Annotated in this window: 51 protein-coding genes (1 of these 51 running past the window's edge); 22 read left to right on the top strand and 29 right to left on the bottom strand. The window is 67.1% G+C overall.

Annotation, left to right across the window (positions count from 1 at the left end):
- The first annotated feature begins 366 nt into the window (after positions 1-366).
- From AC5LXX_RS16835 to AC5LXX_RS16825, 3 genes are all read left to right on the top strand, one after another.
- Complete coding sequence (locus tag AC5LXX_RS16835; RefSeq protein ID WP_493412334.1) at positions 367-720, top strand: DOPA 4,5-dioxygenase family protein; 354 nt, start codon at positions 367-369, stop codon at positions 718-720.
- A gap of 119 nt (positions 721-839) precedes the next feature.
- Positions 840-1,277 carry a nuclear transport factor 2 family protein gene (locus tag AC5LXX_RS16830; protein WP_493412333.1) on the top strand — a complete coding sequence of 146 codons (438 nt, stop codon included), beginning with the start codon at positions 840-842 and terminating at the stop codon, positions 1,275-1,277.
- Complete coding sequence (locus AC5LXX_RS16825; RefSeq protein ID WP_493412332.1) at positions 1,274-2,689, top strand: MFS transporter; 1,416 nt, start codon at positions 1,274-1,276, stop codon at positions 2,687-2,689. The genes AC5LXX_RS16830 and AC5LXX_RS16825 overlap by 4 nt, the downstream gene beginning before the upstream one ends.
- Positions 2,690-2,713: 24 nt before the next feature.
- On the opposite strand, the gene trhA is transcribed toward AC5LXX_RS16825, so the two are convergent.
- The 3 genes from trhA to AC5LXX_RS16810 all read right to left on the bottom strand — a co-directional run bounded on the left by trhA (position 2,714) and on the right by AC5LXX_RS16810 (position 5,816).
- Complete coding sequence (trhA, locus tag AC5LXX_RS16820; RefSeq protein WP_493412331.1) at positions 2,714-3,334, bottom strand: PAQR family membrane homeostasis protein TrhA; 621 nt, start codon at positions 3,332-3,334, stop codon at positions 2,714-2,716.
- A 184-nt stretch (positions 3,335-3,518) separates the two neighbouring features.
- Positions 3,519-3,725, bottom strand: a complete 207-nt coding sequence (locus AC5LXX_RS16815) for a YbdD/YjiX family protein (protein ID WP_006480280.1) — start codon at positions 3,723-3,725, stop codon at positions 3,519-3,521.
- A 12-nt stretch (positions 3,726-3,737) separates the two neighbouring features.
- The gene (locus AC5LXX_RS16810) at positions 3,738-5,816 is read right to left on the bottom strand and encodes a carbon starvation CstA family protein (protein WP_493412330.1); all 2,079 of its coding nucleotides are present in this window, start codon (positions 5,814-5,816) and stop codon (positions 3,738-3,740) included.
- Positions 5,817-6,086: 270 nt separating this feature from the next.
- Between AC5LXX_RS16810 and dapF the strand changes: the two genes are divergently transcribed.
- Positions 6,087-6,929, top strand: a complete 843-nt coding sequence (gene dapF, locus AC5LXX_RS16805; protein ID WP_493412329.1) for a diaminopimelate epimerase — start codon at positions 6,087-6,089, stop codon at positions 6,927-6,929.
- Positions 6,930-7,021: 92 nt separating this feature from the next.
- Here the strand turns inward: dapF and AC5LXX_RS16800 are convergent, their stop codons facing one another.
- On the bottom strand, positions 7,022-7,450 hold the full coding sequence (locus AC5LXX_RS16800) for a PRC-barrel domain-containing protein (protein WP_493412328.1): 429 nt from the start codon (positions 7,448-7,450) through the stop codon (positions 7,022-7,024).
- A 298-nt stretch (positions 7,451-7,748) separates the two neighbouring features.
- Positions 7,749-8,465, bottom strand: a complete 717-nt coding sequence (gene cblR / locus AC5LXX_RS16795) for a cable pilus system response regulator transcription factor CblR (RefSeq protein ID WP_493412327.1) — start codon at positions 8,463-8,465, stop codon at positions 7,749-7,751.
- Positions 8,466-8,838: 373 nt separating this feature from the next.
- Between cblR and cblT the strand changes: the two genes are divergently transcribed.
- Positions 8,839-11,373: a cable pilus system hybrid histidine kinase CblT gene (gene cblT / locus AC5LXX_RS16790; RefSeq protein WP_493412326.1), complete on the top strand. Its 2,535-nt coding sequence runs from the start codon at positions 8,839-8,841 to the stop codon at positions 11,371-11,373.
- Positions 11,374-11,413: 40 nt separating this feature from the next.
- On the opposite strand, the gene cblS is transcribed toward cblT, so the two are convergent.
- The 5 genes from cblS to cblB form a co-directional block, all read right to left on the bottom strand.
- Positions 11,414-13,567 (bottom strand): cable pilus system hybrid histidine kinase CblS, encoded by a 2,154-nt coding sequence (gene cblS, locus AC5LXX_RS16785; RefSeq protein ID WP_493412325.1) that lies wholly within the window; start codon positions 13,565-13,567, stop codon positions 11,414-11,416.
- A 56-nt stretch (positions 13,568-13,623) separates the two neighbouring features.
- The gene (locus tag AC5LXX_RS16780) at positions 13,624-14,787 is read right to left on the bottom strand and encodes a CblD like pilus biogenesis initiator family protein (protein ID WP_493412324.1); all 1,164 of its coding nucleotides are present in this window, start codon (positions 14,785-14,787) and stop codon (positions 13,624-13,626) included.
- A gap of 75 nt (positions 14,788-14,862) precedes the next feature.
- Positions 14,863-17,565 (bottom strand): cable pilus usher protein CblC, encoded by a 2,703-nt coding sequence (gene cblC, locus AC5LXX_RS16775; RefSeq protein WP_493412323.1) that lies wholly within the window; start codon positions 17,563-17,565, stop codon positions 14,863-14,865.
- 84 nt (positions 17,566-17,649) lie between these two features.
- Positions 17,650-18,150: a cable pilus major pilin CblA gene (gene cblA / locus AC5LXX_RS16770; RefSeq protein WP_493412322.1), complete on the bottom strand. Its 501-nt coding sequence runs from the start codon at positions 18,148-18,150 to the stop codon at positions 17,650-17,652.
- Between the two features lie 3 nt (positions 18,151-18,153).
- The gene (gene cblB, locus AC5LXX_RS16765; RefSeq protein ID WP_493412321.1) at positions 18,154-18,975 is read right to left on the bottom strand and encodes a cable pilus chaperone CblB; all 822 of its coding nucleotides are present in this window, start codon (positions 18,973-18,975) and stop codon (positions 18,154-18,156) included.
- A 142-nt stretch (positions 18,976-19,117) separates the two neighbouring features.
- Here cblB and AC5LXX_RS16760 point away from each other — a divergent pair, with 142 nt between their 5' ends.
- On the top strand, positions 19,118-19,249 hold the full coding sequence (locus AC5LXX_RS16760) for a hypothetical protein (protein ID WP_493412320.1): 132 nt from the start codon (positions 19,118-19,120) through the stop codon (positions 19,247-19,249).
- A 368-nt stretch (positions 19,250-19,617) separates the two neighbouring features.
- Here the strand turns inward: AC5LXX_RS16760 and AC5LXX_RS16755 are convergent, their stop codons facing one another.
- The gene (locus AC5LXX_RS16755) at positions 19,618-20,748 is read right to left on the bottom strand and encodes a 3-deoxy-7-phosphoheptulonate synthase (protein ID WP_493412319.1); all 1,131 of its coding nucleotides are present in this window, start codon (positions 20,746-20,748) and stop codon (positions 19,618-19,620) included.
- Positions 20,749-20,942: 194 nt separating this feature from the next.
- On the bottom strand, positions 20,943-22,259 hold the full coding sequence (locus tag AC5LXX_RS16750; RefSeq protein WP_493412318.1) for a lipase family protein: 1,317 nt from the start codon (positions 22,257-22,259) through the stop codon (positions 20,943-20,945).
- Between the two features lie 403 nt (positions 22,260-22,662).
- On the opposite strand from AC5LXX_RS16750, the gene AC5LXX_RS16745 reads away from it, so the two are divergent.
- Genes AC5LXX_RS16745 through AC5LXX_RS16735 form a run of 3 tightly spaced genes read left to right on the top strand, consistent with a single transcriptional unit; the run spans position 22,663 to position 24,933 of the window.
- Complete coding sequence (locus AC5LXX_RS16745) at positions 22,663-23,217, top strand: hypothetical protein (protein WP_493412317.1); 555 nt, start codon at positions 22,663-22,665, stop codon at positions 23,215-23,217.
- A gap of 28 nt (positions 23,218-23,245) precedes the next feature.
- Positions 23,246-23,668 carry a hypothetical protein gene (locus AC5LXX_RS16740; RefSeq protein WP_493412316.1) on the top strand — a complete coding sequence of 141 codons (423 nt, stop codon included), beginning with the start codon at positions 23,246-23,248 and terminating at the stop codon, positions 23,666-23,668.
- The gene (locus tag AC5LXX_RS16735; protein ID WP_493413450.1) at positions 23,668-24,933 is read left to right on the top strand and encodes a hypothetical protein; all 1,266 of its coding nucleotides are present in this window, start codon (positions 23,668-23,670) and stop codon (positions 24,931-24,933) included. Before AC5LXX_RS16740 ends, AC5LXX_RS16735 begins: the two co-directional genes overlap by 1 nt.
- 32 nt (positions 24,934-24,965) lie before the next feature.
- Here the strand turns inward: AC5LXX_RS16735 and AC5LXX_RS16730 are convergent, their stop codons facing one another.
- Positions 24,966-25,676: a YceH family protein gene (locus AC5LXX_RS16730; RefSeq protein WP_493412315.1), complete on the bottom strand. Its 711-nt coding sequence runs from the start codon at positions 25,674-25,676 to the stop codon at positions 24,966-24,968.
- A gap of 383 nt (positions 25,677-26,059) precedes the next feature.
- Here AC5LXX_RS16730 and AC5LXX_RS16725 point away from each other — a divergent pair, with 383 nt between their 5' ends.
- The gene (locus AC5LXX_RS16725) at positions 26,060-26,824 is read left to right on the top strand and encodes an SDR family oxidoreductase (protein ID WP_493412314.1); all 765 of its coding nucleotides are present in this window, start codon (positions 26,060-26,062) and stop codon (positions 26,822-26,824) included.
- Positions 26,825-26,840: 16 nt separating this feature from the next.
- On the opposite strand, the gene AC5LXX_RS16720 is transcribed toward AC5LXX_RS16725, so the two are convergent.
- From AC5LXX_RS16720 to AC5LXX_RS16710, 3 genes are read right to left on the bottom strand one after another with little or no spacing between them, the layout of a single operon-like run.
- Positions 26,841-27,545, bottom strand: a complete 705-nt coding sequence (locus AC5LXX_RS16720; protein ID WP_493412313.1) for an MOSC domain-containing protein — start codon at positions 27,543-27,545, stop codon at positions 26,841-26,843.
- Entirely contained in the window at positions 27,542-28,438 is an 897-nt protein-coding gene (locus AC5LXX_RS16715) for a dihydrodipicolinate synthase family protein (RefSeq protein WP_493412312.1), read from the bottom strand. The genes AC5LXX_RS16720 and AC5LXX_RS16715 overlap by 4 nt, the downstream gene beginning before the upstream one ends.
- A 50-nt stretch (positions 28,439-28,488) precedes the next feature.
- Complete coding sequence (locus tag AC5LXX_RS16710; protein WP_493412311.1) at positions 28,489-29,271, bottom strand: aldolase; 783 nt, start codon at positions 29,269-29,271, stop codon at positions 28,489-28,491.
- Between the two features lie 133 nt (positions 29,272-29,404).
- On the opposite strand from AC5LXX_RS16710, the gene AC5LXX_RS16705 reads away from it, so the two are divergent.
- Together AC5LXX_RS16705 and hutC are read left to right on the top strand one after the other, a co-directional pair.
- Entirely contained in the window at positions 29,405-29,947 is a 543-nt protein-coding gene (locus AC5LXX_RS16705) for a helix-turn-helix domain-containing protein (RefSeq protein ID WP_493412310.1), read from the top strand.
- Between the two features lie 30 nt (positions 29,948-29,977).
- A complete protein-coding gene (gene hutC, locus AC5LXX_RS16700; protein ID WP_124450826.1) occupies positions 29,978-30,715 on the top strand; it encodes a histidine utilization transcriptional repressor HutC in 738 nt (245 codons plus the stop codon).
- Between the two features lie 74 nt (positions 30,716-30,789).
- On the opposite strand, the gene AC5LXX_RS16695 is transcribed toward hutC, so the two are convergent.
- Together AC5LXX_RS16695 and AC5LXX_RS16690 are read right to left on the bottom strand one after the other, a co-directional pair.
- Complete coding sequence (locus AC5LXX_RS16695; RefSeq protein ID WP_493412309.1) at positions 30,790-31,638, bottom strand: phytanoyl-CoA dioxygenase family protein; 849 nt, start codon at positions 31,636-31,638, stop codon at positions 30,790-30,792.
- Positions 31,639-31,669: 31 nt separating this feature from the next.
- Entirely contained in the window at positions 31,670-32,473 is an 804-nt protein-coding gene (locus AC5LXX_RS16690) for an ABC transporter substrate-binding protein (RefSeq protein ID WP_493412308.1), read from the bottom strand.
- Positions 32,474-32,939: 466 nt separating this feature from the next.
- Between AC5LXX_RS16690 and AC5LXX_RS16685 the strand changes: the two genes are divergently transcribed.
- The 3 genes from AC5LXX_RS16685 (at position 32,940) to AC5LXX_RS16675 (ending at position 35,372) form a co-directional block, all read left to right on the top strand.
- On the top strand, positions 32,940-33,419 hold the full coding sequence (locus tag AC5LXX_RS16685) for a helix-turn-helix domain-containing protein (protein WP_493412307.1): 480 nt from the start codon (positions 32,940-32,942) through the stop codon (positions 33,417-33,419).
- Positions 33,416-34,105 (top strand): nucleotidyl transferase AbiEii/AbiGii toxin family protein, encoded by a 690-nt coding sequence (locus AC5LXX_RS16680; protein ID WP_493412306.1) that lies wholly within the window; start codon positions 33,416-33,418, stop codon positions 34,103-34,105. The genes AC5LXX_RS16685 and AC5LXX_RS16680 overlap by 4 nt, the downstream gene beginning before the upstream one ends.
- Positions 34,106-34,508: 403 nt before the next feature.
- Positions 34,509-35,372: a LysR family transcriptional regulator gene (locus AC5LXX_RS16675; RefSeq protein ID WP_124450814.1), complete on the top strand. Its 864-nt coding sequence runs from the start codon at positions 34,509-34,511 to the stop codon at positions 35,370-35,372.
- A gap of 73 nt (positions 35,373-35,445) precedes the next feature.
- Here AC5LXX_RS16675 and AC5LXX_RS16670 read toward each other — a convergent pair whose 3' ends face one another.
- From AC5LXX_RS16670 to AC5LXX_RS16660, 3 genes are all read right to left on the bottom strand, one after another.
- A complete protein-coding gene (locus tag AC5LXX_RS16670) occupies positions 35,446-35,919 on the bottom strand; it encodes a nuclear transport factor 2 family protein (protein WP_493412305.1) in 474 nt (157 codons plus the stop codon).
- Positions 35,920-35,974: 55 nt separating this feature from the next.
- Positions 35,975-37,159 carry an amidohydrolase family protein gene (locus tag AC5LXX_RS16665; RefSeq protein WP_493412304.1) on the bottom strand — a complete coding sequence of 395 codons (1,185 nt, stop codon included), beginning with the start codon at positions 37,157-37,159 and terminating at the stop codon, positions 35,975-35,977.
- A gap of 66 nt (positions 37,160-37,225) precedes the next feature.
- Positions 37,226-38,425 (bottom strand): amidohydrolase family protein, encoded by a 1,200-nt coding sequence (locus tag AC5LXX_RS16660; protein ID WP_493412303.1) that lies wholly within the window; start codon positions 38,423-38,425, stop codon positions 37,226-37,228.
- Positions 38,426-38,889: 464 nt separating this feature from the next.
- Between AC5LXX_RS16660 and AC5LXX_RS16655 the strand changes: the two genes are divergently transcribed.
- The 3 genes from AC5LXX_RS16655 (at position 38,890) to AC5LXX_RS16645 (ending at position 42,251) form a co-directional block, all read left to right on the top strand.
- Positions 38,890-39,537, top strand: a complete 648-nt coding sequence (locus AC5LXX_RS16655) for an outer membrane lipoprotein (RefSeq protein ID WP_493412302.1) — start codon at positions 38,890-38,892, stop codon at positions 39,535-39,537.
- 229 nt (positions 39,538-39,766) lie between these two features.
- Positions 39,767-40,276, top strand: a complete 510-nt coding sequence (locus AC5LXX_RS16650) for a GNAT family N-acetyltransferase (RefSeq protein ID WP_493412301.1) — start codon at positions 39,767-39,769, stop codon at positions 40,274-40,276.
- A gap of 616 nt (positions 40,277-40,892) precedes the next feature.
- Positions 40,893-42,251 (top strand): aspartate aminotransferase family protein, encoded by a 1,359-nt coding sequence (locus tag AC5LXX_RS16645; RefSeq protein WP_493412300.1) that lies wholly within the window; start codon positions 40,893-40,895, stop codon positions 42,249-42,251.
- Positions 42,252-42,323: 72 nt separating this feature from the next.
- Here the strand turns inward: AC5LXX_RS16645 and AC5LXX_RS16640 are convergent, their stop codons facing one another.
- Both AC5LXX_RS16640 and AC5LXX_RS16635 read right to left on the bottom strand, forming a co-directional pair.
- Entirely contained in the window at positions 42,324-43,508 is a 1,185-nt protein-coding gene (locus AC5LXX_RS16640; protein WP_493412299.1) for a M20 aminoacylase family protein, read from the bottom strand.
- 29 nt (positions 43,509-43,537) lie between these two features.
- A complete protein-coding gene (locus AC5LXX_RS16635; RefSeq protein ID WP_493412298.1) occupies positions 43,538-44,770 on the bottom strand; it encodes a diaminopropionate ammonia-lyase in 1,233 nt (410 codons plus the stop codon).
- Positions 44,771-44,951: 181 nt separating this feature from the next.
- Between AC5LXX_RS16635 and AC5LXX_RS16630 the strand changes: the two genes are divergently transcribed.
- Positions 44,952-45,428 (top strand): Lrp/AsnC family transcriptional regulator, encoded by a 477-nt coding sequence (locus tag AC5LXX_RS16630; RefSeq protein ID WP_309288222.1) that lies wholly within the window; start codon positions 44,952-44,954, stop codon positions 45,426-45,428.
- 75 nt (positions 45,429-45,503) lie between these two features.
- Here the strand turns inward: AC5LXX_RS16630 and AC5LXX_RS16625 are convergent, their stop codons facing one another.
- The 4 genes from AC5LXX_RS16625 to AC5LXX_RS16610 all read right to left on the bottom strand — a co-directional run bounded on the left by AC5LXX_RS16625 (position 45,504) and on the right by AC5LXX_RS16610 (position 50,459).
- Positions 45,504-47,228, bottom strand: coding sequence for a tannase/feruloyl esterase family alpha/beta hydrolase (locus AC5LXX_RS16625; RefSeq protein ID WP_493412297.1), 1,725 nt, complete (start codon positions 47,226-47,228; stop codon positions 45,504-45,506).
- Between the two features lie 33 nt (positions 47,229-47,261).
- The gene (locus AC5LXX_RS16620) at positions 47,262-48,401 is read right to left on the bottom strand and encodes a porin (protein ID WP_493412296.1); all 1,140 of its coding nucleotides are present in this window, start codon (positions 48,399-48,401) and stop codon (positions 47,262-47,264) included.
- A gap of 67 nt (positions 48,402-48,468) precedes the next feature.
- Entirely contained in the window at positions 48,469-49,674 is a 1,206-nt protein-coding gene (mhpT, locus tag AC5LXX_RS16615; RefSeq protein ID WP_493412295.1) for a 3-(3-hydroxy-phenyl)propionate transporter MhpT, read from the bottom strand.
- Between the two features lie 290 nt (positions 49,675-49,964).
- On the bottom strand, positions 49,965-50,459 hold the full coding sequence (locus AC5LXX_RS16610) for a MarR family winged helix-turn-helix transcriptional regulator (protein ID WP_493404398.1): 495 nt from the start codon (positions 50,457-50,459) through the stop codon (positions 49,965-49,967).
- A gap of 255 nt (positions 50,460-50,714) precedes the next feature.
- On the opposite strand from AC5LXX_RS16610, the gene AC5LXX_RS16605 reads away from it, so the two are divergent.
- The 3 genes from AC5LXX_RS16605 to AC5LXX_RS16595 all read left to right on the top strand — a co-directional run bounded on the left by AC5LXX_RS16605 (position 50,715) and on the right by AC5LXX_RS16595 (position 53,637).
- Positions 50,715-51,482, top strand: a complete 768-nt coding sequence (locus AC5LXX_RS16605) for a GntR family transcriptional regulator (RefSeq protein ID WP_493412294.1) — start codon at positions 50,715-50,717, stop codon at positions 51,480-51,482.
- A 93-nt stretch (positions 51,483-51,575) separates the two neighbouring features.
- Positions 51,576-52,619, top strand: coding sequence for an aromatic ring-hydroxylating dioxygenase subunit alpha (locus tag AC5LXX_RS16600; protein ID WP_493412293.1), 1,044 nt, complete (start codon positions 51,576-51,578; stop codon positions 52,617-52,619).
- Between the two features lie 55 nt (positions 52,620-52,674).
- On the top strand, positions 52,675-53,637 hold the full coding sequence (locus tag AC5LXX_RS16595; RefSeq protein WP_493412292.1) for a PDR/VanB family oxidoreductase: 963 nt from the start codon (positions 52,675-52,677) through the stop codon (positions 53,635-53,637).
- Positions 53,638-53,894: 257 nt separating this feature from the next.
- On the opposite strand, the gene AC5LXX_RS16590 is transcribed toward AC5LXX_RS16595, so the two are convergent.
- A complete protein-coding gene (locus AC5LXX_RS16590) occupies positions 53,895-55,796 on the bottom strand; it encodes a feruloyl-CoA synthase (protein ID WP_493412291.1) in 1,902 nt (633 codons plus the stop codon).
- A gap of 97 nt (positions 55,797-55,893) precedes the next feature.
- On the bottom strand, positions 55,894-56,247 hold the 3' end of the coding sequence (locus AC5LXX_RS16585) for an aldehyde dehydrogenase (RefSeq protein ID WP_493412290.1). 1,098 nt of this gene lie beyond the right edge of the window; only the last 354 of its 1,452 coding nucleotides appear in the window; its start codon lies beyond the right edge, outside the window; it ends in the stop codon at positions 55,894-55,896.

Genomic DNA, 56,247 nt, shown 5'->3' with positions numbered 1-56,247 from the left:
CGAACGCGCCCTTCGCGAATCCTTTCCAACGAGAATTTCTTTATTTCATTCAACGACCTGATCGCGCTTTTGCGCGCGACCGGAAGCGGCGAGCGCCCGCTTTTTCAATTTCCGAAATGACGTGTTGCCGGTCCGATCCCGGCCCGCGCCACTGCCGGCAAGGGTTCCCGCGTGATATCGCGCACGCGGATACCGCAGAAGCGATTTCGTCGGACCGGCGGTTCCCTGATACAGGACAAGTCATCGGCACCGATTTGCCGGACCGCGTCGCGACGTGCCCGGCAAGGACGCGCGATAATCACGCATCGGCCATTTGCTTCGTTTCGCACGGCCTTTCATGCATTCTCTTTTTCATCGAGTCCTTCCATGGCTGCCCTCGACACCACCGCCATCGCAAGCTGGCACGCGCACGTCTATTTCGATGCGGCCAGCCGCGACGCAGCCTGGGCGTTTCGCCAGGTCGTCGACGAACGGTTCGGCACGGTCATCGAACTCGGCCGCTTTCACGAGCGCCTCGTCGGCCCGCATCCGGCCTGGTCGTACCAGATCGCGTTCGACGCCGCCCGATTCGACGAAATCGTGCCGTGGCTCGTGCTGAATCACGGCGCGCTGGACATCTTCCTGCATCCGAATACGAACGACGAACTGCGTGACCATCGCGATTGCGCGGTGTGGATCGGGAAGTCTTATGCGCTGAATCTCGACGCGCTGGCCGGGTAAGGGCGGGCCACGGCGCAGCCTGTTCGACGCTGCATCCACGTTTCGGGTCGACGTGAAACGTCACGCGACGGTGCGCCCATACAGTGGGCTTCCGTCAACGACGCTTCCGGACACCCGCCATGACACCCGCAGAGACCGACGCCGACGCCCGGCGCATCCATGAAAACTGGCACGCCGCCGTCGTCGCGCGCGACCTCGACGCGCTGATGGCGCTGTATGCCGACGACGCGGTGCTCGAAACGCCGCTCGTCGTCGCCACGCTGCCCGAACACGGCTCGGGCGTGCTGCACGGCAAGGCCGCGATCGGCGCGTTCTTCGCGGCCGGCCTGCGCAATCCGGACAACAAGCTCGGGCGCTGGTACCGGACCGGGCTGTTCTTCTCGAACGGCCGCCAGCTCGTCTGGGAATACCCGCGCGCCACACCGGACGGCGACCAGGTCGATCTCGTCGAGGTGATGGACCTGCGCGACGGGTTGATCGCGCATCACCGCGTGTACTGGGGATGGGTCGGGTTCAATGCGCTGCGGGCCGCCACACCGTCGCCCGATCGCGCATGACGGCCGCCGCATCGGACCGGGCTGCGGCGCGCCGCGTGCTCGCCGCGACCTGCGTGAGCTACACGCTCGTGTTGCTCGACGCGTCTATCGTCAACGTCGCGCTCACCGACATCGCGCACACGTTCGGCAGTCACGTCGCTGGCCTTCAATGGATAGTGAACGCTTACACGCTCGCGTTCGCGAGCCTGCTGCTGACGGGCGGCACGCTCGGCGACCGGCTCGGCGACCGCACCGTCTATGTCGCGGGGCTCGCGGTATTTGTCGCCGCGTCGGTGCTGTGCGGCCTCGCGCCGACCCTCCCGGCACTCGCCGCCGCTCGCTCGTTGCAAGGCGTCGGCAGCGCGATGCTGGTGCCCTGCTCGCTCGCGCTGATCAACCGCGCATTCCCCGCACCGGCCGCCCGCGCGTCGGCGATCAGCCTGTGGATGGGTTGCGGCGGCATCGCGATGGCGTCGGGCCCGCTGATCGGCGGGCTGCTGATCGATCTGTTCGGGTGGCGCAGCCTGTTCTTCGTGAACCTGCCGCTCGGGCTCGCCGGCATCTGGCTCGGCCGCACGGTCGCGCGCGCCGCCGCCGACACGTCGCGGCAGTTCGACTGGGCCGGCCAGGCCGCCGCCATCGTCGCGATCGCCGCGCTGATCGGCACGCTGATCGAAGGCCCGTCGCTCGGCTGGCGCTCGGCGCCGATCGTCGGCGGTGCCGTGACGAGCGTCGTCGCGTGGATCGCGTTCATCGCGATCGAAGCACGGCGCCGCGAGCCGATGCTGCCGCTCGCGTTCTTCCGCAACCGGTTGTTCGCGGGATCGACGTTCGTGTCGATGGCATCGGCGTTCGTGTTCTACGGCCTGCTGTTCGTGCTCAGCCTCTTTTATCGGCAGGTGCGCGGCGCGAGTCCACTCGACACGGGGCTCGCGTTCCTGCCGATGACCGCGATGGTCGCGCTCGGCGGGTTGGGTTCGGGGCGGCTGGTGGCGCGCTTCGGCGCGCGCGGCACGATGTGCGCGGCGTTCGGGCTCTATGCGGCCGGCGCGCTCGGGATGACGGCCATCGGCGCGACGACGCCCGCATGGCTCGCCGTCGCGCCCATGCTCGCGATCGGCTTCGCATCGGGATTCATCTCGCCGGCCGCGACGTCGCCGGCGCTCGGGACGATCGACCGCCGCCGCGCCGGCGTGGCGGCGGCGGCACTGAACGCGGCGCGGCAGAGCGGTTCGGCGCTCGGCGTGGCGATCTTCGGTGCATGCATCGCGACGCTGCAGCCGTTTCCGGTGGCGATGCGGGTGGCGCTGGTCATGGCGATCGCGCTGTCGGCGCTCGCCGCGGCAACGTGGTGGATCACGATCACGACGCGGCCGGCACCGGCAGCCGGCGAAGCGGCCGCACAGCTGCAGGCGGCCGCCACGCGCCGCTAGCGCATGCCGCGGCAGATGCGCCGCTTACGCAACGTACATCGCGACACTGACGAACTGGCACAGGCTCCCTGCCAGCACGAACAGATGCCAGATGCCGTGCCCGTGACGGATGCGCTCGTCGTTGATGAAGAAGTAGATCCCGGCGCTGTAGATCAGGCCGCCGGCGACGAGCCACGCGGTGCCGACGGGCGGCAGCGCGTGGATCAACGGGCGCACCGCGACGAGCGCGAGCCAGCCCATCAGCACGTACAGGATCATCGACAGCATGCGCGTGCGGCGCCCGAGCGTCAGCTCCTGCACGATCCCGAACACGGCGAGCCCCCAGCTCACGCCGAACAGCGACCAGCCCCACGGGCCGCGCAGCGTGACGAGCGTGAACGGCGTATAGCTGCCGGCAATCAGCAGGTAGATCGCCGAGTGGTCGCACTTCTGCAGGATCGCTTTCAGGCGCGGATTGCGCACGCTGTGATACAGCGTCGAGATTGCGTAAAGCAGGATCAACATCGCGCCGTACACGCTGAAGCTCACGACCTTGTACGGATCGCCTTCGAGCGCGCCCATCGTCACGAGCGCCACGAGGCCGGCCACCGACAGCACCGCGCCGACGAGGTGGGAAATGCTGTTGAAACGCTCACCGACATGCACGACGTGTTCTCCTGCGGGTCCATCGGAATAGAAACAGTTCCATGATACCGGTGACCGGATTTCGCCGTGCTGCGCTCGGGCAAACGGCAAGGCGGCCGCTCCGCCGGCTGCCCAAAAGAAAAGCGCCGCGAAATGCTTCGCGGCGCCTTCCCTGTCCGTTACCGAACGGTTTGAACAGCCCGGGTCAGCAACACTTCCCTGCCCCCGACCCGTACCGCGCATTCTGGCGTTCGCGGAAAAATTCCTCGTACGTCATGGGCTCGCGATCCGGATGGGTTTCGCGCATGTGCGCGACGTAGGTGTCGTAGTCGGGCAGGCCGACCATCAGCCGCAACGCCTGCCCGAGGTAACGCCCCGCGCTGCGCAGGTCGCTGCCAAGATCGCTGAACATCGCGGCCTCCCCTTAACGTCCGCTGCCGAGCGCCTGCGCGGCCGGCATCGCTTCGTACGGCGTCTCGCGCACGGTCGGCTTCGACTCGCGGCGCGCGCGCAGCACGGCGATCACGCCGTACACCGCGATCGCCACGACCACGAAGATGAACAGCCCGGCCAGTGCCGCATCGATGTAGTCGTTGAAGATGATCCGCTGCATCTGCGCGATCGACTTCGCCGGGGCGAGCACCTTGCCTTCGTCCACCGCGGCCTGCAGCTTCGCGGCGTGCGCGAGGAAGCTGACCTTCGGGTTCGCGTCGAAAATCTTCTGCCAGCCGGCCGTCAGCGTGCAGATCAGCAGCCACGCGGTCGGCACGATCGTCACCCACGCATAGCGTTCGCGCTTCATCTTGAACAGCACGACGGTGCCGAGCACCAGCGCGATCGCGGCGAGCATCTGGTTCGAGATGCCGAACAGCGGCCACAACGTGTTGATGCCGCCGAGCGGATCGACCACGCCCTGGTACAGGAAGTAGCCCCACGCGGCCACGCACAATGCGGTGGCGACGAGGTTCGCCGGCAGCGACTCGGTGCGCTTGAGCGCCGGGTGGAACGTGCCGAGCAGGTCCTGCAGCATGAAGCGGCCCGCACGCGTGCCGGCGTCGACGGCCGTCAGGATGAACAGCGCTTCGAACAGGATCGCGAAGTGATACCAGAACGCCATCATCGCTTCGCCGCCGATCACCTGGTGCAGGATGTGCGCCATGCCGACGGCCAGCGTCGGCGCGCCGCCCGCGCGCGCGATGATCGTCGTTTCGCCGACCGCCTTCGCGGTCTGCGTCAGCATGTCGGGCGTCAGCACGAAGCCCCATTGCGTGACGGTGTTCGCGACGGCTTCAGGCGTCGAGCCGAGCACGGCGGCCGGCGCGTTCATCGCGAAGTAGATGCCCGGTTCGATCACGCAGGCGGCGACCAGCGCCATGATCGCGACGAACGACTCCATCAGCATCGCGCCGTAACCGATGAAGCGCGCGTTGGTTTCGTTGTCGATCAGCTTCGGCGTCGTGCCCGACGAGATCAGCGCGTGGAAGCCCGACACCGCGCCGCACGCGATCGTGATGAACAGGAACGGGAACAGGTTGCCCGACCACACCGGGCCCGTGCCGTCGACGAACTTCGTCAGCGCGGGCATCTTCAGTTCCGGCGCGACGACCAGGATGCCGATCGCGAGGCCGAGGATCGTGCCGATCTTCAGGAACGTCGACAGGTAGTCGCGCGGCGCGAGCAGCAGCCACACCGGCAGCACCGACGCGACGAAGCCGTAGCCGATCAGGATCCACGTGAGCTGCGTGCCGGTGAACGTGAACCACGCGGCGAGCGTCGGCGAATCGTGCACATGCTGGCCGAACGCGATCGACGCCATCAGCAGCACGAAGCCGATGATCGACACTTCGCCGATGCGGCCCGGACGGATGTAGCGCGTGTAGACGCCCATGAACAGCGCGATCGGAATCGTCGCGGCGACGGTGAACGTGCCCCACGGCGAGTTGGTCAGCGCCTTCACGACGATCAGCGCGAGCACCGCGAGGATGATCACCATGATCAGGAACGCGCCGAACAGCGCGATCACGCCGGGCACCGTGCCGAGTTCCATCTTGACGAGGTCGCCGAGCGAGCGTCCGTCGCGTCGCGTCGAGATGAACAGCACGATGAAGTCCTGCACGGCGCCGGCGAACACGACGCCGGCCAGGATCCACAGCATGCCGGGCGTGTAGCCCATCTGCGCGGCGAGCACGGGCCCGACGAGCGGGCCGGCGCCGGCGATCGCGGCGAAGTGATGGCCGAACAGCACGTACTTGTTGGTCGGCACGTAGTCGAGGCCGTCGTTGTACTTGACGGCCGGCGTCATCCGCAGCCCGTCGAGCTGCATGACCTTGCTGGCGATGAAACGGCTGTAGAAGCGATACGCGATCAGATACACGCAGACTGCGGCGATCACGATCCAGAGGGCACTGACGCGCTCGCCGTGCGCGAGTGCGATCGTTCCGAACGAGAACGCGCCGAGCAGCGCGACCGCGATCCAGAGCAGGGTACTGGAAGCCCGATTCATGGCGTCTCCTGGTCTCCAATGTGTTTTTGAGTGGATGCGGCGAGGCGCCGAACCCGCGTGACGTCGATGCGTCGTGCCGCAGCCTCGCAAAGGCCGCGACGATGGGCCGTAGTATTCCGTGTGACGGGGGCGGCTTACAAGCGGTTAACTACGTATGCGGGGCTACGTAGAATTACGTAGATGCCGGTTGCGCATGCGTTGTCCGCCATGCGATTGAACGTGAACGGCGAGCCACGTACAGTATTCGCCTGCCTCCATTCCGGAACCGCCATGCCGATCGGATTTCAGAAGATGAATGCGAACGGCGATGACTTCGTCATCGTCGACCTGCGCGATCAGGATCGGGATCACGTGCCGCGCATCGATCGCGACCTCGTGCGGCGCATGGGCGACCGGCATAACGGCATCGGCTTCAACCAGCTCGCGGTGATCACGGACTGCGACGACGCGGCCGCGCACATCGCATTCTGGAATCCCGACGGTTCCGCGCTCGATACCTGTGGCAGCGCGACGCGCGGCGTCGCATGGAAGCTGATGCGGGAAACCGGCGCGGCGTCGGTCGTGCTGCGCACGAATCGCGGGCGCCTGCTGTGTGCGCACGACGCGCACGGGTTGATCAAGGTCGAGATGGGCGCGCCGCGCGTCGGCTGGCAGGACGTGCCCGTCGCCGCAGCCGCCGACACGCTCGCGCTGCCGCTGCCCGGCGCACCGGCCGCGTGCAGCATGGGCAATCCGCACTGCACATTCTTCGTCGACGATGTCGATACGGTCGACCTCGAATCGTTCGGCACCGCAATCGAAACGCATCCGCTGTTTCCGCAGAAAACCAACGTGCATGTCGTGCAGGTCATCGACCGTTCGCACATTCGCCTGCGCATCTGGGAGCGCGGCGGCGGCGTGCCGCTCGGGTCGGGCTCGTGTTCGTGCGGCGCGGTGGTCAACGGCATCCGGCGCGGGCTGCTCGACGAGACGGTACGCGTGACTTGCGACGGCGGCGACGTCACCGTTCAATGGGACGGCGCCGGCAGCGTGTTCCTGAGCGGGCCGGTTGCGTTCGGGTTCAGCGCGGTGTGGGTGGCCGGAGAGGCAGCGGCAAGCCGGTCGCCGGCATGAGTCCTGCGGAGGGAATCGCGATGCCGACTCGCGCAGCGATCCCGGACGCGCGGTCGGCATGACCCGGCACAGGGCGTGCCGGGCCGCCTGCATCACTGCTTTTCGTCGATCTTCTTCGGCTTCGGCGGCGACGGCACCTTCGCGTACTGGAACGCCGGCGTCGCCTTCAGCGCCTCCTTCGTCGCGCCCGGCAGGTAGATGTTGCCTTTGCGCACGTCGAGCGATGCGATCGGCACCGCGACGTCATGCGCGGCCACGCCGAGGAAGCCGCCGGCCGACACGATCGCGGCCGACACCGAGCCGTCCGGCGCGACGATCAGGTCGCGCACGGTGCCGACCTTCTGGTTGTCGTCGTTGTACACGGCCTTGCCGAGCACGCTCTTCTTCACGCTCCAGCCTTCGAGCAGCGCCTGCGATTGCTCGACGGTCACGCTGATCGGTTGCGCACCCGCGATCTGCGCATGCGCGCTGACGCTCGAGGCGAGGATGGTTGCTGCGATGAGGGTCTTGTAGAACTTCATGTGCGTTGCACTCCGGTTCGGTTATCGTTGATTCCGGGAGCGAAGCGACGCGGGCGCAACGGCTGATCGGTGAGCGCCCCGCGCTTCGTCGGTCGCGTGGCGGCCGGCCGCACCGCCACGGCGTGTGTGCATCACGGACCGGTGTGGCCGGGCCGCAGCGTGCAACACGGCGATCATGGTAGCGGCATTCGCCGGACCGTGCGTTCAAGGTGCAATGCCGAAGGCGGGTCGGGCCGGATGAAGATCAATGACCGTGCGGATAGCGCGGCAGGGAAAGACATCCGCCGCCGCATGTCGATCACGCCGTGCGGCCTTCCTCGATCAGCTTGCGCGACGCGAATAGTTCGGCATCGCTGCGAATGCCCAGCTTGCGAAACGCCGATTGCTTTTGCGCGCTGATCGTCTTGGGGCTGCGGGAGAATTTCGACGCGATGTCGGAGACGGACATCCCGGCGAGAAAGCAGCGCAGCACCTCGTGCTCGCGGGGGCTGAGGCGCAGGTCGGCTGACAAGCCTGACTCGACCGTCTGCGCAAGTTCCCCGCCCTCCACTTTCGTATCGGTCATGCGCGGGTCGGGCGTCGCGCTCGATTCCATCCGCGCGGCCAGCTCGGCGCTGATGTACGGACGGCCGTTCGCCACGACGCGGATCGCATGCGCAAGCTCGCCGAGATCCTCGCTCTTGCCGAAGAAGCCGAGCGCGCCCGAGCGCATCGTCATGTTGACGGTTGCCGGCGTATCGCTGCTCGACATCATCAGGATCCGGCAATCCGGGAAGCGCGTATTGACGAGCTTGACGAGATTGAGACCGTCGATCTCGCCGGGGCCGAGCGTATAGTCGAGCAGCACGACGTCCGCGTGATTTGCCTCGAGCCAGCGAATCAGATCGCGCGACTTCGCGAAGCTCGCGGCCACTTCAATGCCGATCTTCTCCGTCAGGTAACTGGCGATCCCGTGCTGAACGACGGCGTGATCGTCCAGGATCACGACACGGATCGGTTGGTGCTCTGGCCTCATTGCTAACCCTTTCTTTATTTCAGGACGGCCGTGACCGGCTGCGCCGCGTTGCTTGTGGTCGCACGCGGCCGATGCCATCGTTTATTGGGATGAGCTTACCGGCTTTCCGGCTAATTTTTAACCCCATCGAACAAATAGGGTTCGATCTCCAGCCTAGGCGGCCCGCGCTGCGTTGCGCATGCGCTGCGCGCGACCTATGATGGCGGGCCCCGTTTTTCGGCGGTTCCCGTGTTCGGGGCGTCGAGCGATGCCGGCCCGGCCGCCGTGCGCCGCGAGCGGCGGGGACCACGACGCCCGAGAAACCGGCACCGCCGCCGCTCGGGAAACGGGTCGGTTGCGCGCCGCGCCGATAACGCGAGAGAAGGACGTGAACATGGTGAGTCGGAAAGGTCGCGCCGCCCTGATCGGCATGATGATCGGGTTGATGCCGGCGCCCGGTCGGGCGATCGGCGCGCCGCAGTTTACGGCGGAGGAAAAGGCATGGATCGTCGCGCATCCCGTCGTGCGAACCCGCGCCGATTCGAGATGGCGCCCGTTCGAATTTCGCGAAAACGGCAAGGTGGTCGGAGTGGTGCCGTCGTTTCTTGCGGCGATCTCGCAAATCAGCGGGTTGCGCTTCGAGTATGTCGACGACATCACATGGCGCGATTCGGTGGATGCATTGCGCGCTGGCAGGATCGACATCGTTCCCGACGTGACGTGGCGCAGCGCGTACGATGCACCGAAACAGCCCGCCCCAGGCGCCAAAGCCGGTGTGACGGCGAGCGATGACGCCACATCGCTGCGCAGCAACACCATCGTCAGCCGCCCCTATTTCGTCGGCACGGTTCTGGTCGTCGCGCCCGAGCACATGAACCTGTTCGTCGACTCCCGCAATCTGGCCGGCCGGCGTGTCGCGATCAAGGGCGGCGGCGCGCTGGAAGCCGCGATCCGCCGCGGCGACATCCCGGTGACCTTGCTCACCTACGACGACGAGCGCGACGCGCTCGCGGCCGTCTCCGACGGTGACGCGGACGTCGCCATCGGCCCCGACATGTCGGTCCTGCCGCTGCTGCAGCGGCAATACCGCAACAAGCTGTTCGTGTCGGGCGGCCTGCCGGACAACCCGTATGCGCTCGCGATCGCAACGCGCCGTGACATGCCCGTGCTCGCGTCCATCCTCGAGAAGTCGCTCGCCGCAATTTCGGCGCGCGACGCCGAAATCATTGCTCGCCAATGGATCGAATCGACCGACTACGGCAAGCCGTCGCTGCATTCGATCCTCTACTACCGGCGCTGGCAGGTTGCAGCTGCCGCAGCCGGCCTGCTGGCGTTGACCGCGATCGCATTCGCTTCGTGGCGCTCACGCGCCCTGACGCTACGCAGCGCGCGCGACAAGGCGATGTTCTTCGCGTTCATCAGCCACGAAATCCGCACGCCGATGCACACGATCCTGTCGTCGCTGGAATTGTTGCAACGCGCGAAGCTGCCGCCGAAGCAAGCCGGTCGCGCGGACGCGGCGGTGGCCGCTTCGGAATCGCTGCTGACGCTGCTCGACGACATCCTCGACTACTCGCGCCTCGAATCCCGCAACGTGACGCTCACGCCCGAGCCCACGCACGTCGAACCCTGGGTGCAACGCAGCGCCGACATGGTGCGCTGGCGGGTCGACGAGAAGAAGCTGGACTTCGCGCTCGAACTCGCGTGCCCGCCCGGGTTGTGCGTGCTGATCGACCCGGTGCCCACGCGGCAGATCGTGCTGAACCTGCTCGTCAACGCGATCAAGTTCACATCGGCCGGATCGATTGCGCTGCGCGCCGACTATCTCGACGCCAAACCGGACCGTGCCGGCTCGCTCGTGCTCGAAGTTCGCGATACCGGCATCGGCATTCCGCCCGAACGCCAGCGCCGCATCTTCGAGCCTTATCAGCGGGTCGAGCAGGCCGGGAACCGCCGCGTCGCCGGTAGCGGGCTGGGATTGTCGATCTGCCGCGAACTGGTCGACCTGATGAAAGGCGTGATTACCGTCAGCAGCAGCCCCGACAAGGGCACCGTCTTCACCGTGATCCTGCCGGCGCGGCGCATCGCACACGCGCCGGCAGCCGGCACGGCCGACGCGCGCGAGGCGACGCACGAATCGTCGTCGCCAGTGCGCGCGCAGGCGCCGGCGGACGCCGACACGCCGCCGCCGGCCGGCAACGGGCCGACGATCCTGATCGTCGACGACCACGAAGCGGTTCAACACGCGATCCAGCACCAGCTCGACGCGCTCGCGTGCCGCTCGACCGTTGCCGACACCGGCGAGCATGCACTCGCGCAGTTCGAGCGTGCGACGTTCGACATGGTGCTGCTCGACTGCGACCTGCCCGACATCGACGGCTATACGGTCGTGCGACGCATGCGCGACAGCGAACGCCTGCGAAAGCAGGCGCGCACGCCCATCATCGCGATCTCGGCGTCGACCGGCGACGCGCATCGCGAACGGTGCTTCGACAGCGGCATGGACGGCGTGCTGGGCAAGCCGCTGCGGCTCGATACGCTGCGCCAGATGATCGACCTGTGGTGTCCGGCCGGCGTCGCGGACGAGATCGCGCCACCGGCGGGGGACACGCAATCGGCGAAAGCCGATTTCCGGGCGATCTATCGGCAGAGCGTCGAAGCCGATCTGACGGTGCTCGGCGATGCGTTGTCGAATGACGATGCCGAGCGCGCGCGTCATGCTTCTCACCGAATCAAGGGCGCAGCAGCCATTGCCGGCCATGCCGCGACGAGCGAGCTGGCAGCCGAACTCGAGCGCCGGCTGCTGTTGGCATCCGGCGGCATGCCGCCAAGCATCCGTGCGCTCGGTGACGAACTGTTGCGCCGGCATCGCGCCGACATGGCCGGGCCGGACACACGCGAGCACGAATCGGGCGGCCCCGACGCATAGATGGCCCGCGTGGCCGGAAACCCGACCGCGGGACGCGCGCCTAGGACACGGTGGACGCCTCCAGTGTGCTATCCGCATCGGTCGGATACCACCGCGTGATCGCCTGGCGGAGCGTGTCGAGTCGCAACGGCTTGCCCAGCACGCCGTCCATGCCGCTTTCCAGACAAAGCATCCTGTGCATATCGCCGGACTCCGCCGAAATCGCGATGATCGACACGCGCCGGGCCTTTCGCGCGGCTTCTTCCTGACGGATCATCCGCGCGAGTGCATAACCATCGATGTCGGGCAGATTGCAATCGAGCAGCACCATGTCGATTCCGCCCTGTGCGAGGTGCCGCAGCGCGTCTTCTCCCGAACCGGCGACGATGCCGACGCAGTCGAGCGCATCGCATTGATCCTGCAGCGCGGCGCGCACCGTCTCGTGATCGTCGACGATCAGGACGCGCGGTGCGCCGCGATGCACCGGCGCGGCGGTGGCATCCGCCAAAGCCTGCGCCGCGGTGGCCGACTTTGCCAAGGGCGCGCCGTCAGCTGCCGGGACGGGCAATTGCACCGTGAACACCGTCTCGACGTGCGGCGTGCTGTCGACCGCGATCGAGCCGTGCATCAGCTCGACCAGCTCCCGGCAGATCGCGAGCCCGAGCCCGCTGCCGCCGCTGCCTGGTTGCGGCGCGCGATCGGCCTGCCAGTATGTTTCGAAGACGTGCCCGAGACGATCGGGAGCGATACCGATGCCAGTGTCGCGCACTTCGAGGCAAAGCGTGCCGTTACGGCCGTGGCGCGCCGCCAAGTAACGGACGCGCAGCGTAACCGCCCCGGCCGCCGTGAAATTGATCGCGTTGACGAGCAGATTCAGCACGATCTGGCGAACACGCACCGGATCGATCGACACGTGCACCGATGGAGGCCCCGCAACATCGAGCGTCAACGCCAGCGTCTTTCGATCCGCACGCCAGCGCACCATGTCGACGGTTTGACGGGCCCACGCGTCGAGCTCGACCGTTTGCGGCGACAGCGTGACCTTGCGCGACTCGAGACGCGAGTAGTCGAGGATATCGTCGAGCAGTGTCAGCAGCGTTTCGGCAGCCGATGCGGCCGCATTCACCCGGCCGCCCTGCTGCACGGAAAGCCGCGAACGCTGCAGGAATTCGAGCGACGACAGGACCGTCTGCATCGGCGTGCGGATCTCGTGACTGACGAAAGCGAGGAACATCGCCTTGGCGCGCTTGCTACGGATGGCCGCCGCGCGGGATTTCCACATCAGGTACGCGAGCGCCGCGAACGTCAGCAATGCCAACGCGACCCCGAGCACGACCGGCGCCCGATAGTGCACGATCGAGCGGATCGTCGGCTTGCCGTAGTCGCCCAGCTCGATCGAGTCGCGCGTGATCCCGGCCGTCTCGCTGACCGGAATGGCCGCAAGCGACTTGTCGATGATCGATGCGAGGATCGGCAGGTCGGCGCGCGTGAGCATCGCGAGCGACACGGGGCGGTCGGCCAGCATGCCGGACATGTACAGCTGGCCGGTGAACTGCCGGCGCACGATCGGCAGGATCGTGACGTCGATGCCCAGCGCGGCATCGGCTTCGCCGTTCGCGACCGCGGCGAGCGCGCGCTCTTCGCTGTCGAACGTCAGTACGTGGAGCGGCACGCCGCTGTGGCGAACGAAGTATTCGACCGCACCGCGCCCCTTGATCGCGATGCGCCGGCCCTTCAGCCGTTGCAGGCCGAAGATCATCGCGGAATTGTTGCGCGACACGACGGTCAGTCGCCCGACCAGATAGGGAGCACTGACCAACGCACCGGCGCCGATGCGGTCCGGAACCAGCTCGCGCCAGACCCCCGGAAGCAAGTCGACCTTGCCGGCCGCGAGCGCATCGTACGCGTGCCCCCATTCGGTGCCGGGCACCGTCTGGAACGCGAGTCCGGTCATCTTGGATATCGCACTCAGATAACCCGCGACGAGTCCCGCGTGCCTGCCGTTGCGCATGTATTCGATCGGGTGCCAGTTCGCCTCGACCGCGATATGGACGACCGGGTGGTCGCCGATCCAGCGGAGTTCCTCGTCGGTGAAGATCGGCTTCCAGCAGGCGGTCGCGGCGCCCGTGCCGACCGAGACGGTCAGCAGCATCGTCGTCAACACGTGGCGAAGCATGCGCCACACCGGGCGATGCGCGGAGAACCTTGCTTCCATGATCGATTCGCTTGGGATAGAGGCGATCGGCACCCGCTTCACGGGTGCCGATCGCGCTAGAGACTGGCGGACGACGGCGTAAACGTGATCGTCAGCTTGTGGCTGTACTTGCCCGGACGCTTCCAGACCGACTGGAATTCCGGCGTCTCGAGTGTCAGTGGCGTCGGCGTGCAGACGACCGGCACCGAAATGCCCGGCAGCGTGACCGAGCGACCGGCGCTGTTGTTCACGCCCTGAAGCCGCACCGTCTCGTTGTTCGGCAGCGCGATCTTCTGGCCTGCGTAGGTCAAGCTCGTGGTGTAGTCGATACGCGATTCGTAGGCACCGCTCTTGTCCTTGTCGAGCAACGTGGAATACTGACCTTTATCGCGGCGGTCGATCGTAAGACCATCGCTCGCCGACACGTCGAACCACGTACTCTGCGAGTTGTAGCCGTCGTACAGGCACATGTCGACGTTCGACGTGCCCGACATCCGGCTGCCGTTCGGGAGCTTGCGCAGTTTGAGGTCGACGGTGGGCGTCGCGCTCGTGAACTCCGGCAGATAGACCTGGATATTGTTCTTGTCGGTGGTGTCCAGCTTGATCGCCGCCTTGAAGATGGCGAGCTTCGCGGCTGCACTGGAGCTCCACAGCCTCAGGTTCAACCGCAGGTTCGCGTTCCAGGTTCCGCCGGACGGGAGTTTCTTGAGCTCCGCGGCGGGAATCTTGACGAATAGTGCGCGCCCGTCCCAAGTAATGGTGTCGCAACCGGAGATGGTACCGGACTGCGCCATTTCCATCGGCCTTCGGGCTGTCGACACGACCGGCGCAACGGTGTTGCCGCTGCAATCCCGGGTACGAACGTATGCGTTTGCGCCCTGAAGATTCAGCACAGCCGTCGCCCCAGACTTTTCTTCCTTGAACGAAAGCTTGATGACGGTCGACTCGCCCGAAACGAACCATAGGGGTTCGGTCGGGCACGCACCGGTCGCCGTGTCGGTGGACGATTGGCAAGTCCACGCATTTCGCCCCCACTTGAGGGCGTCGCTCGAATCGTAACCGCCCAATGCGCTGTCGAAGATCACGACATCGCCCAGCGGCGCACCACGATCCCGTGTGGCCTGCGCCGTATCGTTACGATCCGCGGGCGCCTGCATGACCGCCGATGCATTTAGCGAGAGCACGCCCAGCGCGGCCGCCAGAACGATTTCCCGGCAGCGAATTCGATTGATCTGAAGCATTTGAATGGCTGTTTCCTTGTGTTTTCGACATCGCAAGCGGCGGCGTGCAATGCCTGCCGGCACGCGTCGTGTGCGTCACTGCGACGCGTCGGTCACACCCGTCGTCCGCGCCCGCATCGACATCACATAGCGATGCTCCAGCAGCTTGCGCACGCGCGCCTGCTTACGCAGCGACTCCGGCAACGCATCCGGCCCGGCCACTTCGCAGCGCACCTTGCCGACCATCATCAGCACGTCCTGCCGACGCTTCACGTGCAGCGGGCAACGCATCAGCGTCGGACCATCCACGACGAACAATTCGTTTTCCTTATGGTCCAGTTCGGCAATAAAGCCGCCCTGACTGTCGATCAACGGCATCGCGCCGTTGAGAATCACGCTGTCCGACAGCGGCATGCCGCCTTTCGAGAATGCCTGGCCGACATAGGTGTACGTCACCTTCGCGTCGACGTCGCGCAGCGCGAGCTGCCCGGGCACCATGAACAGCGTGCGCTTGCCGAGCCCCTCGGTCACGCTCGTTGCACCGGCGGAAGCATGCGCGCCCGCGTCGCTCACTTCGGTCGTCACCGGCGTGAAGGCCGACACTGGCAGCAGTGCGCGCTGCCCGAACCCGACCTTGATCCGCTCGCTCGAATCGCTGCGCACCTCGGCCGCCATGCCCTTCGCATCCTCGCGCTTGCCGACCCTGACGGCGAAGCCCGCGAGCGGATCCGACTGCGACGCGGACGCGCCGAGGAATACGCCCTGTCGCGCCACCGCGAACGACGACGAATAGCTCGCCGTCACCGACGGATTGTTGCCGCCGCTGTCGCGGCTGTAGCTGTTCGCGACCGACCCAGTGATGTCGCCGTAGCGACCCTTCCAGCGGCCCTGCATGGTGCCCGTCAGGCTGTCGGTTCCATATCCCGACAGGCCGAGCGCGACTTCGCGGTAAGTGTCGCCCTGCCAGTTCCAGTTGCGGTCGAGCGTGTAGTTCGTCGTCGTGCTGTTGCGGTCCGTGCGCACGTCGACGCCCGCCGACGTATACGCGGACGCGCTTCCGGGCCGCATCGCGGGCTCGGCCATCGACAGCGTCACGCCGACATAGCCGCCATACTCGCTGCGGGCGCCGGTGTTGCGGTTCGCATACGCGCCGATGCGCAGGTTCGCGCTGATCTTGCGCCACGTGACGGATCGCGACAGCGACGCCTGCAGCGCGCGCGACACCTGGTCTCCGTGACGGAACACGGGCGTTGCCCATGGACGGTCCGGTGTGTCGGGCTGCCAGTCCTGCGCGCGCCCGACGCTCTTGTTGTACGTGTAGCCGAGCATCGCCGACCAGCTGCCGAGCGGAAACGACACGGTCGCGTTCAGCATGTCATAACAGCCAATGTCGCGATACGACACGGCTGGACCATTGCACGCCGCGCCGCGCATCTGGTAGCGGTACACGCTCCACGACACGCCGTCGGCGAACGAAATCTGCTGCGTGTTGCCGCGCGACCCATCGTTCCCGACGAAGAACGAACCGCCGGCGGAAAGCACACCCAGCGGAAACGCATGGCGCCACTCCAGCGCCGTTTCGTTGTACACGTGCTGGCCGACGCTCGCGATACCGCTCGTCAGCGCCATTTCCCACAACAGCGGAATCCGCACACCGGCTGCCGCGGCCATGCCGTCGGGTGCATCCCGGTCGGTCGGTCGGCCTGCCTGCGCGAACCATTGCGCGGTGCGCGAATTGATGCCGCCGCCGGTCTTCGTGAACGGCGTCGTCTGCGTGCGCACCTGCACGCCGTTCTCGAACACGCGCAGCGTCAGCGGATACGTGCCTTCCGGAAAGCGCGACGTATCGAGCGCATTGACGCCGGCCTTCATGTAGATCGTGCCCAGCAGCTCCTGCCCGCGATACGCATCGATGCGCGAATCGCGCGGCAACAGCAGCATGACGGGCGTGCCTTGCTGCGCAACTTCCGGATTCACATAGGCCAGCGTCGTGCCCACGCGCACGCCGTCGAGCGTGCCGACCGGCAGCATCGTGAACCCGAAGTTGCCGCCGAGCGCGCTCGCGAGGTTGCGGTTGTCCATCCGGCCGGCCTGCGCGTAGTGCTCGGTGCCGAGATCGTGACGGTAATAGAGATCCTGAAGCTGGACGTGGCTCTCCGATCCCCTCGAATAGCCCGTATGGGAAAAATTCCAGTTGCCGCCGATGAAGCTCTTCGGCGTGATGCCGAGCGCACCCGTGCCGGACACGGACAAGCTTTCGTAGCCGCGCCCGCCCGACAGGTTGATCGTCTGCTGATGGATGAGCGCGTTTTCCGTCAGCGGCGACGGCTCGCGAAACCGCTGGTCGCGCTCTTCGGTGCTCACCCAGTCGCGCGACAGGAATAACTCGATGTTCCCTTCGCCTTCGTCGTAGATCACGGCCGCGCTGTCGGTATCGACATACCCGCAGCCGTTCATGCCCGCCTGCCCCGCGCAAGCCAGGTTGCCGTTGCGCGCCATCGACTTCGACAGCGCGTCGCCGATCGTCGACACGTCCGTCGCCGGTTTCACCTGAGAGTCGAGCGCCTGCAGCAGCCGCGCGGGATCCTCGAAACGCACCGCGTCAGGCGTCACGAACACGCGAAACAAGCCGAGCGGCTTGCCGAGAAAATTGACGTTGATGCGTTCGTCATGCCCCGTCATGATGTCCTCGAAGCCCGGCGGCACGGCCGAAGCGGCCTGAGCGACGGACGCGATGTCCATCACATACAGAGCGCTCAGGCATGCGACAACGGTCTTCTTGAGGTCGAATGGAATCATGCGGGAATAGGAAATTGTTTTCAGGAGTGCTACAAAAAACAGGGCGCGCCATTCAGGCGCGCCCCGTCGATACTGCGGAGGGGCTTAGCTACCCGAAGCCGCGCTCTGCGTGACGATCACGCTGACGAGGCCCTGGTAGCTGCCGGACGCCGTGACGGCTTCGACCTTCTTCTGACCGATCGACAGCGCCAGCACGTTCGAACCTTGTGCCAGTTCGCCGGGGAAGAGCTCTGCCGTCTTCAGCGTCGCGGCCGTGGTGGTCAGCTCGGTTTCGCCAAGCTTGACCGACAGCGGAATTTCCGCCGCGCCCGGGCTCGTCTGGTTCTTCAGCGCCGGGACAGTCGCGAGGCGGATCTGCAGATCCTTTGCCTTGTCGTTCGTGAAGATCTTCGTGTTCACTACAGCTGCCTGAAGACCCGTACCCGGCAGATATTGCATCTGCATGGTCGTCGGCAGTGCCGAGCCGTCTGCCGACAGCATTTCGAGCGTCGTGTCGACGTTGGCGGTGACGGTAATGTCCTTCTGGACGGCGTAAGCCGACATCGACATCAGAGCAGCAGCAGCGATCGGAACGTATTTCAGCATGGGTTAGTCCTTCTGGTTGGTTGAAACAATGGTATGGCCCGTCCGGGTCTCGTTATTCGCGCTCGGCGCGTTCATCGCGTCGACGGAATGCGTGCGCATAACCTTCTGCTGCACATCTGTCATTCCCCCCACTCGATATCGGATTCGCACATAAGGTGCGGAATGCAGCCCCTCCAGCCTGAAGTGCTGGTCCGGGTAGACACTGCGGTCGAATTTCGTCCACTGGCATGACGAATCGTCCTGCCCGGACTGGCAGGTTCCGGCTTCGAGCAAGCCGATCCGCACGTTGCCGGTATTGGTCAGCGTGCCGTTCGACACGTCGAAATCGGGCACGGGCGTCTTCGGCAGCACGCGGACGAGCGGCGCCCAGACGAGGCTGAAGTTGACCTTGCCAGACACGTCGTCCGTCGCCGTGGATTCGTCGTCGGACGGCGCCGCCACCGGCTGCAGGTAGACGCGATACAGCACCTCCTTCTGCGGCACGCCGAGCGGAATCACCCGCACGAGGCGCGTGCCGCCGGCCGGCAGCGCGAACTTCGCCGGCGAGATCACGATCGCGTCATCGCCGGAATTCATGCTGGCCTGCTCGCGCTCGTGATCCGTTGCCGGATCGATCACGCGCTTCGCGATCGCCTTCACGTATTGCGTCGCGTCGGATTTCGAAAAGATGCGCAACTCCGCGGCCGACTCCTTGCCGGCACCGATCGACGCCGCCATCGGATAGACCAGCATGTTCGCGCTCGCGATCGACGAGGCAAGCGACATCGCGATTGCGGCAAGCGGCATCCGGTACGAACGGTGTTTCTTCTTAAAAATAATTTGCATAACTTATCGATACAGAATCCATTTCACGTATTCACGGGCAGTCGTACCTCGCTCGGGTCAAATTCCAGGCGACGTCCCAATGACTGGCGACATGCCCGGAACGGCTCAGTCAGTCACTTCCACCGCGGATAGGAAGCGAGTCATGACGCCCTTCGTCGATGCGGGCTGCAAGCGGCAGCCAATCATTCGGGCGACCATGGAATCTCCAGCGCGTTTGCATATCCCGTGGTGCCATGCCAAGCACACCGGCTATCGCAACGCATTGCTTGATTAGGATTCTGACTAATCAGCGGGGGCCGGAATATAGGATTCGTCCTAAATTTGAAGCATCTGCGCCAATCATTAGGACTATTCCTTCTATAAAGGCCTAAATACCCGCGATCGGCATAGCGGGAAGAAGCGCGATGGGCCACGGGGAAAACACACTCGCAAGAAGTTGCCGAGTGGAGCGGCGCACGAGACACCGACCGCTGCTACCGGGCAATCGAGACGGGAAGATGCGCGGGCAGGATGCCTGCGCGCGATGTGACGTCGGATACGCGGGCCAGCGCGCGTCCGGCGAGATGAAGCGACTAATTCGGCACCAATGGTCGTTGCCGTGCCGAGCGTGACGGCGGCGGGTGCCAACCCGCCGCCGTTTCCTCACGCATTCCGCAAATACGCCCTGCGTTGCCGCACCGCCTCCGCCAGCACGTCGAGCACCGGCTCCGTCTGCGACCAGCTCAAGCATGCATCGGTGATCGACACGCCGTACTTCAGCGGCACGCCCGGCTTCAGGTCCTGGCGCCCGGCCTCGAGATGGCTCTCGACCATCACGCCGACGATCCGCTGCTCGCCCTGCGACAGTTGCCGTGCGAGATCCTGCGCGACGTCGACCTGCCGGTCATGCGACTTGTTCGAATTCGCGTGCGAGCAGTCGACCATCACCTGCTCGCGCAGCCCGGCCTTGCGCAGCACCGCGCAACACGCGTCGACATGCTCGGCGTCGTAGTTCGGGCCGGTCTTGCCGCCGCGCAGGATCACGTGCGCGTCGTCGTTGCCGCGCGTCTCGAAGATCGCGGCCATCCCCATCTTCGTCATCCCCATGAACGCGTGGCTCGCAGCCGCGGCAACGATCGCGTCCGCCGCGACCTGCACGCCGCCGTCGGTGCCGTTCTTGAAGCCGATCGGGCAGCTAAGGCCCGACGCGAGCTGGCGATGGCTCTGGCTCTCGGTCGTGCGCGCGCCGATCGCGCCCCACGCGATCAGGTCGGCGATGTACTGCGGGCTCAGCAGGTCGAGGAATTCGGTCGATGCCGGCAGGCCGAGCGCATTGACGTCGAGTAGCAGTTGCCGCGCGGCACGCAGCCCTTCGTTGATGCGGAAGCTGCCGTCCAGGCGCGGATCGTTGATGTAGCCCTTCCAGCCGACCGTCGTGCGCGGCTTCTCGAAGTAGACGCGCATCGTGATCAGCAGGTCGTCCTTCAGCGCATCGGCGGCGACCTTCAGGCGGCGCGCGTAGTCAAGCGCCTGGTCGTGGTCGTGGATCGAGCACGGGCCGACGACGAGCAGCAGCCGGTCGTCGCGGCCGTGCAGGATGTCGCCGATCGCGCGGCGCGTATCCTCGACGAGCGTCTGCGTGCCGGCCGGCACCGGCAGCTCGTCCAGCAACAGTGCCGGCGAAATCAGCGGGCGCACGGCGCCGATACGGACGTCGTCGATGCGCGTGGTGTCCTGCGTCGCGTCGGCGCTGCCTACCTCGCGATCATGGGAAGGATTGTCGAGGTTCTGCATGGTGCTTCTCCGGGGGACGTCTGGAATGATGGGCAGGCTCGATTATGGCACCCGGAGACGGTGGCAGAAGGTTAAGGTGGCGGAACACGGGTGGCGGTGGCTGCGATCGCGCGACCGACGTCGAATCGTCGTCAAAAGAAGGGCGGCCCGCAAAAAGGTCGCCCGGTCATGCGTCAGGTCGTACGCCGCCGCGTCTAGTGCAGCGTCTCAGGCGCAAGGGAGTTGCTCGGCAGCAGCGACGTCAGCCAGCAATTGCTCGGCGCGGCTTTCCCGTTGAAGCGGTCGTAGAGCCAGGGCAGCATCCCGGCCACCCACGGCACGATCGCGCCCGCGTGTTCCAGCGGATACTCGGTGTACGTGACCGGCGTGCCGCTCGCGCAGAACTTCTGCGCCAGCGCACGCACGTCGTACGCGAGCATCACGCCGTCGCCCACCTGGCTGCTGAAGGTGCCGTCGAGCGCACCGGCCGTGCCCTGGCCGATGAACATCGGAATCGTCGGCGACGCGGCCAGGCCCGCATTCACCTTGTTCGCATACGTCACGTAGGCCGGGATGCTGTTGATGTCGTTCGCGTATTGCGGCTTGAACAGCGTGCCCCAGTGCAGCCCCGTGTACTTCGGCAGGATGTACGCGAGCGACTGGCTCTGGATGTCCTTGAACACGGCGACGCCCGTCTCGCTGAGATACGGCGTCAGGTCGAAGTCGTAGCCGCGCGACAGGCCGGCCAGCGCGGCCGCCGCGACGCCACCCCACACGATGCTGCCGTCGACGTAACGCAGGTTGTGCGCGGGATCCACCAGCACGCCGCCTTCCGCCGCGCCGACGAGCTGCTTGTTGACGTCGGGCGCATAGCTCGGCGCGAGCTGCGCGGCCCAGTTCGTCGCGATCGCGCCGCCGGAATAGCCGATCATCGCGACCTTGCTCGACGGATTCAGGCCGGTCGACGGTGTATTGAGCGCCGCGCGGATCGAATCGAGCGTCGTCATCCCGTATTCGGGGCCGGCCGCGAAGTCGGCCGTCTGGCCTTCCGTATCGGGCACGATGATGTTGTAGCCGAGCAGCAGCAGCGTCGACAGCGGAATCGATTCCGCGCTGTAGAGCAGCGTGCCGATGTTGATGACCTTGGTCACGTCGCGGTCGCCGGCGATCACCTGCGACGGCTCGTCGTACGGGTTCAGCGAATCGTAGGCCGACTGGTACGAGATGGCCTGGCCGTTGCTGACCTGACTGCGGATCACCGACGTCACGTTGACGACGGGCTGGTTCCGCGCGTCGTTGGTGCGGTACAGCAACTGCTGCGCGGTCACGGCCGTCGGGACGCCGGCCACGTGATAGGTGACGTTGCGCGTCTTCAGCACCGTGCCCGGTGGAATCGATGCCAGCGGCGTGCTGCCGGTGTACGTATAGAACGGATCGGGCACGGTCGGCGCGGCGGTGCCGGCCGACGGTGCGATGATGGCCAGCGCGGCGCACACGGCGGCCGCGACGGTCATGACTCGTCTGGAGGACATGGGTGGGGCCCCTGGGATAACCTGCTTTCATCGAAGGAAGTTCGGCGGTATTGCAGACCATCTCGCTTGCCGACTCAAATGCGCATCCGTGCCATCGACTGTCTCCTGTAAATGAATGATCCGGTTTGTTCTGAATATTCTGTTTTAGTAGGAGTACAAACCGGATTTCATTGAAGCACAGCGCGAACGCGTTCGATGCCGGTTTTCGATTGTTTGAAGGTAAACGTCTAAACCGTTGCCAGTCGGTGCGAACGCACCGGCCGTTCGGCCGACTGTTCGCGAGCCGCCGAAGTACCATACGATCATGGCTGTCCGGTAACGAAGCGGCCCGTCGCACGACGCACGGCCGCACCGTGCACCGCCTGCCCGCAACCGATCGTCCCTGCCCGACCGACACGCCACGATGACCGTATCCGAACTGCTCCGCGCCATCCGCCAACCCTACGCCGACCTGCTCGCGCATGCGGCCACGCAACCGTCAGTGATCGTCGAGCCGGCCTACCGGCAGGCCGACGGCACGCTCGCCACCGAAGGGCCGCTCGCACTGCCGTGCCGCGCCGACACCATCGCCGCCGAAGGCGAAGCGGCCGGCCAGCCCGTGATGATCGATTCGACCACGCAGCTGGATTTCGATCCGCTCGAGTTCGACCTCGAGACGGCGGCCGTGTCGATCCGCCCGTTCGTGTGGGACTGGGCCGTGGTCGAGGCCGACGGTCTCGACGAAAGCGCGGCCGCCGATGCGTTCAAGACGTGGTTCCTCGCGTGGTTCGATGTCGACGACGAGAACGATCCGGCCGAAGACGGGCTGCATGGCATCGTGCATTACCTGTCGGAACCGGTTCGCACGGAGCACGGGTGGCGCGTCAATGCGGATCTCGGTTCCGCGCCCGAAACGGCCGTCGAGGATCTGCTGTTCCGGCTCGTCGATGCGGGTGCGACGCGGATCAGTGTCGGTTAATATCGCTCGTCATCGGTAACCTACCCTCATGAAAAAACTCCTCGCCGCGCTGCTGCTATGCATCTCGTTGCCGGCACTCGCCACGGTTTCCACCGAAGTATTTTGCTTCAGGTCGGATGGCGACAAACCCGTGCGCTTCGAGATGCGTACCTACTACGACGATGCGGTCAAATGGTCGGGAGGCATGGTCCGGTACGTGAACGCGAAAACGGCACTCCCTCTGGTGATCGAACATGAAGAGGACGAAGTGCTCGCGGAAGATCGCCCACACCAGTACACGACCACCTGGGTCGAGTTGGTGGACGGCAGGATCAACGGGCGGTACGAAATGATGAGCCAGGGCGCGATGATCTATTCGATGACCTACACCTCCGCGCGCACCGGCAAGAAGACTTCGTTCGGTCGCGCACTGGATGTCGACGCGTCCGAGCAAACCGGGTGCCGCTGGTGATGCGCCCGTCGATCCGGATGGCTGCGGTACTGATCGCGCTGCACGCGGGCTTCGCTGATGGCGCGCCGCGCACGGTCTACGAAGGAACGCTGCAAGGTGCGGGCACCGTCGTGATGGAACTCGATACGCTGCCGGCCGCGGACGGCACGCTCTCTGGCCGCTATTTCTACGCGCAGTTCGGCGTCGACATTCCACTGCACGGCAAACCCGCGCAACTGGTCGAGCCGCTCGCGCGTACGCAATTGCCGGACAATGCGCGCGACTCATCGACATTCCACGAGCACGCCGATTTCGATCATGTCGCTGCAACCTGGCAGGGCACGCGGGACAAGGATGGTTATCGCGGCCGCTGGACCGACGCCCGCTCGGGCAACGTGCGCACCTTCACGTTGCGCCGCGTGGCCGAATACGATCCGGATGCAATCGCGCCCAGCCCGGTCGAGGAGATTACCGCGGTCTCCGCGGGCGGGGTCGGCAGCGGCATCGCCCGCGGCGCGGACATCGACATGAAGCATGCGCCTTATGTCACGCTGAAGCTGGCAGGGCACGCACGGCCGGCCGGTCGCGAAATCGGCGATGGCGCGGTCGCGTACCGGATGTGGCGCGATTCGCGTACGGTGTTCGCGTATCCGCGGCTGAGCCGCCACCCCGATCCGGCCGTAATGGCGCGCATCAACCATCTGCTCGAACAGAGGCACTGGCGGATGAATCTCGCGGCGCTTGAATGCGCGTCGACACGCTATACCGACGACGGGCCGGCCGCAGGAACGCTCGGCGGCTACGACGACGAGCAAGTGACGGTCACGTGGCTGTCGCACGCGGCGCTGAGCATCGTGGAATCGGGCAGCACGTTCTGCGGCGGCGCGTATCCGGACAATCACTACGATCCGGTCACGTTCGATCTGCTGCGCGGCGCGTACCTCGACTGGAATCACGTGATCGACTCGACAACGGCCGACAAGGACGGCGAATCGGCAACAAGCCCCGCGCTGGTGAATTTCATCACGCGGCTGCGCGACGGGGCGGCCCCGCGCAACCAGGCGACCGACGGCGAAGGCAACTCGCTGTCGTGTGCCGACGTATTCCCTCAATATCTGGCGTTTGAACTCGATGCCCCCGGCAAGCTGTCGTTCGTCGTATCCGGGATCGTCCACGCGGCGGGCGCCTGTCTCGGGCCGCAGCTCGACGCGCCGTTTGCGACGCTCGCACCGATCCTGAAATCGGGTGGTGCGCGCTATCTCGTGCCGGGCGTGAAACTGAAGTAGCGCGGCGGTGCGCGTGCACCGCCGTCATGGCATCAAGACGCTTCGCCCGGCGCGTCGACATCGATGCCGAGTTCGCTCGCCATCCGCTGAACCAGCGCACTCAGCCGTGCCACTTCGTCCGCGAGGCGCTTCTGCTCGGCCTTCAGTGCCTCGAACTCGGAAGGCGGCACCGAATCCGCGCCGCCGCCGGCCTCCGCGTTTGCGAAGTCGGCGATGTTCACTTCACCGCACATCAGGTGCATCCAGCGGTTCTCGCGGGCCCCCGGCGCACGCGGCAGCCGGACGACGAGCGCCTGCGCGCGCGCCGCGAGCTCATCGAGGAACGCCTCGACCGACGAGATATCCGCGAAGCCGTGCAGGCGTGCGCTGTTCAGGCGCAGCTCGGCGGCCGTCTGCGGGCCGCGCAGCAGCAGGATCGTCAGCAGCGCGATCGCCTGGCTCGGGATGCCGAGCACGCGGTTCATGTTGTGCTCGAAACGCGGCACGCGGCTGCTGCTGCCCTCCATCACGAGGCTCAGGTGCTTCAGCCCGTCGAGCGCGGTCGTGACTTCGTCCTCGCTGACGTTCATCACCGGTGCGCGCGCGGTTTTCTGGTTGCAGCCCGCGGTCAGCGCATTCAGCGATAGCGGATAAGTATCCGGCACCGTGTGCTGCTTCTCGACGAGCACCCCGAGAATGCGAGCCTCGAGGGGCGTGAGTTCGCGCAGGGCGCGTGGCGTGGGCATGTCCGGCGTGGTGTTCATGAGTAGCTTCGCAGCGTGCAGCGGGTGAAGGGAAACGGTCGCGGCCCGTCCGGCATCGCGCACGGGCGAGCCATATGATAGCTCGCGACGGGTAGCCCGGCACCGCTCTCCCCGCCGGCACGCGTACTTGCCGCAGCGGGCTTTCGTCCAACCTGTCGGCGCGCTCGATACCGCGCAGTGCCGCGCGGCGATGCGTGCGCGCATGCCCCGGCGTTTGCGCGATGCGCACGCCGGCGCTACGATGTGCGTTCCCCCCGATATCCGCGGCGCCGCGCGCGGCCGTCTTCACACGCCGATTCTACGCATCGCTCGTCCTGAACGTGCTGCCGCCGCGCATCCACGCCGCTCGTCAACACCGTTTACCCCTTCACCGGTTCACCGCCATGACTGCATCCTCTTCCGCGCCGCACGTACGCGCCATCGTCACCGGACACACGCGCGGCCTCGGCGCGTCGCTCGCCGAACAACTGTTGCTGGAAGGCGTCGCCGTGCTCGGCGTGTCGCGCAGCCGTCATCCGTCGCTCGCGTCGCAAGCCGGCGACCGCTTCTCCGAAGTCGAGATCGATCTGTCCGACTCCGCGGCCGTCGCAACCTGGCTGGCCGGCGACACACTGCGCCGCTTCGTCGACGGCGCGTCGCTCGTGCTGCTGTTCAACAACGCAGGCATCGTCGATCCGATCGGCCCGCTCGCCACGCAGGACCCGGCGATCGTCGCGCGCGCGGTCGGCCTGAACGTCGCGGCGCCGCTGATGCTGTCGGCCGCGCTCGCGCAAGCGGCAACGGCCACGACCGAATGCCGGATCCTGCACGTGTCGAGCGGCGCGGCGCGCAACGCATACGCGGGCTGGAGCATCTACTGCGCGACCAAGGCCGCACTCGATCACCATGCACGCGCGGTCGCGCTCGACGCGAACGGCACGCTGCGGATCTGCAGCGTCGCGCCCGGTGTCGTCGACACGGGTATGCAGGCGACGATCCGCTCGACCAGCGAAGACAACTTCCCGATGCGCGAGAAGTTCGACGAGTTGAAGTCGAGCGGCGCGCTCGCGACGCCCGCGGCAGCCGCACGGCAACTGATCGGCTATGCGCTGAGCGACGCGTTCGGCACCGAGCCGACAGCCGACGTGCGGAACCTGCCGGCCCGATAAGCCTCGGCGCGGCCCGTCACCCATCGAGCCGCTTCGTCCAGTCTTCGACCTGCCGCTCCGTCCGGCGCTTTTCAAGCATCCTGCGCCAGCCGGGCGGCAGCAGCGGCACGTCGCACAGCGCATCGAGCGCGGCCATGTCGAGCGTGCGCCGGTAGAGCACATCGAGCACCGCCGACAGCGGCCATTGCGGATACGGGCGCTCGTGCAGCACCAGCACATCGCCCGCCTCTACCCAGCCTTCGTGCAGCACGCGGTAATACCAGCCGGTGCGGCCGCTCTGCTGCACGAGCGCGGCCATCCGCGGATGGCCGAAGCGCGCGTTGAGCTTCCAGCACGGCTGCCGCGACTGCGTCACCTGAAGCACCGCGCCGCCCAGCGTGAACACGTCGCCGAGACAGACGTCGCACTCGGTCACGCCGTGCGTCGACAGGTTCTCGCCGAACGCGCCCGGCTGCGCGAGCACGTCGCGCACGCCGATCTGCCCGGACCACCACGCGTAGTGGTCATGTGCATAGTGGTGGACGGCCTTGTCGGGGCCACCGTGATGCCGTGCATCGGCCTGCTCGTCGCCGGCAAAGCCGAGCGTGCCCAGCCACACACGTGCATCGACCGGCTGCTTGTCGATCGCGCTCGCATGCGGCGTGCCGGGCAGCGGCCGGCTCGTGCCGACCCGCACCTCGGCGATGGCAGCCGCGATCGCCGGCCGTGCGCCTTCGCTCATGCCGTCACACCGTCCGGCAGTGCCGCGAGCAGGCGTTCGAGTTCGCGCGTGCGCGCGTCGCCCAGCGGCAGCAGCGGCTTCCTCGGCTCGCCGGCGTCGAAGCCGCGCAGCCGCAGCCCAGCCTTCACGGTCACCGGCAACCCGCCGTTGACGATGAACTGCAGCAACGGCAACTGCGCCTGAAATACCGACCTGGCGCGCATCAGGTCGCCCGTGCGCATCGCGTCGACCAGCGCGAGCGGCAACGCGGCATTGAGGTTCGGCGCGGCCGTGCACCATCCGGCCGCGCCGGCGGCCAGCGCCGCTAGCGCCATCGGGTTGCTGCCGTTGTAGAACGGGATCGTCCCGTCGCTCAACTGCGCGAGCCGGTGCATCCGGCCGATGTCGCCGGTGCTCTCCTTGACCATCGTCACGTTGTCGACGGTCCGGCAGATCGTCGCGATCAGGTCGGGCGACATGTCGACGCCGCTCGTCGCCGGGTTGTTGTACAGCATGATCGGGATGCCGATCGCATCGCCGATCGCGCGGTAGTGCGCGACGATCTCGTCGTTGCCGAGCTTCCAGTACGACACCGGCAGCACCATCACCGCATCGGCGCCGGCCTGCTCGGCGAAACGCGCACGGCGCACCGCGCCGGCCGTGGTGAGGTCGGAAATCCCGATGACGGTCGGCACGCGCCGGCGTACCGCGCGGATCGACGCGGTGGCGACCGCGTCCCATTCGGCGTCGGACAGGTACGCGCTCTCGCCGGTACTGCCCAGCGGCGCGATCGCGTGGACGCCGTCGGCAACGAGTCGCTCGATCAGCGCATCGAGCGCTTTCAGGTCGACGCCGCCGTCGGCGGAGAGCGGCGTAACCGGGTAGGCAATGATGCCTTGCAGCAGGACGGACACGATATGTATTCCTCAATGATTACCGGATGCAATCGAAACGAAGCACGCATTCACGCGACGCAGTCCCGATGCGTACGCAGCGCACGGCGCGCGTAATAGTCGAACGTCACCGCATCGCGCTTCGGCGTCGAGATCCAGTCATGCGCTTCGCGCGCCAGCGCCGGCGGCACCGGCTTGATCTCGCCGGCCGACATCGCGAGCAGCTGCAGCTTCGCGGCGCGCTCGATCAGCAGCGCGAGGATGCACGCTTCCTCGATCGTCTTGCCGACCACGAGCTGGCCGTGATGCGACAGCAGGATCGCGCGCTTGCTGCCCAGCGCCTTCGAGATGATCTCGCCCTCCTCGTTGCCGACCGGCACGCCCGGCCAGTCCTTCAGGAACGCGCAATCGTCGTACAGCGGGCAGGTGTCCATGTGCGACACGACGAGCGGCTGCTCGAGCATCGACAGTGCCGCGACATGCGCCGGATGCGTATGGATGATGCAGTTCACGTCCGGGCGCTCGCGATAGATCCACGTATGGAACCGGTTGGCCGGATTCGGGATGCCCTCGCCGTCGACCACGTCGAGATCCTCGTTGACATGCAGCAGGTTCGCGGCCGAAATCTCGTCGAACCCGAGCCCGAGCCGCTGCGTGTAATACGTGCCGGCGTCGCTCGCGCGGCAGGTGATCTGCCCGGCCAGCCCCGAGTCGTGGCCGGCATCGAACAGGATCCTGCACGTGAGCGCGAGCTTCTGCCGCGCGGTCCAGCCGCTGTCGCCCACCTCGTTCTCGAGCCGCCGCTCCGCCAGCGCGACCAGCGCTTCCTTCGTCAAGTTCAGCGTTTCCGCCATGTTCGCCTCCTGATTGGACCGGGTCTGCCGCGCCGTCCGCGGCCGTTTTCCGGCATCACGTGACACACAATACACCACAGGACACTTTGTGTCATGCGTTACAATCGGTTTTTCGAAGGACACCTGGCGCCCCATGACGATTCGCCTGAAGCTGCTCAGAAAACAGAAGGGCTGGACGCTCGATGTGCTGGCCGACGAGACGGGCCTCACCAAGAGCTACCTGTCGAAGGTCGAGCGCGGCCTGAGCGTGCCGTCGATCGCGGTCGCGCTGAAGCTGTCGAAGGCGCTGAACGTCGACGTCGAGCAGCTGTTCTCGGAAAGCCACAACCGCGAGCTGATCACGGTCACACGCGCCGGCGAGCGCACGGCGATGGGCGCGGCGGCCGACCGCCACGCGCACCGCTTCGAAAGCATCGCGGCCGGCGTCGCGCCGAAGAGGATGCTGCCGTTCGTCGTGCAGCCGCCGCACGAATTCGTGGCGTCGACGTTCCGCGAGCACGAAGGCGAGGAATTCCTGTTCGTGCACAAGGGGCGCGTCGAAATCGAATTTCCGAACGAGACGGTGCAACTCAAGACCGGCGATTCAGTCTATTTCAACGCACTCATCCCGCACCGCACGCGCAGCCTCGGCACCGCGCAGGCGGAGATCCTGGTCATCGTCAGTCACGACGACTAGCCTCGTCACTTCTTCGCGCAAGGACCCCCGATGGTCACCAAGGCCACCGCACCGTTCCAGCAGATCAAGACGCTCGTTCGCCAGAACGTCGAGTCCGGCGACTGGCGCCCCGGCGACCGCATTCCGTCGGAACTCGATCTCGCCGCGCAGTTCGGCGTCGCGCGCATGACGGTCAACCGCGCGCTGCGCGAGCTGACCGAGGAAGGCGTGCTGAAGCGCATCGCGGGCGTCGGCACCTTCGTCGCCGAGGTGAAGCCGCAGTCGAACCTGCTGATGATCGCGCATATCCGCGATGAAATCCGCGCACGCGGGCACGAATATCGCTGCCGCGTGCTGAGCCGGTCGAGCGAGCCCGCGTCGTTCGACGTCGCGGCCGCGTTCGGGCTGCCGGTCAATACACCGGTCTTTCATGTGGTGTGCGTGCACGAGGAGAACGGCCGCCCGATCCAGCTCGAGGACCGCTACGTGAACCCGGCCGCCGCGCCCGGCTTCATCGACCAGGATTTCCAGGCCGAGCCACCCTCCGAATACCTGTTCAACAACGTGTCGCACTACGAACTGGAAATCGAGCACGTCGTCGACGCGTCGCTGCCGACCGTCGAGCAGGCACGGCTGCTCGACATGCGCGCCGACGAGCCGTGCCTCACGCTCACGCGCCGCACCTGGACGGACGGGCTGCCCGTCACGTTCGTGCATTTCCTGCATCCGGGCAACCGTTACCGGCTCGGCTCGCGCTTCAAGCCGGGCGCGGGGCGTCACCCGACCTGACCTTTATCACCCGATCAAAGTGCACGGCGGCCGTTTCGTGCTGAAACGGCCGCCGCGTTCGTGACCTGCGTGGTTCAGATCGCGCGAGCCTGCCCCGCGCCACGCGACCATACGACCGGGAACAGCGGGTGGTCAAGCGGCGCGCCGTCGGCCAGTTGCTCAGCGAGCCCGGGGAATTCGGGCGACGTCTTCCAGCGGCGCGGTGCGTGGCGGATATCGTCGCCGACGAAGCGGATCGAGAACGCGCGCCGGCGGTTCTGCGTGCCGCCCGAGGCATGCAGCGTGAGCATCCGGAAGCAGACCATGTCGCCGGGTTCGAGCGCCCAGTGGCGAATCGGGAACGCCGCGCGGTCGGCTTCGATGTCCGGCAGGTCCGCCAGGCTGCCCTCCGGGAACCACTTCGCTTCCTTGTCCATGAACGTACGCGGCATCAGCCACGGCCCGCGATGCGAGCCCGCGACGAATTCCAGCGTCGATTCGAGCGGCACCGGATCGACCGGAATCCACATGCTGACGTTGTCGTCGCCTTCGATGTTGTAGTACGGCTGGTCCTGGTGCCATGGCGTGCGCTGCCGCGTGCCGGGCTCCTTCACGAGCAGGTGGTCGTGATGCAGCCGTACGTTCTCGGTCCCCATCAGCGCGGCGGCGACCGACGGCGCCGGCGAGCGCACGATGAAATCGCGATACGCGTCGTTGTGCTGCCAGTTGCAGAAATCCTCGAAGAACCAGCCGGGATCGTCGGGCCGGCTCGCCACTTTCGCGCGCTCGCTCGGCTGCGCGAGATTCGCGTCGATGCCGGCCCGCAGCGCGGCCACTTCGTCGGGTGAAAAGATGCCCTTGATGCAGACCGCCCCTTCTTCGCGGAACGCGGCGATCAGTTCGGGCGTCACGGCTTGCGCGACGCGGTCCTGGATACTCGTCATGGTGTGCCTGTCGATGGAATGAGTCACGGAATCACGGTGCCGAAGTCAGCTGCTGTTTCGTGCCGTAGATGTCGAAGTCGAAGTATTTCGCGGCGATCTTCTGGTACGTGCCGTTCGCGCGGATCGCGACGATCGCGTCGTTCAGCCGCTTCTTCATGTCGGCGTCGCCCTTGCGCACGCCCATCGCGACACCGTAGCCGGTGATGCGCACGTCGGTCACGTCGGGGCCTGCGAACGCATAGCCTTTGCCGCGCGGGGTCTTCAGGAACGAGTAGCCGGCCTGCGTCTTGTCCTGGAAGGTCGCGTCGAGGCGGCCGTTGACGAGATCCTGGTACACCTGGTCCTGGTTCTGGTACGAGACGATCGTCACGCCCTTGGTCGCCCATTCGGCCTTCGCGTAGGCCTCCTGCGTCGTGCCCTGGTCGATCCCGATGCGCTTGCCCGCGAGCGACGCGGCGGTCGGCAGCAGTTTCGAGCCGGCCGGCGCGACGAGCGCGCCCGGCGACGCATACAGCTTGTTCGAGAAGTCGATCTGCTTGAGCCGCTCGTCGGTGGCCGTCATCGCGGACATGATCACGTCGAACTTGCGCGCACGCAGCGCCGGAATCATCCCGTCGAAGCCCTGCTCGACCCACACGCATTTCGCATGCAGCTGCTCGCAGATCGCATTGCGCAGGTCGATGTCGAAGCCGGCGAGCGAGCCGTCGGGCTGTTTCGCCTCGAACGGCGGATAGGTGGGGTCGATACCCCAGCGGATCGTCGACGTGTCCTGCGCGAACGTCACGAGCGGCGCGAACGCCAGCGTGGAAACGAGGAGCTTTGCAGTGCGGTTCATGGCGTGTCCTTGAAAGTCTCGACGCGGCGGGCGACGCCGGCGTCCGGTGGAGGCGCCGCGCCGGGATGCCGGCGCGGGGCGCGAAAGACGGGGGACTTCGATGAAACTGCGATGCAGTCTAGACCGCTTGATTTTCGAGCGCAAGCGGGTGGACGAGGGCGTCCGGCAGATTGGCGGGAGATGGAGACCGGGAAGGCGGGATCGCGCTTGATTGTGGGTTTTTTTGCGGGATTTTTGGGTGTTTACCCTGCGCGACGTGCATCCGCGACAGCGCGCGTTTTTCCGGATGTTCGCTGCGTTAGGATGCCTATACCGGAAACCACGGCGATACGTCACCCGATGTTCCTTGCGCCGCATGGGCGATGCGTCCTATACCGCGATCGTTTTTTTTGGCGACGATAGTTCACCTCAAGATGTAAAATATACCTTACATCGTAAAGCACTGAATCCTCGTCAGGAGGTCGCCATGCAACTCTATGAAATCGGTCAGGCCGTCGCGAAACGGCGTGCCGAACTCGACCTCACGCAGGCGCAACTTGCCAAGCTTGCCGGGTTGTCTCGTCTCACCGTGAATCAGCTCGAATCCGGCAAGGTCAAGGACCTCGGCATCAACAAGCTGATCCCGTTGCTGAGCGTGCTCGGTATCGAACTGCTGGCGCTTCCGCGGCAGGCTCAAAACGGTCTCTACAAAGCCGTCGTGAGCGCGAACGTCAGCTACAAGGGCGAACTGACCGAACGACTGCTGGCTGATGCATTGACCACAGGACGGATTCCGGAGGGATTTGAATCACAGTTTTCCGTCATCCTCGATGAGGTGCCGCTGCCTGTCGTGGTGAAGGCGGCCGAGGAGGCTGCCGAGCGCTCGGGTACTCCGCTGCGGTCCATCTGGAAAAATCTTGCCGCTTGGTCGAAGGACCTTCATCTGTATCGGGAGGTATGGGCATGACCTCACCATCCACGTTGCCCGACGGCCCGTGGCAAGGCCTTTTTCGCCACGCACTGACACTGATCGACGAGATACGGAAACATGGCACGTCGAATCCGTTCTGGACATTTGGCGGAGGCACCGTCCTGATGCTGCGCCACGGCCATCGCGTCAGCAAAGACGTCGACATCTTCGTACCCGATCCGCAGTATCTCGGGTACGTGAATCCCCGCATCAGTGACGCGGCGTCCGACATCACGTCGAACTACGAGGAACACGCGGGGTTCGTGAAGCTGGTGCTGCCGGACGGCGAAATCGATTTCGTGGTCTCCCGTAATCTGACGTCGCCCGGCTACGACGAATGGATGCTGATGGATCGCGTCGTCAAGGTCGAGACTTCCGCGGAAATCGTCGCCAAGAAAATGTGGCACCGCGGCGATCGTCCGACCGCGCGGGACCTGTTCGATCTGTGCCTGGTCATCGAGCGGGAACCGGAAAGCCTGAAGGAAGCCGGTGCGTTCCTCGTTCGGCATCGCGACACGTTTCTGCGTCTGCTCAAAGAGCATCGCGCCTTCGTACAACCGCGCTTCGACGACATCCGGACACTCGGCTACACGCCGTCGTTCGACTATTGTGTTGAACTCGCCGAAGCATTCCTGCGAAAACTTCCCGGTGGGGCACCCGAATCAAAATCTCGCCGCCGCTAAACCCCCACCGCGCCACCGCCGCCACCAGCACCCGCTCGATCGCGCCGCACCCACGCTGCCGTGCATGCCGCAGCGGCATCACACCGTTCGAATCGGCCAGATCGACGTTCGCGTGCCCGTCGACGAGCAACTTCACGATCCGCACATAACGCTCGCTGACGTCGCCGAGCATGATCGCCTCCAGCTGCACGGTCCAGCCGAGCAGGTTCACGTGGTCGACGTTCACGCCCGCGTCGAGCAGCGTACGCGAACGTCATCCGCGGAACGTCGTCATGCGCTTCAAAGGCGCCCCGCGAGACCTCGCCCAGTCCGGCAAAACCGCGATTGTCCACGGCGTCCTGCCATGTTAAAAGTCGTCGCACGCATTTGAAAATGAAATGCTCGAATCCGCAAAAGTGCAGAAATGAATAGACCCCTGTTCGACCTCGACCTGTTGCGTGCGCTCGTGATGGTCGCCGACTGCGGCAGCTTCACGACGGCCTCCGCGCGCCTGCATTCGACGCAGTCGACGGTCAGCCAGAAGGTGCGCCGGCTCGAGGAAATCGCCGGCCACCGCCTGCTCGACCGCGGCACGCGCGACGTCCGTCCGACCGACGCGGGCGTGACGGTGCTCAGCTATGCGCGGCGCATGCTCGCGCTGAACGACGAAATGCTGGAAGCGCTGTCGGGCGCGACGGTCGCACTGACGATCCGGCTCGGCGTGCCCGACGATTTCGCGGCGGGCCGCACGACGCATGCGCTCGCCGCATTCAAGCGCGAGCATCCACAGGTCAAGCTCGAAGTGACGTGCGGGCTGAGCCGCGACATCAGCGCCGCCTACGATCGCGGCGAACTCGATCTCGTCTTGATCAAGCAGCGGCGCGACAGCCGCGAGGCCGTCGCGCGCTGGCCCGAGAAGCTGCGCTGGATCGACAGCGCGAAGCATCCGTCGATCGATCTCGACCCGGTGCCGATCGTCGTGTTTCCGCCGCGCGGGCTTTACCGCGACGACATGATCAAGGCGATCGAGGAGCGCGGCCGCCGCTGGCGGATCAGTTTCACGACGTCGAGCCTGAGCGGCATCCAGGCGGCCGTCGCGGACGGGCTCGGCATCAGCGTGCTGCCTGCGCGCGTGGTCACCGACGAGCACGTCGTGCTGACCGCGAAGCAGGGTTTCGCGCCGATCGAGCACATGGACATCGCGATCCTGCACCGGCCGACGGCCGACCCGATGGTCAGCGAGCTGACGAAGACGCTGGCCGCGATGCTGGAGCTCGAGCGTCAGTAGGCAACAGCGAAGCGGGTTTCATTCGGCAACAGGGAGCGGGGAACGGGGCGCGGCGTGCTGCGCCCCGCGCGCATCAGAACATCGTGTTGCCGTTCGCGGCCTGCTCGGGCACCGGCTGGTTGACGTCCCAGTGCTCGACGATCTTGCCGTTTTCCAGCTTGAAGATGTCCATGATCGCGCTGCCGCGTGTGCCGGGTTCACGCACCGCGTGCACGTGCAGGATCACGTAGTCGCCGTCGACGAACGAGCGCTTGATCTCGCTGTGCGACTGCGGATATTTGTCGCGCAGAAAGGCGACGAACTTGCGAAAGCCGTCGCGGCCGTCGGCCGCGTTCGGATTGTGCTGCACGTAGCGATCGCCGACATACGCGAGCGCGGCGTCGGCGTCCTTCTCGTTCAGGCCTTTCTCGTAGAACGCGAGCACCGCGCGCCGGTTCGCTTCCTGCTGCGCGTCGGCCGGGCCGGCCGCCACCGCATGCGCGGCCGTCACGGCGAACAGGGCCGCCGCCATCCATCGTGCGGCCCGTGCCGCTGTCGTGCGTCGCATCGTCGTCTCCCGGAAATCCGGCTGAAAACCGGATCATACCGGGGCGATGCCGCGCTCAGACCAGTGCGCCGTTGCGCGCGACGATCTTCCCCGACGACACGACGAGACGCCGCGCCGGCCGCGCGACGACGGCTTCGGCGAACGTCAGCGCATCGACGAGCACGACGTCCGCGCGGCTGCCCGGCTCCAGCCCGTAAGCCGCGAAACCGCAACCGCGCGCCGCGCTGTGCGTCACGCAGTCGAGCGCGACTTCGAGCGCATCGTCGCGGCGGAAGTCGTTGCGCATGCCGATCAGCATCGCGCGTTCGAGCATGTCGGGCGAGCCGTACGGCGTCCACGTATCGCGCACGCCGTCGTTGCCGCCGATCACGGTCACGCCGGCCGCGCGGCATGCTGCCACCGGCGGTACCGGCACCGCCGCCGGCGCGGTCGTGACGATCGCCACGCCGAGCTCGGCCATCCGCGCGAGCAGCGCGTCGCGCTCGCGTTCGGCGATATCGCCGAGACAGAAGCCGTGGCTGATCGTGACCTTCCCCTGCATGCCGAGCGCGGCCGTGCGCTGCAGGATCAGGTCGAGCGAGTACGCGCCCATCGACGCGCGCTCGTGCAGGTGGATGTCGAGCCCGCGGCCGTGGCGCTCGGCGATCGCGAACAGCACGTCCACCGCCTCGACCGGATCGCCTTCGATCGCGCACGGATCGAGCCCGCCGAGCAGGTCGGCGCCCGCGTCGAGCGCGTCGGACAGCAGCGCATCGGTGCCCGGCCGCTTGAGCACGCCCGATTGCGGAAACGCGACGATCTGGATCTCGACCTGCCCGCGCAGCGTCTCGCGCGTCGCGAGCACGCCGTGCAGATGGCGCAGCCCGGCTTCGGTGTCGACGTCGACGTGCGTGCGGATGCGCGTCGTGCCGGCCGCGAGGAATGCGCGTGCGAGCGCGAGCGATGCGGCGCCCGCGTCGTGGCCGCTGGTCGCGCGATAGTGGCGCTCGTTCTCGATGCGGTCGACGAGGCGCGGCCCGACCTGGTTGCGATACCACGGCATCCCCCAGTGCGTCTTGTCGAGGTGCGTGTGGCCTTCGACGAGGCCAGGCAGCGCAAGCGCGCCCGCGCCGTCCTCGATCGTGCAGCCGGCGGGCGCGTCGAGCGACGGGCCGACACGCGCGATGCGGTCGCCTTCGATCAGGAGGTCGAGCGCAGTATCGGCGCTCGTGCGGACGTTGCGGATCAGCAGGTTCGTCATGTCGGTTCCGGTGGGGTCGGTCAGTGCGAAGCGCGCACGGCGCATGCCGCGCCGCCGGTCGGTGAATCAGCGCGTGAAGCGCAGCGACGGCGCAAACGGCGCACGCGTATCGCTTTCGCCGCGACGGAATACCCAGCGCTCGGCCGGCACGCCCGCGACGGCCGCCGCCGCGTTCGGCGCACGCACCGCGACGAAGCTCGCGTCGCAGCCGACCGCGATGCCGTAGCGTTCCTTGCCGATCGCGCGTGCGCCGGCATGCGTCGCAATGTCGAGGGCGATGCCGAGCGCTTCGTCGGTGTAGAAGCCCGACCGGTAGCCGACCATCATCGCACGCTGCAGCATGTCGCCGTTGCCGTACGGCCACCACGCGTCGCGAATGTTGTCGTTGCCCGCGAACACGTGCACGCCCGCGTCGCGCAGTTGCCGTACCGGCGGGAACGCGCAATCGCCCGGCGCATTCGTCAGGATCGACACGCCGGCTTCGGCGAGTGCAGCCGCGGTGCGCTGCAAGTCGTCATCGCTCACCTGGCCGAGCGCATACGCATGGCTCACGTTCACACGCCCGCCGAGCCCGGCCGCACGCGTGCGCGCCGCGATCCGCAGCAATTGCGCGATGCCGGTTTCGCCCGGCTCGTGCAGGTGAATGTCGATCTTCGCGCCGCGCTTCTCGGCGATGCCGAACACGATGTCGAGCTGGCCGTCCGCATCGCCGTCGAGCGTCGTCGGGTCGATCCCGCCGACCACGTCCGCGCCTTCGCGCACGGCTGCATCGAGAATCTCGGCCGTACCCGGGCACGTCACGACGCCGGCCTGCGGAAACGCGACCAGTTCGATGTCGACGATCCCGCGCCATTGTTCGCGCGCGGCCATCACGGCCTGCAGGTTCGACAGGCCCGTCGTCGCATCGACGTCGACGTGGCTGCGCATCGCGATCGTGCCGAACGCGGCGGCCTGCGCGATCAGCGCGTTCGCACGCTCGACGATCGGCGGCGCGGCGGCGAGCTGGCGCTTCTCGACCGCGAGCCGCTCGCGCAGCGAGCCGGCCGATTCGTGCGGCACCCAGCGATCGCCGACGAAGCTCTTGTCGAGGTGGATGTGGCCGTCGACGAAACCGGGCAGCACGACGCAGCCGCCGAGGTCGATCGTCTGCGCGCCGGGCGCGGCTGCGCAGTCGGCGCCGATCGCGGCGAAGCGGCCGTCACGGACGACGAGGTTGACGGGCTGGCCGCCGGCATCGACGGCGTTGATGAAGAGTCGTTCGGTCATGGCTTGGAATATGGGCGGTCGCTGCGCGACACCGGCGCGGACAGGGGAAGGAACCGCAGCCGGCGCGGCGCGACCGTTGGCAGGGAATCCGGCCACGATATCGGACGCTGTCGCCCGAGGCCAATTAAATGTCGCGATGCCGCGCATTCGATTTCGCGATGCGCGGCGCACATTCCCGCCGGGCCTGGCGCGACGACGGGGCTCGATCGCCGGGGAGAAGACGGCAATGCCGCCTGAAACACGTGGGCCGCGTCACCGTCACACGGCTGGCCGGAAACCGCCGCGCGCCCTTGCCGGGCATGGCCGGAACGGCCCATCCGCGCGGCGATTTACGCGGCAACAGACTTTACACGTTGTTACCCGGCCGCACCGGACGCGCATCCGGCCATTCCTTATACTCACGCCGAGTTCGCCACCCTTGACGGGAATCCATCGGCGAACACGTTGCCGATGCAGGAAACATCATGATGCGCATGCCTTCCACGAAGACCGTTCTGTTCGCCTCGCTCGTCGCCGTGGCGGCGCTTCCGCTGACCGCCTGTGTCGCGCCCGGCTACTACGGCGCGCAACCGGGCTATCCGCAGCAGCAATACGCGACGCCCGGCTACGCGCAGCCCGCGTACTCGCAACCGGGCTACGTGCAGCAGCAGCCGGCCTACCCGAACCAGGCGCCGCAGCCGTACGATCAATACGGCAACCAGCCGCAGTACGGATCGCAACCGTATGACCAGTACGGCAATCAGCAACAGCAATACGCGACCCCGTACGGCACGCAGTACGGCACCGTGTCGAACATCCAGCCGGTCAACGGCTCGGTCGGCCCGTCGGGCGTGGCCGGCACCGTCGTCGGTGCGCTGGTCGGCGGCCTGGTGGGCAACCAGTTCGGCCGCGGCCATGGCCGCGATGCGGCAACCGTGATCGGCGCGCTCGGCGGTGCGGTCGCGGGCAACCAGATCGGCCAGCAGATGGGCGCCGCGCAAGGCCCGAGCAGCTACCGGATCGACGTGCAGGTCAGCGACGGCTCGATGCGCTCGTTCGACGTGCAGTCGCCGGGCAACCTGCGTCCGGGCGACCGCGTGCAGATCAACGGCAATCAGCTGTCGCGCTATTGATCGATGCCCGTTGCGTGCGCGTGACCTGAGCGCGCGCACGTTGCACGTTCGACGTCGCGCGCGGATTCGACACGATGACGCGCGCTTCACGCCATCCCTTCCTTGAAGCCGGCGCCACGCGCCGAACGCGATCACGCGTGATCCGGATTCCGATTAGGATAGGCACGATGCATCCTGCGGCCGCAGCGGCGCGCGCCGGCATGCACGACCTTCAACCGGAATCCAGCCGATGACGATCACGACCCGCCTGCTCGATGCGGCCGACGCCGCCCGTTTTCAGACCGTTCGCCTGCGTGCGGTCGACACCGCACCCACGTCTTTCCTGCCGACGCTCGACGAGGAATCGCAGGTGCCGGTCGACGAATTCGCGACGCGCATCACGCCGACCCACGAGCGCGCGGTGTTCGGCGCGTTCGACGGCGACACGCTCGTCGGCATCACCGGCGTGCGCCGCGATGCACGCGTGAAGATCGCGCACAAGGCGACGATCTGGGGCGTGTTCGTCGATCCCGCGTATCGCGGGCGAGGCATCGCGCAGGCGCTGCTCGAAAGCGCGACCGGGCATGCCGCGCAGGCGTGGGCCTGCAAGCAGCTGATGCTGTGCGTGAACGAGGTCAACGGCACCGCGGAGCGGCTGTATGCGTCGCAGGGGTTCGTGCGGTTCGGCACGGAACCGCGCTCGCTGTTCGTCGACGGCAAGTTCTACGACGAGCACCACATGGTGAAGACGCTCGCGTAACGCGTTCACGTTCGCTTGCTTTTGCTTTTGCCGGTGCCGTCGCGTTCGCGTGCATCGAGCGGCCACCCCGCACGCGAACGCCCTTCCTGCCTCACCTCATTGCATCACCGCTTGCCGGTGATCGTCACGTTTGCCAGCGTCATCGCGCGCACGTTGAACGCATCGATCGGCCCCGGCGACGTGACTGACCGTCAGCGTGCGCGCCGGTCCAGCCGATGAAGGCGCGGCGCGATACCGTTTCGAACGGCGGCAATGGGCACTCCTGCAAGACAAGGGAGCATCGATGCGCCGCTCGGCAGATCACAATTCATACGTCGTCGTATTACATTGCTGGATCCAGACGCAATTGAGGCGAGGCATGCATTCGTCGATGACGCTTTCTCTAATGACTTTATGCATCGTATGTATGTGCACACTCACGTATTAAAGCGCGCATTTAGAGATACGTTGTCGTATGTTTATGCGCAAAAACTTCAACCAAGCCTCTCCGGCTAACCTATCCATCCGTATGGTTCTCTCCGCGTCCACCGCCACCCCGCGTCGGTAATTCCGCCTCTGTTCAGCCCCCTGCCGCCCGCGCTATCGTTTCCCCTTCTTCACAGCCCAGGAGCTGCCTTTGCCTTCCCGCCACGGAGTCGACCTCATCCGCGCCCGCGCGCTGTTCGATCGCGAGCGCCAAGCGTTCGCCGAAGCCATGCCGGTCTCCCGCGCGCTGTCCGCGGAAGCGTCCGAGCACCTGCTGTTCGGCGTGCCGTTGCACTGGATGCAGGACTGGTCGACACCGTTCTCGCTGTACGTGAAGGAGGCGCGCGGCGCGACGTTCACCGACGTCGACGGCCATCGCTACGTCGACTTCTGCCTCGGCGATACCGGCGCGATGTTCGGCCATGCGCCGGAACCGGTCGCCCGCGCGCTCGTCGAGCAGGCCACGCGCGGCTACACGACGATGCTGCCGAGCGAGGACGCCGCATGGGTATCGCGCGAACTCGCACGCCGCTTCAGGCTGCCGGTCTGGCAATTCGCATTGAGCGCCAGCGACGCGAACCGCTTCGTGCTGCGCTGGGCGCGCGCGGCCACCGGCCGCAATACGATCGTCGTGTTCAACGGCTGCTATCACGGCACGGTCGACGACGTGTTCGTCGATCTCGTCGACGGCCGCCCGGTGCAGCGCGACAGCCTGCTCGGGCAGTCCTACGACCTGCTCGCGAACACGCGCGTCGTCGAATTCAACGACCTGGCCGCACTCGAAGCCGCGCTGAAACATGGCGATGTCGCGTGCGTGCTCGCCGAGCCCGCGATGACGAACATCGGGATGGTGCTGCCCGACCCGGGCTTCTGGGAGGCCGCTCGCGAACTGACGCGCCGCCACGGCACGCTGCTCGTGATCGACGAGACGCACACGATCAGCAGCGGCCCCGGCGGCTACGCGGTCGCGCACGATCTCGAACCGGACATGCTGGTGGTCGGCAAGCCGATCGCGGGCGGCGTGCCGTGCGCGGTGTACGGTTTCAGCGCCGAATTCGCCGAACGCGCGAAGCAGGCGAAGCTGAACGCGCCGCCCGGCCATTCGGGCATCGGCACGACGCTCACCGCGAACATGCTCGCGATGCATGCGATGCGCGCGACGCTGGCCGACGTCGCGACCGACGCCGCGTATGCGCACATGTTCGAACTCGCCGCGCGGCTGGCGACGGGCCTCGAACAGGCGATCGCGAAACACGGGCTGCCGTGGTGCGTGACGCGCATCGGCGCGCGCACCGAATTCCAGTTCGCGCCCGTGCCGCCGCGCAACGGCACGCTGGCCGGCGCGCAGCTCGACAGCGAACTCGAGCACATCGTGCACCTGTACCTGTTGAATCGCGGCGTGCTGATCACGCCGTTCCACAACATGATGCTCGTGTGCCCACAGACGACGGCCGACGATGTCGACCGGCTCGTCGCGCAGTTCGACGCGTGCCTCGGCGAACTGGTGTGAGGGGCTGACGCACGGTACGGCGCCCGCCCGGGCGGGGGCGTGCGCGCCGTGCCGCTTCGCCTGCTACTTCCGTTAGACCGCCCGCAACGCGCGCCGCGCCACTTCCGCGAAATACCGCGCGCCGACCGGCAAGATCGCGTCGTTGAAATCGTACGTCGCGTTGTGCAGCGGCACGCCGCCGTGGCCGGCCGCTTCGCCGTTGCCGATGAACACGAAATTGCCCGGCACCGCCTGCAGGAACGCGCCGAAATCCTCCGAGATCATCATCGGCTGCACGTCGGCGTTCACCGCGTCGGCGCCGGCAATCTGCGCGGCGGCCTGCACGGCCGTGTCGACCCATTCCGCGGAATTCACCGTCGGCGCGAACTCGTGCGTGTACTCGAACGTGCAGGCCGCGCCGTGCGTGCGGCAGATTCCTTCGCTGATCTCGCGCATCCGCGTTTCCAGCAACGCCTGCACGTCGCGCGAATAGCTGCGCGTGTCGCCCTTGATCGTCACCGTCGACGGCAGCACGTTGCGCAGCCCGTCGGTGATGAATTCCGTGCACGAGATCACGGCCTGCTGGCCCGGGTCGAGATTGCGCGACACGATCGTCTGCAGCGCGAGCACGATCTGCGAACCGATCACGATCGGATCGATGCCCATGTGCGGCCGCGCCGCATGCGTGCCGCGCCCGTCGATCCGGATCACGAAATTGTCCTCGCTCGCCATGATGCCGCCCGCGCGCGTCGAGAACGTGCCTGCACGCATGCCCGGCATGTTGTGCGCGCCGAAGATCGCATCGACCGGAAAGCGCTCGAACAAACCGTCGGCCATCATCGCCTTCGCGCCGCGGCCATGCTCTTCCGCCGGCTGGAAAATGAAGCGCACCGTGCCGTCGAAATCCTTGCGCTCGGCCAGCAGCTGCGCGGCGCCGAGCACCATCGACATGTGGCCGTCGTGCCCGCACGCATGCATCTTGCCCGGCGTGCGCGATGCATGTTCGCGGCCCGGTGCGTGCTCGGCGATGTTCAGCGCGTCCATGTCCGCGCGGATGCCGATCGCGCGCGAGCCAGTGCCGGCCGTCAGGTTCGCGACGAGCCCCGTGCCGCCGATCCCGCGATGCACGTCGAGCCCGAGTGTCTTCAGGATGCGCGCGACGTAGTCCGACGTGTTCACTTCTTCGAAACCCGTCTCCGGATACTGGTGCAGATGGCGGCGCCAGGTCTTGAGTCGCCCCTGGAGCGTGCTTTCTTCGCTTGCGTCGGTTGGGTCCATTGCGTTCGCCTCGTCGGTCGTCATGTCGTTCAGGCGGCCACCGCCGTGCGGTTCAGCCAGTCGCGCTGCCGGGCGAGCACCGCGTCGGCCGTCTCGCCGACGCAGCGCCGGTACACGGACGGCGCCGTCGCGCCTTCGGTATTGATCGCCAGCACGCGCGCGTTCGCGTCGAGCCCGACCTGCCGCGCGAGCGCCGGGTCGCGCATCAGCACCGCCAGCCCCGCGACGCCGGCCGCGCCCGATTCGCCGGCGACGAGCGGCACGTCGCGGTCGCTGCCGGCCGCGAGACCGCGCATCGCCTGCACCGCGTCTTCGTCGTCGATCAGCATGAAGTGGTCGATGCACATCTCGAGGAAATCCCACGCGAGCGGCGACGCCTCGCCGCACGCGAGCCCGGCCATCACCGAATCGACGCTGCCGGTCGCCCTCGTCGCGCGCCCCGCCAGCGCGCTCTGGTACAGGCAATCGGCCTGGCGCGGCTCGACGACGACGAAGCGCGGCCGCTGCACGCCGTCGCGCTCCCAGAGATAGCTCGCGACGCCCGCGGCGAGGCCGCCCACGCCGCCCTGCAGGAACACGTGCGTGAACGGCCGCCCGTCGTCGTGCGCCGCCTGCGCGGCCGCTTCGGCGGCGATCACGCCATAGCCCTGCATCACGTCGCGCGGAATCGCTTCGTAACCGTCGTACGACGTATCCGACACGACGTACCAGCCGTTCGCCTGCGCGAGCTGCGCGGCGCAGACGACCGACTCGTCGTAGTTCCCCGCGATACGCACGATCCGCGCGCCGTACGCCGAGATCGCGCGTTCGCGCTCGGCGTCGACGTTCGCGTGCAGCACGATCACGCACCCGCAGCCGATCGCGCGCGCGGCGGCGGCCAGCGCGCGGCCGTGGTTGCCGTCGGTCGCGCTGATCACCGTCAGGTCGGCCAGCGCCGACGCATAGGCGCCGGTGACGAGCCCTTGCGGATCGAGATCCTGCGTGCGGCGCAGCCGCTTCACGAGCCGCACCAGCGCGATCGGCGCGCCGAGCGCCTTGAAGCTGCCGAGCGGCGAGCGGCACGATTCGTCCTTCACGCCGACGCTCGCGACGCCGAGCCGCGCGGCGAGATCGGGCAGCGCGCGCAGCGGCGTGCGCGCGTGGCCGACGAGCGGCCAGTGCGACAGCCACGCGCCGCTTTCGTCGGCCGAGGCGATGTTCATCACGCGGCGCAGCGCGTTCGGGTAGGCGGTGCGCGACGCGCGCGGGTTGGCGATCAGCATGGCGGAAGGTTCCTGAGCGGGACCGCGCGCGGGCGGCCTGTCGGGTGGGTCGGATCGGGTAGGCGCCGGTTGCGCTCGCCGTCGGTTGGAAAATAATATTGCGCACGCCAGACAATAAAATCGCCAAATCGACGGCTTCAACGCAAAAATTTCTCATTCTTTCGAGGTTTCACGCGCCATCATGACGACCCCACTCGATGCGTTCGACCGCAAGCTGCTGATGGAACTCCAGCGCGACGCGCAAACGCCGCAGGCCGAGCTCGGCGCGCGCGTCAACCTGTCGACCGCCGCCGTGAACCGGCGCTTGCGGCGTCTCGCGGAAGACGGCGTGATCGAGCGCTACACGGCCGTGATCGCGCCGGACAAGGTCGACCATCCGCTGACGATCGTCGTGAACGTCGAAGTCGAGAGCGAGCAGATCGACCAGCTCGACGCAATGAAGCGCGCGTTCGAGCGCTGCCCGCAGATCCAGCAGTGCTACTACGTGACGGGGGAATGGGATTTCGTGCTGATCCTCGCAGTGCGCAACATGGATCAGTACAACGCGCTCACGCGCGAGCTGTTCTTCGCGAACAACAACGTGAAGCGGTTCAAGACGCTCGTGAGCATGAGCCGCGTGAAGGTCGGGCTCGACGTGCCGGTCGATCCCGGCGAGTGAGTGAGCGCCCGCTTGCAGGCATGAAACGGCCGGCGCGAGACTGCACGCGCCGGCCGCTTCCCATCGACGGCTACGTCAACGACAACTGAAGCTCGCGGCCGAATTCACGTCGCCCGAGCCGTTGTAGCGCGCGACCTGCGGATACGGACACAGCGGCCGCGTGCGTCCGGCGCCCCACGACGTGGGCACGTCCGCGCTCGGCACCGCATTGGTCGTGTCGCGCGCGGCGGCCACGATCGCGGCAGGCGCCTGCCCCTGCTCGACCCACGCGACGAGCGGCGTCAGCATGTCGAACTGGTCGGTCGCCGGCCCGCCCGAGCAATGGTTCATCCCCGGCACCGGATAGAAGCGCGCGAAATCCGACGCATCGCCGCCGTTCGCCTGCGCGACCTTCGCGTACCAGTCGCGCGTGTCGTTGAACGAAAACACCGGGTCGCCCGTGCCGTGATAGGCGATCAGCTTCGCGCCGCGCGCCTTCAGCGCGGACAGGTTCGTCTCGTCGGGCGGCGTCATGAACGACCACGACGATTGCGTGTACGTGCCGTTCGTCGCGAAGATCGCCGGCGCATCGTTGTCCATGTCGAAGCCGAGCGCGAAGCCGGCAAGATTCGCGAGCGTCGCGGCGGTTTTCGGCGGCGTCATGAACGTGAACGCCATCGCGGCCGGATCGAGCGTGACCGAGTTCGACTGCTTCCATGCGGCCCAGCCGCCGGCGGCCACGCCCGGATCGTACGGAAAGCTCGCGTACAGCGCCGTGCCCGCGCTGTTGCGCGCCCCCGCGAACACGTTCTCCAGCGCGGTTTTCTGCGCGGGCGTCAGGCAGGCGCCCGTGCGCGTGCCGTTCGCGCAGGTCGGGATATCGGCATCGACGCTGAAATGCGCCTGGCATGCGGCGACGTCCTGCACCATCCCGTCGGCCGCGCCGTCGAGCGCATCGCATTTCTCGAGGATCTTCGCGCCGACGAACTGCCGCTCCGCATCGTTGAAGCCGCTGCGGATGTCCGGCAGCCCGTTCGAGCCGGTGGCCGACGCGATCTTCGCGAACTGCTGCGCGCCGTACATCTCGCCGATCGCCGCCTTCGGCAGATGGAAACCCGGATCGCCGGCGATGATCCCGTCGTAGTCGGCCGGATTGCGCACGGCCGTGACCATCGCATGCCGGCCGCCGTTCGAGCACCCGCCGAAATAGCTGCGATCGGGCGCCTTGCCGTAAGCGAGCCGGATCACCTGCTTCGCCATCGGCGTGAGCGCGTCGACCGCGCCGTAGCCGTAGTCGAGCCGCGCCTGCGGGTCGAGGCCGAACAGCGGATTCTGCGCGGCGCTGTGCCCGGAATCCGAGCTGATCACCGCAAAGCCCTGGTTCAGCGCATTGGTCAGCGGCCCGCCGCCGCCGATCGCGCCGGTCGCGGTGACGACGCTGCCATCGAGCCCGCCGTTCGCCTGGTAGAAGAAGCGGCCGTTCCACGCTTTCGGCAACCGCATCTCGAAGCCGATCGCATAGGTGTTGCCGTCCACCGCGCTCACGCGCTCGTTCATCTTCCCTGCGATCACGCAGTGCTCGGCGACCGGCTTGCCGGCCACCGTCAGCGCACCGGCGGCCGCGGTCGTCACCGACGTGAACGACGTGTTCGCATACGCCAGTTTCGCGGCGAGCGCGTCGCAGGTCTGCGCCATCGCGGCCGGCGTCGCGGCGCTCAGATGCGTCGGCGCGGAGCTGACCGAATCGTCGCCGCCGCAACCGGCGAGCACGGCCGCAGCGGAGAGCGGCGCGATACAGAGGAATGCAGATTTCCTGTTCAAGATAACTCCCGTTGGGTTCGTCACGCCGGTGAATCAGAACATGTGCCGCACGCCGACCATCGCGCCGAGCTGCCCCATCCCTTCGCCGGGCGTCGTGCCGGGCCCGCCGCCGCTGACCGCGTAGCGTGCATGCGCGCTGTTCCACAGATACGACGATTGCGCATAGACGGCCGTGCGCTTGCTCAGCAGATAGGTCGCGCGCAGCGTCGCCATCGTCGCGCGCGTGTCGTGCGCGGTATTGACGATCCGGTAGCCTTCGCCGTCGACGACGAAATCGGGCTTCACCGCATACGACGCGCCGACGAAGAACAGGTCGGAATGCGCGCCGGGCGCGGCCGGCGAACCGGTCGACACGCGCCGCCCGATCCAGCCCGCGCCGATCTTCGCGCCGGCCGCCTGCGCATACGCGCTCACGTGCACCCGCGCATCCTTGCCGGCGTGGCTCGTGAACGCGACCGGCGCGACGCCGTCGAAGAAGTTCGCGGCCGCGCCCGTGCCGCCGCGCTGCTCTTCATACGACGCCGCCGCGCCGAAGTTCGCGCTGTCGTACTTGAGCATCACCGACCAGTTGCGGCATTGGACCGCGTCGCCGGGCACCTGCCCCGCGCACGTGCCCTGCCCCGGCGAGTTGCCGGTGCCCGCGCCGTCGCGGCCGAACGAATACGCGGCGCCGAGCGTCACGCCGCGATAGGTGCCGAGGTAGGTCACCGCGTTGTCGGCGCGGCCGTTCGGCACGTAGGCGTCGAACGAGCCGAGCCCGTAGATGTCGGGGCCGATGATGTCCGCGCCCTGCAGCGCGAGGTAGGTCATCGTGTACTGGCGGCCGAACGCGAGCGTGCCGAAACCGCCCTTCAGCCCGACGAACGCCTGCCGGCCGAACAGCCGGCCGCCCTGGCCGAGATCGCCGCCGCGCACGTTGAAGCCGCTTTCCAGCGTGAATACCGCCTGATAGCCGCCGCCGAGATCCTCGTTGCCGCGCAGCCCCCAGCGCGACGGCAGTTCGCCCGTCACGGCCGGCATGCGCACGACGTGGTCGCCGGCCGCGTTCGCGTGCGACACGTATTCGACGCCCGTGTCGATGATCCCGTACAGCGTCACGCTCGATTGCGCATGCGCGCCGGTCGCGGCCAGCGCGCATGCGCCGGCTGCCAGCAAGGCTTTGGTGTGCTTCATGATGGGTGTCTCCAGACCTGTGTCGATATCGCGCTCTGTCGGCGCTCGTGGATGAAAGAAACGGAACTCAGTCGTGTGCCTGCGGCCGCCGGATCAGCACCAGCGCGGCGACAGCGGCGACCAGCGTGACGGGGATGCTCGCGCCGATCACCATCGGCGCACTGCGCCCGGCGGCCAGCAGCGTCGCGGCCGCGAGCGGCCCGACGACGGAGCCGAGCCGGCCGACGGCGACCGCGGAGCCGACGCCGGTGCCGCGCATCGCGGTCGGGTAATACATCGCGGCAAGCGCATACAGCACCGACTGGCCGCCGACGACGAACATCCCTGCCGCGAATGCCGCGACGGACAGCCAGACCAGCCCCGGCGCGACCGCCAGCGCGGCAAGCGACAGCACGATCCCCGCATACATCCCGACGACGACCCGCGACGGCTTCATCCGGTCCATCGACATGCCGATGCCGAGCACGCCGAGGCCGCTGCCGATGTTGAAGAAGATCTGCACGATCCCGGCCTGGCTGCGCGCGAGCCCCTTCGCCGCCATCAGCGACGGCAGCCAGTTCAGCAGGAAATACAGCACGATCAGCGTGCAGAAATAGCTGAGCCACAGCGCGAGCGTGGTGCCCGTGCGCGCACCGCCGAACAGCGTGTGCGCGACGCCCGGACGCGCGGCACCCGACGCGCTGACGTCGAGGAACGCGCGCGATTCCGGCAGCAGGACGAGCAACAGCGGAGCGAGCAGCAGCGGCCCGACGCCGCCGACGTAGAAGATGTGCCGCCATTCGGTGTCGCCGGCCAGCAGCACGCCGATCAGCGACGCGATCATGCCGCCGAACGGAATGCCGCAATACATCACGGCCACCGCGCTGCTGCGCGAGCGTGCGTCGACGGCTTCGGAAGACAGCGCGATCAGGTTGGGCATCGCGCCGCCGAGCCCGAGGCCGGTCAGCGCGCGCACCACGACCAGCATCGCGAAGGTCGACACCTGCGCGGTCGCGATCGACAGCAGTCCGAACAGGCAGACCGACGCGATCAGCACCCGTTTGCGGCCAACGCGGTCGGCGAGCCAGCCGCCGAGCATCGCGCCCGGCAGCAGGCCGAACGTGCCCGCGCTGAACGCGAGCCCCATCTGGGACACCGTCAACCCGAATTCATGCGCCATGCGCGGTGCGGCTACGCCCACCGACTGCAGGTCGAGCCCCTCCAGCAGCGCGATCGCGAAACACAGACCGAGCGTCGTCGCGACGGCCGGCCTTGCGGCAACGGTAGTATCCATTTCGTCTCCAAGCCTTGACTTGCGCGACATGCCCTAATGCATGCGCGGGGTCATTTTTCATGATCGGATCACGTACCACAAAATATCAGGCAACCTGATTCAGTGTCCGAAATAAAATCCGCTCGGCAGCGGGCCGTACGGATCGTCATCCCTTCACGGGACGGGACGATTTAATAACAGGTAACCTGATATTTCAAGTGTGCGGAGCGCCGGTGTTAACCCGCAAGGCGCGCGGAAACCGGCCGGACACGGCCGCGCGGAACGCGCAATGTGCCGAAAGGGACGGACGCTCAGTCGCGCAGGTTGCGCACGAACAGTTCGAGCGTGTGCTGAACCTGTGCGACTTCGTCGGTGGTCACGTCGTCGCCGAGCATCCGGCGCTCGAGCGGGCGCAGCACCCGTTCGCAGTCGCGCAGGATCGCCGAGCCTTCGCCGGTCAGGCGCAACAGGATGACGCGGCCGTGGTTCGGATCGGCCTCGCGCGTGACGAAGCCGCGGGCGGCCATCGCCACCATCACCTCGTTCGCGGATTGCGGCGTGATGAACGAACGCACCGCGAGCTGCGCGTTGGACAGCGCGCCGCGTGCCTCCAGCACCGACAGCGCCGTGTATTGCGCGAGCGTCACGCCGAGCGGCGCGAGCGCATCGCTCATCTGGCGGCGCAGCAACCGGTCGAGATTGCCGATCAGGTAAGTCAGCCGCTGCTGTGCACGCATCGGCGATTTGGCTTCGGTGGCGCGGGCAGCGCGTTTCGCGCCGGCCGGTTTGACGGGAGTCGAACTCATGAACGTGTCGGGAGGAATATCGCGGGCCATCTTACCTCACGCGGCCAGCACGGCGGACAGGCGCGCGAGGACTCGATCACGGCGGCCGGCGCACTGTATACACGCCCCCAGGTTTCCGGCTGTTTCGATCGTCGTTTACCCGAGGATCCGCACGATTCTGCTTGATCGTGCAGCAGCGATGTATACAATTTTCTCAGGCAACCTGATAACGACGCACGTCGACGCAGACGTTGCGGCATCGCCCCGATACTCGCCATGACCGACCTCGACACCTCACCTTCCGACCTTCGCACCGCTTCCCCGTCGCAAACCGTCCGTACGCTGCTCGGCCTGCGCGAGCTCATCGTCAGCGGCGAACTCGCGCCCGGCGCGCGCATTTCCGAACTGTGGGTCGTCGAGCGGCTCGGCGTGTCGCGCACACCGGTGCGCGCGGCACTGATCCGGCTGCAGGAGGAAGGGCTGATCGAGCCGATCGCCACCGGCGGGTTTGCGGTGCGCGCGTTCTCGGCACGCGAGATCGGCGACGCGATCGAGCTGCGCGGCACGCTAGAAGGGCTCGCCGCGCGATTCGCGGCCGAGCGCGGCGTGCCGCCGTCGATCCTGCGCGACCTGCATGCGTGCGCCGACGAAATCGACGTGCTGCTCGCCGGCCCGCTGACCGACGACACGTTCTCCCGCTACGTCGACGCGAATGCCCGTTTCCATCGGCTGCTCGCGGCGGCGGCCGGCAGCGACGTGGTCGCGCGGCAGATCGACAAGGTCGCGACGCTGCCGTTCGCGTCCGCGAGCGCATTCGTCGTCGTGCAATCGCTCGATCCGCGCGCGCGGGACACGCTGATCGTCGCCCAGGCCCAGCATCGCGCCGTGCTCGACGCGATCGAATGCCGCCAGGGTGCGCGCGCTGAAGCGCTGATGCGGGAGCACGCGCAGATCGCGCACGGCAACCTGCGGCGCGTACTCGACAACCAGCGCGCGATGACGCGGCTCAAGGGCGGCAACCTGATTCGCCGCGACGCCGGCTGACCGGCGCGCGGCCTCTTCGCACGGTGCATGAAGCATGAGGCACCGTTCATTCAACGAGACGCCTGGCGTGCGCGCACGCCATGGAGGAGACGCATGTTCCTGAAAAACGCGTGGTATGTCGCGTGCACGCCCGACGAATTCGCGGGCAAGCCGCTCGGCCGGCAGATCTGCGGCGAGCGGATGGTGTTCTTTCGCGACGCGGAAGGCGCGGTCGCCGCGCTCGAGGATTTCTGCCCGCACCGCGGTGCGCCGCTGTCGCTCGGCACCGTCCGGGACGGCCGGCTCGTGTGCGGCTATCACGGGCTGACGATGGCGTCGAACGGCAAGTGCACGAGCATGCCGTGCCAGCGCGTCGGCGGCATTCCCGCGATCCGCACCTATCCGGCCGTCGAGCGGTACGGCTTCGTGTGGGTGTGGCCCGGCGATCCGGAGCGCGCCGATCCGGCCGCGATCCACCGCCTCGACTGGGCCGACGATCCGGGCTGGGCCTACGGCGGCGGCCTGTATCACATCGGCTGCGACTACCGGCTGATGATCGACAACCTGATGGACCTCACGCACGAAACCTACGTGCATGCGTCGAGCATCGGGCAGCCGGAGATCGAGGAAGCACCGCCTGCGACGAAAGTGAACGGCGACACGGTCACGACCAGCCGATTCATGGAAGGCATCGTTCCGCCGCCGTTCTGGGCGGCCGCACTGCGCGGCAACGGCCTGGCCGACGACGTGCGCTGCGACCGCTGGCAGATCTGCCATTTCACGCCGCCGAGCCACGTGATGATCGAGGTGGGCGTCGCGCATGCGGGCAAGGGCGGTTACGACGCGGACCCGCGCGACAAGGTGTCGAGCATCGTCGTCGACTTCATCACGCCGGAGACGGAAACGTCGATCTGGTACTTCTGGGGCATGGCGCGCAGCTTCGCGGTCGACGATCGCTCGCTGACGGAGACGATCCGCAACGGTCAGGGTGCGATCTTCGCCGAGGATCTCGACATGCTCGAAGCGCAGCAGCGCAACCTGCTGACCTGGCCCGACCGGCCGCTCCTCAAGCTCAACATCGACGCGGGCGGCGTGCAGTCGCGGCGCGTGCTCGACCGGCTGATCGACCAGGAGCGCGCCGCCGCGCTGTCGTGCTGACCGCGACCCGCACCGTCGCGCCGCGGCGGTGCAGGTCGCTCACTCCCTTCTTCCCATGAAAGTCACCGTCACCCGCAAGCTTCCCGCCGCGACCGACATCTGCGTGTTCGAACTGGCGTCCGCCGACGGCGCCGCGCTGCCGCCGTTCAAGGCCGGCGCGCATATCGACGTTCACGTCGGCGGCTTCGTCCGCCAGTACTCGCTGTGCAACAGCCCGTCCGAAGCGGGCGTCTACCGGATCGGCGTGCTGCACGCGCCCGCGTCGCGCGGCGGTTCGCGCGCCATGCATGCGTGCGAGCCCGGCGCGACGCTCGACGTCAGCGCCCCGCGCAATCATTTCCCGCTCGCCCCCGATGCCGCGCACAGCGTGCTGCTGGCCGGCGGCATCGGCATCACGCCGTTGCTCAGCATGGCCGCACACCTGATCGAGACCGGACAGTCGTTCGAACTGCATTACTGCGCGCGCGAGCCGGCGCGCGCCGCCTTTCTCGACCGGCTCGACACGCCGGGGCTGAAGGCCCGCACGCGGCTCTGGTTCGACGACGCGCCGGCCGGCCGGCGCATCGATTTCGCGCAGCTGCTCGCGAGCCCCGCACCCCGCACGCATCTGTACGTGTGCGGCCCCGGCGGCTTCATCGGCGCCGCGCTGGCGGCGGCGACCGACGCAGGCTGGGACCCGGCGAACGTGCATCGGGAGCACTTCGGCCCGGTCGGCCCGGATGCGGATGCCGCACCTTCCGGCGGCGGCGACGAAGCTTTCCAGGTATCGCTCGCGCAATCGGGACGCGTGGTCGACGTGCCCGCCGGCACATCGATCGTCGAAGCGCTGCGCGGCTGCGGCATCGACGTGCCGGTGTCGTGCGAACAGGGCGTTTGCGGCACGTGTCTCACGCGCGTGCTGTCCGGCACGCCCGATCATCGCGACGTCTATCTGACCGACGACGAACGCGCGGCCAACGACCAGATGCTGCCGTGCTGCTCGCGCGCGGTGACGCCGATGCTGGTGCTGGATCTGTGAAGGTGTCCGTGAAGCGGCGCCCGGTCGCGAAGCACGCGGCCCGGTGCCTGTTCACGTTGATGACAAGCTTGCGAACGTGCCTCGATCGGTGTCCTCGACGGGACCGCATTCGGGGCACGTGCGACGCGTGAGACGCGCCGTCTGCCTGGGAAATTCGTTCGCCTCCGCGCCAGCGTGTCGGGCCGTTCGCCGATGACGAACGGCCTGTCGCGCCTCAACGCGCGATACCGGTTGCCCGGCCATTCAGCTCGCGCGCGTCACGCGCCGCGCGGGCCTGCGAGGAGCACGCCCGCGTCGGCGGCGTCGGCCGCATGCATCGCGTCAACGAGCGCCGCGCGCTGCGCGAGCACCGCGCGCTGGTTGATCGACCCCTTGTCGGTCACTTCGCCGAGATCGAGCGAAGGCGGCGTGTCGAGCAGGCACAGCCGCGCGATGAACGTCGCGCTGCCGGTTGCCTCGCGGTTCAGCTGCGCCAGCAGGCCGGCAAAGAATGCCCGCACGCGCGGCGCCTGCAGCACGGTACGCACGTCGGCGTCCGGCCCCGCGCCGGCAAGACGGCGGCACTCGTCCACACGCGGGAAGATCATCACGCCGACGTCGTCCCGGTTCATCCCGGTCACGACCGCGTCCTGCACATACGGCGCGCCGTTCGACACGATCCGCGCGCGCATCGGCCCGACGCTCACGAAGGTGCCCGACGACAGCTTGAAATCCTCGGCGATGCGGCCGTCGAACATCAACCCGATCTCCGGGCGCTGCGCGTCGACGAAACGCACCGCGTCGCCGCTGCGGTAGTAGCCTTCGTCGTCGAAGACTTCCCGCGCGTCGTCGCCGCTCGCGCGCCAGTAGCCGGCCATCACGTTCGGCCCGCGAAAGCGCGCTTCGAGCTTGCCGTCGACCGGCACCAGCTTCGCATCGCAGCCGGGGGCGGGCAGCCCGATGTAGCCGGCGCCCGACATCGGCCCCGTGGTGAACATGCAGGAAGGCGCGGCTTCGGTCATCCCGAGACCCGCCATGATCCGGATGCGCTCGCCGCAGTGCGCGAGCGTCACGCGTTCGAGCCGGTCCCAGGCGGCCTGCGACAGCCCCGCGCCCGCGAAGAAATACATCTTCACGCGCGAGAAGAAGGTCGCGCGCAGCGCGGCATCGGTTTCGAGCGCGGCGGCGAGTTCCTCCCAGCCTTTCGGCACGTTGAAATACACCGTCGGCGCGATCTCGCGCAGGTTGCGCAGCGTCTCGTCGAACTTGCCCGCCACCGGCCTGCCGTCGTCGACGTACAGCGTGCCGCCGTTGTACAGCGCGATGCCGACGTTGTGGCTGCCGCCGAACGTATGGTTCCACGGCAGCCAGTCGACGAGCACCGGCGGCTCGATGCCGAATTGCGGAAACGTTTCGAGCAGCATCTGCTGGTTGCTGCACAGCATCCGGTGGGTGGTCGGCACGGCCTTCGGCATGCGCGTCGATCCGGACGTGAACAGGAATTTCGCGATCGTGTCGCCGGTGATCGCGTCGTGCGCCGCGTCCACGCTGTGCGGCGCCGTGTCGAGCAGCGCCGCGAAGCGCGTGACGCCGCGCATCCCGTCCGGCGCCGACACGACCACGCGCTCGACGTCGTCCGGCACCGTCGCATCGAGCGCCGCGCGAAACGCGTCGCCGTCGGCGGCAAACACCAGCCCCGGCGTCAGCAGCGCCAGCGCATGGCGGAGCTTGCCGTAATCGCTCGAGACGAGCGAATACGCGGGCGACAGCGGTGCGTATGGAATGCCGGCCCACATCGCGCCGAAGGCGATCTGCAGATGTTCGAGATCGTTGCCGGACAGGATCGCGACCGGACGCTCGGCCGACAACCCGCGATCGAGCAGCGCCTGGCCGATCGCACGCGCGCGTTCGAGCATTTGCGCATAGCTGATGCCGACCCATGCGCCGTCGGCGCCGCGTTGCGCGACGAGCCAGCGGTCCGGGTGCGCCTGCGCGCCGCTGACGAGCCGGTCGGTCAGGCGGCGCGGATACGCGCCGAGCGCGGTCGTTGCGCGCAGGGTCCAGCAGCCGTCGCGCTGCGCGATCTCGGGCGGCGCCGCGCCGATCGCGACGGGACGGTAACCGGCGAGGTCGGGCTGCACGGCGGCCGTGCCGCGCAGGGGAGTCGGATCCGCATCCAAGGTTTGTCTCCAGTCGGTTCCGCCGGCGCGTTGGGCCGCGCCGGCGGACACTGCGTTGTGTCGTTGTCGTCGTGTTTGCCGCGAGGCGGCGGCCCGCTCAGATCGGGTAGTGGCGCGACCCAGTCTGCACGGTGATCCAGCGCAGGTCGGTGAATTCGGCGATCGACGCCTTGCTGCCGAACCGGCCGTAACCGCTCGCCTTCACGCCGCCGAACGGCATCTGCGCCTCGTCGTGCACGGTCGGGCCGTTGATGTGGCAGATGCCCGACTCGATCCGTTTCGCGACCTGCATCGCACGCGCGATGTCGCGGCTGAACACCGCCGCCGACAATCCGTATTCGCTGTCGTTCGCGGCGGCGAGCGCTGCGTCGTCGCCGTCGACGCGCTGCACGGTCACGACCGGCCCGAACGATTCGTCCGCGTAAAGCTTCATGTCGCGCGTCACGCCGTC

It is taken from the genome of Burkholderia torrens (assembly GCF_984668525.1).
Note: the sequence above shows the minus strand (reverse complement) of the source record. Positions and strands in the feature narration are given on the sequence as shown.

Coding starts and splice junctions, on each gene's coding strand:
- AC5LXX_RS16595 (WP_493412292.1), top strand. CDS start 52,675: ATGAAAGTCACCGTCACCCGCAAGCTTCCCGCCGCGACCGACATCTGC.
- AC5LXX_RS16800 (WP_493412328.1), bottom strand. CDS start 7,450: ATGAAGTTCTACAAGACCCTCATCGCAGCAACCATCCTCGCCTCGAGC.
- AC5LXX_RS16835 (WP_493412334.1), top strand. CDS start 367: ATGGCTGCCCTCGACACCACCGCCATCGCAAGCTGGCACGCGCACGTC.
- AC5LXX_RS16745 (WP_493412317.1), top strand. CDS start 22,663: ATGACCGTATCCGAACTGCTCCGCGCCATCCGCCAACCCTACGCCGAC.
- AC5LXX_RS16605 (WP_493412294.1), top strand. CDS start 50,715: ATGACCGACCTCGACACCTCACCTTCCGACCTTCGCACCGCTTCCCCG.
- AC5LXX_RS16760 (WP_493412320.1), top strand. CDS start 19,118: ATGACGCCCTTCGTCGATGCGGGCTGCAAGCGGCAGCCAATCATTCGG.
- AC5LXX_RS16730 (WP_493412315.1), bottom strand. CDS start 25,676: ATGAACACCACGCCGGACATGCCCACGCCACGCGCCCTGCGCGAACTC.
- AC5LXX_RS16630 (WP_309288222.1), top strand. CDS start 44,952: ATGACGACCCCACTCGATGCGTTCGACCGCAAGCTGCTGATGGAACTC.
- cblC (WP_493412323.1), bottom strand. CDS start 17,565: ATGATTCCATTCGACCTCAAGAAGACCGTTGTCGCATGCCTGAGCGCT.
- AC5LXX_RS16635 (WP_493412298.1), bottom strand. CDS start 44,770: ATGCTGATCGCCAACCCGCGCGCGTCGCGCACCGCCTACCCGAACGCG.
- AC5LXX_RS16670 (WP_493412305.1), bottom strand. CDS start 35,919: ATGCGACGCACGACAGCGGCACGGGCCGCACGATGGATGGCGGCGGCC.
- AC5LXX_RS16665 (WP_493412304.1), bottom strand. CDS start 37,159: ATGACGAACCTGCTGATCCGCAACGTCCGCACGAGCGCCGATACTGCG.
- AC5LXX_RS16750 (WP_493412318.1), bottom strand. CDS start 22,259: ATGTCCTCCAGACGAGTCATGACCGTCGCGGCCGCCGTGTGCGCCGCG.
- AC5LXX_RS16755 (WP_493412319.1), bottom strand. CDS start 20,748: ATGCAGAACCTCGACAATCCTTCCCATGATCGCGAGGTAGGCAGCGCC.
- AC5LXX_RS16830 (WP_493412333.1), top strand. CDS start 840: ATGACACCCGCAGAGACCGACGCCGACGCCCGGCGCATCCATGAAAAC.
- cblS (WP_493412325.1), bottom strand. CDS start 13,567: ATGGAAGCAAGGTTCTCCGCGCATCGCCCGGTGTGGCGCATGCTTCGC.
- AC5LXX_RS16620 (WP_493412296.1), bottom strand. CDS start 48,401: ATGAAGCACACCAAAGCCTTGCTGGCAGCCGGCGCATGCGCGCTGGCC.
- cblB (WP_493412321.1), bottom strand. CDS start 18,975: ATGCAAATTATTTTTAAGAAGAAACACCGTTCGTACCGGATGCCGCTT.
- AC5LXX_RS16740 (WP_493412316.1), top strand. CDS start 23,246: ATGAAAAAACTCCTCGCCGCGCTGCTGCTATGCATCTCGTTGCCGGCA.
- mhpT (WP_493412295.1), bottom strand. CDS start 49,674: ATGGATACTACCGTTGCCGCAAGGCCGGCCGTCGCGACGACGCTCGGT.
- AC5LXX_RS16735 (WP_493413450.1), top strand. CDS start 23,668: ATGCGCCCGTCGATCCGGATGGCTGCGGTACTGATCGCGCTGCACGCG.
- AC5LXX_RS16825 (WP_493412332.1), top strand. CDS start 1,274: ATGACGGCCGCCGCATCGGACCGGGCTGCGGCGCGCCGCGTGCTCGCC.
- AC5LXX_RS16710 (WP_493412311.1), bottom strand. CDS start 29,271: ATGGCGGAAACGCTGAACTTGACGAAGGAAGCGCTGGTCGCGCTGGCG.
- AC5LXX_RS16680 (WP_493412306.1), top strand. CDS start 33,416: ATGACCTCACCATCCACGTTGCCCGACGGCCCGTGGCAAGGCCTTTTT.
- AC5LXX_RS16690 (WP_493412308.1), bottom strand. CDS start 32,473: ATGAACCGCACTGCAAAGCTCCTCGTTTCCACGCTGGCGTTCGCGCCG.
- AC5LXX_RS16640 (WP_493412299.1), bottom strand. CDS start 43,508: ATGGACCCAACCGACGCAAGCGAAGAAAGCACGCTCCAGGGGCGACTC.
- cblR (WP_493412327.1), bottom strand. CDS start 8,465: ATGAGGCCAGAGCACCAACCGATCCGTGTCGTGATCCTGGACGATCAC.
- AC5LXX_RS16655 (WP_493412302.1), top strand. CDS start 38,890: ATGATGCGCATGCCTTCCACGAAGACCGTTCTGTTCGCCTCGCTCGTC.
- AC5LXX_RS16650 (WP_493412301.1), top strand. CDS start 39,767: ATGACGATCACGACCCGCCTGCTCGATGCGGCCGACGCCGCCCGTTTT.
- AC5LXX_RS16720 (WP_493412313.1), bottom strand. CDS start 27,545: ATGAGCGAAGGCGCACGGCCGGCGATCGCGGCTGCCATCGCCGAGGTG.
- dapF (WP_493412329.1), top strand. CDS start 6,087: ATGCCGATCGGATTTCAGAAGATGAATGCGAACGGCGATGACTTCGTC.
- AC5LXX_RS16695 (WP_493412309.1), bottom strand. CDS start 31,638: ATGACGAGTATCCAGGACCGCGTCGCGCAAGCCGTGACGCCCGAACTG.
- cblA (WP_493412322.1), bottom strand. CDS start 18,150: ATGCTGAAATACGTTCCGATCGCTGCTGCTGCTCTGATGTCGATGTCG.
- AC5LXX_RS16705 (WP_493412310.1), top strand. CDS start 29,405: ATGACGATTCGCCTGAAGCTGCTCAGAAAACAGAAGGGCTGGACGCTC.
- AC5LXX_RS16810 (WP_493412330.1), bottom strand. CDS start 5,816: ATGAATCGGGCTTCCAGTACCCTGCTCTGGATCGCGGTCGCGCTGCTC.
- cblT (WP_493412326.1), top strand. CDS start 8,839: ATGGTGAGTCGGAAAGGTCGCGCCGCCCTGATCGGCATGATGATCGGG.
- AC5LXX_RS16780 (WP_493412324.1), bottom strand. CDS start 14,787: ATGCTTCAGATCAATCGAATTCGCTGCCGGGAAATCGTTCTGGCGGCC.
- hutC (WP_124450826.1), top strand. CDS start 29,978: ATGGTCACCAAGGCCACCGCACCGTTCCAGCAGATCAAGACGCTCGTT.
- AC5LXX_RS16610 (WP_493404398.1), bottom strand. CDS start 50,459: ATGAGTTCGACTCCCGTCAAACCGGCCGGCGCGAAACGCGCTGCCCGC.
- AC5LXX_RS16685 (WP_493412307.1), top strand. CDS start 32,940: ATGCAACTCTATGAAATCGGTCAGGCCGTCGCGAAACGGCGTGCCGAA.
- AC5LXX_RS16600 (WP_493412293.1), top strand. CDS start 51,576: ATGTTCCTGAAAAACGCGTGGTATGTCGCGTGCACGCCCGACGAATTC.
- AC5LXX_RS16815 (WP_006480280.1), bottom strand. CDS start 3,725: ATGTTCAGCGATCTTGGCAGCGACCTGCGCAGCGCGGGGCGTTACCTC.
- AC5LXX_RS16660 (WP_493412303.1), bottom strand. CDS start 38,425: ATGACCGAACGACTCTTCATCAACGCCGTCGATGCCGGCGGCCAGCCC.
- AC5LXX_RS16675 (WP_124450814.1), top strand. CDS start 34,509: ATGAATAGACCCCTGTTCGACCTCGACCTGTTGCGTGCGCTCGTGATG.
- AC5LXX_RS16725 (WP_493412314.1), top strand. CDS start 26,060: ATGACTGCATCCTCTTCCGCGCCGCACGTACGCGCCATCGTCACCGGA.